53 protein-coding genes and 1 pseudogene (1 of these 54 running past the window's edge) are annotated in these 55,807 nt (G+C 70.7%); 27 read left to right on the top strand and 27 right to left on the bottom strand.

Features of this window, described 5'->3' with window-relative positions:
* On the bottom strand, positions 1–1,055 hold the 5' portion of the coding sequence (locus ACFY8O_RS17030; protein ID WP_145807326.1) for an ATP-binding protein. Its footprint begins 160 nt before the window's first position; the window shows 1,055 of its 1,215 coding nt (coding positions 1–1,055); its start codon is at positions 1,053–1,055; its stop codon lies beyond the left edge, outside the window.
* Between the two features lie 776 nt (positions 1,056–1,831).
* Complete coding sequence (locus ACFY8O_RS17025) at positions 1,832–2,713, bottom strand: alpha/beta fold hydrolase (RefSeq protein ID WP_387902970.1); 882 nt, start codon at positions 2,711–2,713, stop codon at positions 1,832–1,834.
* 153 nt (positions 2,714–2,866) lie between these two features.
* On the opposite strand from ACFY8O_RS17025, the gene ACFY8O_RS17020 reads away from it, so the two are divergent.
* Positions 2,867–4,915 carry an AfsR/SARP family transcriptional regulator gene (locus ACFY8O_RS17020; RefSeq protein ID WP_387902967.1) on the top strand — a complete coding sequence of 683 codons (2,049 nt, stop codon included), beginning with the start codon at positions 2,867–2,869 and terminating at the stop codon, positions 4,913–4,915.
* Between the two features lie 22 nt (positions 4,916–4,937).
* On the opposite strand, the gene ACFY8O_RS17015 is transcribed toward ACFY8O_RS17020, so the two are convergent.
* On the bottom strand, positions 4,938–5,348 hold the full coding sequence (locus ACFY8O_RS17015) for a (R)-mandelonitrile lyase (protein WP_387902964.1): 411 nt from the start codon (positions 5,346–5,348) through the stop codon (positions 4,938–4,940).
* Positions 5,349–5,436: 88 nt separating this feature from the next.
* Positions 5,437–6,453 (bottom strand): zinc-dependent alcohol dehydrogenase family protein, encoded by a 1,017-nt coding sequence (locus ACFY8O_RS17010; protein WP_387902961.1) that lies wholly within the window; start codon positions 6,451–6,453, stop codon positions 5,437–5,439.
* 243 nt (positions 6,454–6,696) lie between these two features.
* Here ACFY8O_RS17010 and ACFY8O_RS17005 point away from each other — a divergent pair, with 243 nt between their 5' ends.
* The 10 genes from ACFY8O_RS17005 (at position 6,697) to ACFY8O_RS16960 (ending at position 17,154) form a co-directional block, all read left to right on the top strand.
* A complete protein-coding gene (locus ACFY8O_RS17005; protein WP_387902959.1) occupies positions 6,697–7,590 on the top strand; it encodes a helix-turn-helix transcriptional regulator in 894 nt (297 codons plus the stop codon).
* Between the two features lie 134 nt (positions 7,591–7,724).
* Positions 7,725–8,681: a GlxA family transcriptional regulator gene (locus tag ACFY8O_RS17000; protein WP_387902956.1), complete on the top strand. Its 957-nt coding sequence runs from the start codon at positions 7,725–7,727 to the stop codon at positions 8,679–8,681.
* A 189-nt stretch (positions 8,682–8,870) separates the two neighbouring features.
* Positions 8,871–9,869, top strand: coding sequence for a type I glyceraldehyde-3-phosphate dehydrogenase (gap, locus tag ACFY8O_RS16995; RefSeq protein WP_145807312.1), 999 nt, complete (start codon positions 8,871–8,873; stop codon positions 9,867–9,869).
* Positions 9,870–10,058: 189 nt separating this feature from the next.
* Positions 10,059–10,859: a siderophore-interacting protein gene (locus ACFY8O_RS16990; RefSeq protein ID WP_387902954.1), complete on the top strand. Its 801-nt coding sequence runs from the start codon at positions 10,059–10,061 to the stop codon at positions 10,857–10,859.
* A gap of 95 nt (positions 10,860–10,954) precedes the next feature.
* The gene (locus ACFY8O_RS16985) at positions 10,955–11,515 is read left to right on the top strand and encodes a hypothetical protein (RefSeq protein WP_387902952.1); all 561 of its coding nucleotides are present in this window, start codon (positions 10,955–10,957) and stop codon (positions 11,513–11,515) included.
* A gap of 255 nt (positions 11,516–11,770) precedes the next feature.
* The gene (locus ACFY8O_RS16980) at positions 11,771–13,021 is read left to right on the top strand and encodes a hypothetical protein (protein ID WP_387902950.1); all 1,251 of its coding nucleotides are present in this window, start codon (positions 11,771–11,773) and stop codon (positions 13,019–13,021) included.
* A gap of 162 nt (positions 13,022–13,183) precedes the next feature.
* Positions 13,184–13,456 carry a hypothetical protein gene (locus tag ACFY8O_RS16975; protein ID WP_387902948.1) on the top strand — a complete coding sequence of 91 codons (273 nt, stop codon included), beginning with the start codon at positions 13,184–13,186 and terminating at the stop codon, positions 13,454–13,456.
* Positions 13,457–13,645: 189 nt separating this feature from the next.
* A complete protein-coding gene (locus ACFY8O_RS16970) occupies positions 13,646–13,918 on the top strand; it encodes a DUF3253 domain-containing protein (protein ID WP_387902946.1) in 273 nt (90 codons plus the stop codon).
* A 243-nt stretch (positions 13,919–14,161) separates the two neighbouring features.
* Positions 14,162–15,856 (top strand): serine/threonine-protein kinase, encoded by a 1,695-nt coding sequence (locus ACFY8O_RS16965; RefSeq protein ID WP_387902943.1) that lies wholly within the window; start codon positions 14,162–14,164, stop codon positions 15,854–15,856.
* 119 nt (positions 15,857–15,975) lie between these two features.
* Positions 15,976–17,154 carry a hypothetical protein gene (locus ACFY8O_RS16960; protein ID WP_387902940.1) on the top strand — a complete coding sequence of 393 codons (1,179 nt, stop codon included), beginning with the start codon at positions 15,976–15,978 and terminating at the stop codon, positions 17,152–17,154.
* A gap of 65 nt (positions 17,155–17,219) precedes the next feature.
* Here ACFY8O_RS16960 and ACFY8O_RS16955 read toward each other — a convergent pair whose 3' ends face one another.
* Both ACFY8O_RS16955 and ACFY8O_RS16950 read right to left on the bottom strand, forming a co-directional pair.
* Positions 17,220–18,155: a sigma-70 family RNA polymerase sigma factor gene (locus ACFY8O_RS16955; protein ID WP_145807298.1), complete on the bottom strand. Its 936-nt coding sequence runs from the start codon at positions 18,153–18,155 to the stop codon at positions 17,220–17,222.
* 10 nt (positions 18,156–18,165) lie between these two features.
* Positions 18,166–19,356, bottom strand: a complete 1,191-nt coding sequence (locus ACFY8O_RS16950) for an NAD(P)/FAD-dependent oxidoreductase (RefSeq protein ID WP_387902937.1) — start codon at positions 19,354–19,356, stop codon at positions 18,166–18,168.
* Between the two features lie 273 nt (positions 19,357–19,629).
* On the opposite strand from ACFY8O_RS16950, the gene ACFY8O_RS16945 reads away from it, so the two are divergent.
* Both ACFY8O_RS16945 and ACFY8O_RS16940 read left to right on the top strand, forming a co-directional pair.
* Complete coding sequence (locus ACFY8O_RS16945; RefSeq protein WP_387902934.1) at positions 19,630–20,466, top strand: alpha/beta fold hydrolase; 837 nt, start codon at positions 19,630–19,632, stop codon at positions 20,464–20,466.
* Positions 20,467–20,643: 177 nt separating this feature from the next.
* The gene (locus tag ACFY8O_RS16940) at positions 20,644–21,528 is read left to right on the top strand and encodes a fructosamine kinase family protein (RefSeq protein ID WP_387902933.1); all 885 of its coding nucleotides are present in this window, start codon (positions 20,644–20,646) and stop codon (positions 21,526–21,528) included.
* Positions 21,529–21,580: 52 nt separating this feature from the next.
* On the opposite strand, the gene ACFY8O_RS16935 is transcribed toward ACFY8O_RS16940, so the two are convergent.
* Complete coding sequence (locus ACFY8O_RS16935) at positions 21,581–22,159, bottom strand: TetR/AcrR family transcriptional regulator (RefSeq protein ID WP_145807292.1); 579 nt, start codon at positions 22,157–22,159, stop codon at positions 21,581–21,583.
* A gap of 91 nt (positions 22,160–22,250) precedes the next feature.
* Here ACFY8O_RS16935 and ACFY8O_RS16930 point away from each other — a divergent pair, with 91 nt between their 5' ends.
* Positions 22,251–22,697, top strand: coding sequence for an anthrone oxygenase family protein (locus ACFY8O_RS16930; RefSeq protein WP_145807290.1), 447 nt, complete (start codon positions 22,251–22,253; stop codon positions 22,695–22,697).
* A 394-nt stretch (positions 22,698–23,091) separates the two neighbouring features.
* Here the strand turns inward: ACFY8O_RS16930 and ACFY8O_RS16925 are convergent, their stop codons facing one another.
* The 4 genes from ACFY8O_RS16925 to ACFY8O_RS16910 form a co-directional block, all read right to left on the bottom strand.
* Complete coding sequence (locus ACFY8O_RS16925; RefSeq protein ID WP_387902929.1) at positions 23,092–23,487, bottom strand: hypothetical protein; 396 nt, start codon at positions 23,485–23,487, stop codon at positions 23,092–23,094.
* 43 nt (positions 23,488–23,530) lie between these two features.
* Positions 23,531–24,478 (bottom strand): aminoglycoside phosphotransferase family protein, encoded by a 948-nt coding sequence (locus ACFY8O_RS16920; RefSeq protein WP_387902927.1) that lies wholly within the window; start codon positions 24,476–24,478, stop codon positions 23,531–23,533.
* Positions 24,479–24,578: 100 nt separating this feature from the next.
* Positions 24,579–24,938, bottom strand: coding sequence for a hypothetical protein (locus ACFY8O_RS16915; protein ID WP_387902924.1), 360 nt, complete (start codon positions 24,936–24,938; stop codon positions 24,579–24,581).
* Between the two features lie 77 nt (positions 24,939–25,015).
* Positions 25,016–25,471, bottom strand: a complete 456-nt coding sequence (locus ACFY8O_RS16910) for a DUF6228 family protein (RefSeq protein ID WP_387902921.1) — start codon at positions 25,469–25,471, stop codon at positions 25,016–25,018.
* Positions 25,472–26,074: 603 nt separating this feature from the next.
* Between ACFY8O_RS16910 and ACFY8O_RS16905 the strand changes: the two genes are divergently transcribed.
* On the top strand, positions 26,075–26,746 hold the full coding sequence (locus tag ACFY8O_RS16905; RefSeq protein WP_387902918.1) for an enoyl-CoA hydratase-related protein: 672 nt from the start codon (positions 26,075–26,077) through the stop codon (positions 26,744–26,746).
* 470 nt (positions 26,747–27,216) lie between these two features.
* Here ACFY8O_RS16905 and ACFY8O_RS16900 read toward each other — a convergent pair whose 3' ends face one another.
* On the bottom strand, positions 27,217–27,828 hold the full coding sequence (locus ACFY8O_RS16900; RefSeq protein ID WP_387903709.1) for a Dps family protein: 612 nt from the start codon (positions 27,826–27,828) through the stop codon (positions 27,217–27,219).
* A 259-nt stretch (positions 27,829–28,087) separates the two neighbouring features.
* On the opposite strand from ACFY8O_RS16900, the pseudogene ACFY8O_RS16895 reads away from it, so the two are divergent.
* A pseudogene (locus ACFY8O_RS16895) lies at positions 28,088–28,453 on the top strand (DUF6193 family natural product biosynthesis protein); the annotation flags it as partial.
* A 229-nt stretch (positions 28,454–28,682) separates the two neighbouring features.
* A complete protein-coding gene (locus ACFY8O_RS16890) occupies positions 28,683–29,258 on the top strand; it encodes a GNAT family N-acetyltransferase (protein ID WP_387902916.1) in 576 nt (191 codons plus the stop codon).
* A 213-nt stretch (positions 29,259–29,471) separates the two neighbouring features.
* On the opposite strand, the gene ACFY8O_RS16885 is transcribed toward ACFY8O_RS16890, so the two are convergent.
* Entirely contained in the window at positions 29,472–30,059 is a 588-nt protein-coding gene (locus tag ACFY8O_RS16885) for an Imm21 family immunity protein (RefSeq protein WP_387902914.1), read from the bottom strand.
* A gap of 404 nt (positions 30,060–30,463) precedes the next feature.
* On the opposite strand from ACFY8O_RS16885, the gene ACFY8O_RS16880 reads away from it, so the two are divergent.
* The 3 genes from ACFY8O_RS16880 to ACFY8O_RS16870 all read left to right on the top strand — a co-directional run bounded on the left by ACFY8O_RS16880 (position 30,464) and on the right by ACFY8O_RS16870 (position 33,055).
* Entirely contained in the window at positions 30,464–30,856 is a 393-nt protein-coding gene (locus tag ACFY8O_RS16880; RefSeq protein WP_387902912.1) for a hypothetical protein, read from the top strand.
* A gap of 271 nt (positions 30,857–31,127) precedes the next feature.
* Positions 31,128–31,829 carry a YciI family protein gene (locus tag ACFY8O_RS16875; protein ID WP_387902910.1) on the top strand — a complete coding sequence of 234 codons (702 nt, stop codon included), beginning with the start codon at positions 31,128–31,130 and terminating at the stop codon, positions 31,827–31,829.
* A gap of 17 nt (positions 31,830–31,846) precedes the next feature.
* The gene (locus ACFY8O_RS16870; RefSeq protein WP_387903706.1) at positions 31,847–33,055 is read left to right on the top strand and encodes an RNA polymerase sigma factor; all 1,209 of its coding nucleotides are present in this window, start codon (positions 31,847–31,849) and stop codon (positions 33,053–33,055) included.
* A 398-nt stretch (positions 33,056–33,453) separates the two neighbouring features.
* Here ACFY8O_RS16870 and ACFY8O_RS16865 read toward each other — a convergent pair whose 3' ends face one another.
* From ACFY8O_RS16865 to ACFY8O_RS16850, 4 genes are all read right to left on the bottom strand, one after another.
* Complete coding sequence (locus tag ACFY8O_RS16865; RefSeq protein ID WP_387902907.1) at positions 33,454–34,200, bottom strand: VWA domain-containing protein; 747 nt, start codon at positions 34,198–34,200, stop codon at positions 33,454–33,456.
* 288 nt (positions 34,201–34,488) lie between these two features.
* Positions 34,489–35,016, bottom strand: coding sequence for a DUF3618 domain-containing protein (locus ACFY8O_RS16860; RefSeq protein ID WP_387902905.1), 528 nt, complete (start codon positions 35,014–35,016; stop codon positions 34,489–34,491).
* Positions 35,013–35,426, bottom strand: coding sequence for a phage holin family protein (locus ACFY8O_RS16855; protein WP_145807599.1), 414 nt, complete (start codon positions 35,424–35,426; stop codon positions 35,013–35,015). Before ACFY8O_RS16855 ends, ACFY8O_RS16860 begins: the two co-directional genes overlap by 4 nt.
* Positions 35,427–36,001: 575 nt before the next feature.
* The gene (locus ACFY8O_RS16850) at positions 36,002–36,955 is read right to left on the bottom strand and encodes a helix-turn-helix transcriptional regulator (protein ID WP_387902901.1); all 954 of its coding nucleotides are present in this window, start codon (positions 36,953–36,955) and stop codon (positions 36,002–36,004) included.
* A 309-nt stretch (positions 36,956–37,264) separates the two neighbouring features.
* Here ACFY8O_RS16850 and ACFY8O_RS16845 point away from each other — a divergent pair, with 309 nt between their 5' ends.
* Positions 37,265–37,600, top strand: coding sequence for an STAS domain-containing protein (locus tag ACFY8O_RS16845; RefSeq protein WP_387902899.1), 336 nt, complete (start codon positions 37,265–37,267; stop codon positions 37,598–37,600).
* Between the two features lie 244 nt (positions 37,601–37,844).
* Here the strand turns inward: ACFY8O_RS16845 and ACFY8O_RS16840 are convergent, their stop codons facing one another.
* Positions 37,845–38,252, bottom strand: coding sequence for an ATP-binding protein (locus ACFY8O_RS16840; protein WP_387902896.1), 408 nt, complete (start codon positions 38,250–38,252; stop codon positions 37,845–37,847).
* Between the two features lie 1,274 nt (positions 38,253–39,526).
* Positions 39,527–40,672 (bottom strand): SMI1/KNR4 family protein, encoded by a 1,146-nt coding sequence (locus ACFY8O_RS16835; RefSeq protein WP_387902893.1) that lies wholly within the window; start codon positions 40,670–40,672, stop codon positions 39,527–39,529.
* Positions 40,673–41,298: 626 nt separating this feature from the next.
* On the opposite strand from ACFY8O_RS16835, the gene ACFY8O_RS16830 reads away from it, so the two are divergent.
* Positions 41,299–42,561 carry a DUF6357 family protein gene (locus ACFY8O_RS16830; protein ID WP_387902890.1) on the top strand — a complete coding sequence of 421 codons (1,263 nt, stop codon included), beginning with the start codon at positions 41,299–41,301 and terminating at the stop codon, positions 42,559–42,561.
* A gap of 1,102 nt (positions 42,562–43,663) precedes the next feature.
* The gene (locus tag ACFY8O_RS16825; RefSeq protein WP_145807254.1) at positions 43,664–43,990 is read left to right on the top strand and encodes a MerR family transcriptional regulator; all 327 of its coding nucleotides are present in this window, start codon (positions 43,664–43,666) and stop codon (positions 43,988–43,990) included.
* Positions 43,991–44,400: 410 nt separating this feature from the next.
* On the opposite strand, the gene ACFY8O_RS16820 is transcribed toward ACFY8O_RS16825, so the two are convergent.
* Positions 44,401–44,721, bottom strand: coding sequence for a hypothetical protein (locus tag ACFY8O_RS16820; RefSeq protein WP_387902887.1), 321 nt, complete (start codon positions 44,719–44,721; stop codon positions 44,401–44,403).
* Positions 44,722–44,924: 203 nt separating this feature from the next.
* Here ACFY8O_RS16820 and ACFY8O_RS16815 point away from each other — a divergent pair, with 203 nt between their 5' ends.
* A complete protein-coding gene (locus ACFY8O_RS16815) occupies positions 44,925–45,452 on the top strand; it encodes a hypothetical protein (RefSeq protein WP_387902885.1) in 528 nt (175 codons plus the stop codon).
* A 430-nt stretch (positions 45,453–45,882) separates the two neighbouring features.
* Here the strand turns inward: ACFY8O_RS16815 and ACFY8O_RS16810 are convergent, their stop codons facing one another.
* The 5 genes from ACFY8O_RS16810 to ACFY8O_RS16790 form a co-directional block, all read right to left on the bottom strand.
* A complete protein-coding gene (locus tag ACFY8O_RS16810; protein ID WP_387902882.1) occupies positions 45,883–47,097 on the bottom strand; it encodes an MFS transporter in 1,215 nt (404 codons plus the stop codon).
* Between the two features lie 543 nt (positions 47,098–47,640).
* On the bottom strand, positions 47,641–48,048 hold the full coding sequence (locus ACFY8O_RS16805; protein ID WP_387902879.1) for a MarR family winged helix-turn-helix transcriptional regulator: 408 nt from the start codon (positions 48,046–48,048) through the stop codon (positions 47,641–47,643).
* A gap of 244 nt (positions 48,049–48,292) precedes the next feature.
* Positions 48,293–48,991, bottom strand: coding sequence for a mycothiol-dependent nitroreductase Rv2466c family protein (locus tag ACFY8O_RS16800; RefSeq protein WP_387902877.1), 699 nt, complete (start codon positions 48,989–48,991; stop codon positions 48,293–48,295).
* A gap of 61 nt (positions 48,992–49,052) precedes the next feature.
* On the bottom strand, positions 49,053–49,820 hold the full coding sequence (locus ACFY8O_RS16795) for an ABC transporter permease (RefSeq protein WP_387902874.1): 768 nt from the start codon (positions 49,818–49,820) through the stop codon (positions 49,053–49,055).
* Positions 49,821–49,822: 2 nt separating this feature from the next.
* Positions 49,823–50,812: an ATP-binding cassette domain-containing protein gene (locus tag ACFY8O_RS16790; RefSeq protein ID WP_387902872.1), complete on the bottom strand. Its 990-nt coding sequence runs from the start codon at positions 50,810–50,812 to the stop codon at positions 49,823–49,825.
* Positions 50,813–51,190: 378 nt separating this feature from the next.
* Between ACFY8O_RS16790 and ACFY8O_RS16785 the strand changes: the two genes are divergently transcribed.
* A complete protein-coding gene (locus tag ACFY8O_RS16785) occupies positions 51,191–51,544 on the top strand; it encodes a hypothetical protein (RefSeq protein ID WP_387902870.1) in 354 nt (117 codons plus the stop codon).
* 29 nt (positions 51,545–51,573) lie between these two features.
* Here ACFY8O_RS16785 and ACFY8O_RS16780 read toward each other — a convergent pair whose 3' ends face one another.
* Both ACFY8O_RS16780 and ACFY8O_RS16775 read right to left on the bottom strand, forming a co-directional pair.
* Entirely contained in the window at positions 51,574–51,900 is a 327-nt protein-coding gene (locus ACFY8O_RS16780) for an SDR family oxidoreductase (protein ID WP_387903704.1), read from the bottom strand.
* 97 nt (positions 51,901–51,997) lie between these two features.
* Positions 51,998–52,861 carry a DUF1963 domain-containing protein gene (locus ACFY8O_RS16775; protein ID WP_387902867.1) on the bottom strand — a complete coding sequence of 288 codons (864 nt, stop codon included), beginning with the start codon at positions 52,859–52,861 and terminating at the stop codon, positions 51,998–52,000.
* 540 nt (positions 52,862–53,401) lie between these two features.
* Here ACFY8O_RS16775 and ACFY8O_RS16770 point away from each other — a divergent pair.
* Together ACFY8O_RS16770 and ACFY8O_RS16765 are read left to right on the top strand one after the other, a co-directional pair.
* Entirely contained in the window at positions 53,402–53,923 is a 522-nt protein-coding gene (locus tag ACFY8O_RS16770; RefSeq protein ID WP_387902865.1) for a GNAT family N-acetyltransferase, read from the top strand.
* A gap of 461 nt (positions 53,924–54,384) precedes the next feature.
* A complete protein-coding gene (locus tag ACFY8O_RS16765) occupies positions 54,385–55,374 on the top strand; it encodes a DUF389 domain-containing protein (protein ID WP_387902863.1) in 990 nt (329 codons plus the stop codon).
* Positions 55,375–55,807: the final 433 nt, after the last annotated feature.

The following is a 55,807-nucleotide window of genomic DNA, read 5'->3' as shown; positions in this document are numbered from 1 at the left end:
GCGATGGGCGCCTGGCGCGCTCCCCGCTTGGGAAGCCCGTGCATCGTGCGCGACGTCGACGTCTGGGGCCGGCTCTCGGCGCTCTGGGGACGGCTCTCGGCCGAACGCCTGATGTTGCTGACGGGGGCCTCCTGGGCGGGCGGGATCTCCTCCATGGTCCACAGCTCCTCGGGCAAGAGGACGACGGCCCGGACGCCGCCGTACCGGGAGACTCCGGTGACATCCACCTTGAAACCGTGCTGGCGCGCGATGAGTCCGACGACCGGGAAGCCGAACTTCGGCTGGGTGCCGAGCTGGGAAAGCCGGGGGGCGACCTCACCCGAGAGCAGCGCGGTCGCCCGCTGCCGGTCCTCGTCGTTCATGCTCACACCGGCGTCGTCGATGACGATGCACAGGTTGTTCTGCACGCGCTGGAACGTCACCTCGATCGGAGCGTCGTGCTGGGAGAAGCTGGCAGCGTTGTCAAGCAGCTCCGCCACGGCGAGCGCGACCGGTGCGACGGCCGACGCCTTCAGCGCGAGTCCGGTCTGCTGCATGATGGCGACCCGGTGGAAGTTACGGATCTGACCCTGCGCGCTGCGCACCACGTCGTAGACGCTGGCGGGCCTGTTGCGGCGGCCGAGGGGCGCACCGCACATCACGGCGATGCCCTGCGCCTTGCGCGCCATCTGGGCGTTGGCGTGGTTGACGTCCAGCAGCTCGCTCAGGACGGCGTGATTGCCGTACTTGCGCTGGATGCCGTCCAGGAGGGTCGTCTGCTCGGCGGCCAGACTCTGCAGGAAGCTGGCCGCACCCTTGAGGACGGCCTTGGTGTTCTCCTCGGCGGCTTCCTTCGCCTCGCGGAGCGTGTTGTCCTGCTCGTTCCGGAAGTGCTGCAGCTCGGCGCGCGATGCGTGAAGCAGGCTGTCCGCCGCGAGTAGCTGTCGCCTCAGGTCGGCCTCGGTCTGCTGCTTCTTCGCCCCCAGGGCTCTGTTGCGGGCGACGAGTGCCACGACTGCGGCGACGGCTATCGCCGCCAGCGCAACCAGACACCAGACAAGTGCGTCTCGATTCATGGAAACCTTTCCCGGCGCATGGCATGCGGACGGCGGCGGATACACCTCGCGAAGGACCCGCGGCACGGCCGCTCGGCACTGTTCACCTGCTGTTACGCGGAGAGCAGGCCGCCGATCGGAAATCATTTTCTGCGTCAAGTGGATCAAGATCACAGATGCCGGGATGCTATCACCGGATCTACGTTCGAAGGACTCGCGTCATGGCCGCGCAGACGGCCAACACGGCCTCCGCCGCGTCAGGTTGACTTGCCCTTTCGCCTCCACCGCAGTCGCCCCTGGAAGCCGCTCGAAGCGGATACATCAACGGGTCCTTCACAAGAGGAGTGACAATCTCTCACATCCATCTGAGGCCCCGTCAACCGGACCCCCGCCGGGAGTCCCGCTCGGGGTCCGGTCCGTGGGCGGAGCGCCTCCGGCCGGTGGTGCGGAGGCCCTCCCGGTCTTCACGGGGGGCGTCACGCGCGTTCATGTCCTGGCTACCTGTGCATGGCACCCTGACGCCGAACGGACAACGCCACGCCGACGTGTTCCGTCCCATGCCGCCTGCCCGGAAACCCTGAGCGTCCAGCGGCCCCCTGCGCGGCGTCGCAGGGTGGGGGGGACGGTCGTACGCCCGGCCCCCTCGCCTCCGGGTGCCGGCCGCGGCACAGGCCTGCGGCTCCGGTGGTCGCGCCGGAGCAGTCAGTCGCGGCCTCCCCGTGCGACCCGCGCAGGTCCCCCACCCCCGCCCGGTGCGCAGGAGGCAACCCCTGCGAGGGAGCGGGGCGGCCCAGCCGTCAGCGCTCCCCGAGGCGCCGGATCTCGGCGGCGATCAGCTCCGGGTCCTCCTCGGCCATGAAGTGGCCGCACGAGACCGTGCGGTGCCGCAGGTCATCGGCCCACGCGCTCCACAGCCCCTGGGCGTCGTACCCCAGCGCCGCGCCCCAGTCCTGCTGGAGAACGGTGACCGGCATGGCGAGCCGGTGGCCCGCCGCGCGGTCGGCGGTGTCGTGCTCCACGTCCACACCGGCGGAGGCACGGTAATCGGCGACGATCGAGGGCACGGCCGCCGCCGAGGCGTCGAGGTAGTGGCGGCGGACCTCGGCGGTCATGGCGCCGGGGGCGCCGGTCCAGGCATCGAGGAAGTGGGCGAAGAACGTCTCGGCCGACGCCTGGATCATCTCCTCCGGCAGACCGGGGGCCTGCGCCATCAGATACAGGTGGAAGCCGACCGCACCGGAGACGCCGCCCAGGGCGTCCCACATGTCGAGGGTCGGCAGGACGTCCAGGAAGAGCGCCCGGGAGACCGCGTCGGGATGGTCCATGGCCGCGCGGAAGGCGACGAGCGCCCCACGGTCGTGGCCGGCCAGGGTGAAGCGGTCGTGCCCCAGCTCGGAGGCGAGGCGGACGACGTCCCGGGCCATGGTCCGCTTCGCATAGGTCTCGGGGCCCGCTTCGGCGGGCTTGTCACTGGCTCCGTAGCCCCGCAGATCGGGACAGATGACGGTGTGGTCCGCGGCGAGATCGGCGGCCACGTGCCGCCACATCAGATGGGTCTGCGGGAAACCGTGCACCAGGACGAGCGGGCTGCCGCTGCCGCCGACGGCGGCGTGCAGCGTCACGTCGTCGTCGACCCGCACGCGGTGCTCGGTGAAACCGGGGATGCTCAGGTGTGTCACTGCGACTCCTGTGATGCGTGGCAGAGTGGACGTTCCGGGCCTCACGGTCCGGCCGTCCGGGGACGGCACCCACCCTGCGGGCCTCGGATCAGCGATCGATGAGTGAAGACGCGGCACCTCAGGCGACGGCGCCGCCCACGAAGGGACCGTGCCGTGGGCGTGGAGTTCGGACTGCTGGGACCGGTGGGCGCCTGGGACTCCGAGGGCGCACCGCTCCCGCTCGGAGCCCCCCGCAACCGTGAGGTGCTCGGACGGCTGCTGATCGCCCGCAACCGGGTGGTGCCCGTAGGCCGCCTCGTCACGGATCTGTGGGGCGACGAACCCCCTGCCGGCGCGGTGGGCGCGGTGCGCACCTTCGTGGCGGCGCTGCGCCGCGCACTGGAACCCGGCCGCCCTCCCCGCCAGCCGTCCCGGCTCCTGGTCACCGACGGCCCCGGCTACGTCCTGCGCGCCGGGCGGGAGGCGGTGGACGCCTGGAGGTTCGAGGACACCACCGCGCGGGCCGAGAAGGCGCCCCCGCACGAGGCGGTCGCCCTGTGGGACGAGGCGCTCGTCCGATGGCGGGGACCTGTGCTGGCGGACTTCCCCCGAGCGGCGTGGGCCGCTGCCGAACAGGCCCGGCTGGAGGCCCTGCGCCTCGACGCCGTGGAGCGGCGTGCCGACGCCCTGCTGGCGACGGGCGCCGCCCGCGACGCCGTCGCCGATCTGCGCGCCCATGTCGCCGCGCACCCGGGGCGGGAGGACGGCTGGGTCCTGCTGGCGACCGCACTGGACCGGTCCGGCCGTCGCGGTGAGGCCCTGGAGAGCCTGCGTCAGGCCCGCACTGCCCTGACCGGCGGCCACGGCCCGGGCTCCGCACTCGCCCGGGTGGAAGCGCGGATCCTCAGCGGCGCACCTGGCTCCGTGACCGAGCGCGCCGGCGTGGCGGACGGCGTCTGGGACCGGGCGTCGGCCGCCTGGGAGCGGTCGGTACCCGCCAGGTCCCGGGCCAGGCTGCACGCCACCGCCGGCCTCCTGCGGGACCTGGCCGTGACCGGCGCCGGCGGCCTGGAGGAGGCGCGCGAGCACCGGCGGGACCTGGTCGCCGCCGCCGAGGCGACGGGCGACGACGAGCTGACGGCGAGGATCATCGGCGCCTACGACGTGCCCGCGCTGTGGACCAGGGCCGACGACCCGGAGGACGCCGGTGAGCTGTCCCGGGCCGCCGCCCGGGCCGCCGCGCGGCTCGGCCCCGAAGGCCCGCCCACGCTGCGCGCCCGGCTGCTCTCGGTCGTCGCGGTCGAGTCACGCGGCGACGCCGCCGCCGACGCGCCGCTTCCCCGTGCGGCGGACTCGCCCACTGCCGAACCATGGCGACTGCGCGCCGAGCGCGCCGCCGAGGAAGCCGTCCGGATCGCCCGGGGCCTCGCCGACCCCGCCCTGCTCGCTTTCGCCCTCAACGGTGCCTTCATGCAGTCGTTCGGCTCCTGCGGATCGGCCGCACGCCGTGCGGAGCTCGGCGGAGAACTGGCCCGGCTGGCCGCGGCCCACCAGCTTTCCGGCCACGAGGTCCTGGGCCGGCTGATCCGTCTCCAGGCCTGCGCCGGGCTCGGCGACCTGGACGCGGCCGATGCCGAGGCCGCGGAGATCGACCGCCTGGCGCACCGCAACGAACGCCCGCTCGCGGTGGTGTTCACGTCCTGGTACCAGGCCCTGCGGATCTGCGAGACACACGGCTGGGCGGCGGCCCGCCCCCGGTACGAGCGGTTGCTCGGGACGACGGCGAACCACGGCATGCCCGGCCTCACCGGGGGACTGGCCGCCCTCGTCGCGCTGGTCCCCGTCATGCGGGGCGAGGCCCTGCCGGACCCCGGGGACTTCAGCGGCCTCGACACCGGACCGTACCGGCCGTGGCTCGCCCCCCTGCTGCTGGCCGCGTCGGGCGCCACGGAGCAGGCCCGCCGAGCGCTCGCCGTCGTGCCCCGCCCTCCGCACGACCTCCTCCAGGAGGCGCTGTGGTGCGTACTGGCCCGGGCCGCGGCTGCCGTGGGCCACGTGCCGGTCCTGCGCCGCGCCCGCGACGCACTCGCCGCAGCTGGAGGCGAGGCGGCCGGCGCCGGGAGCGGACTCGTCTCGTTCGGCCCGGTCGCGGACCACATCCGGGCCGCCGACAGCGCCCTCCGGAACCCCGGCGGGCCGGGCGGCCACGTCGGGGCGCGCTGAGACCGGTCAGGACTGCGAGAAGTCAGCCGGACGCGGGGGCGGCGGCGTACTCCTCGTCGGTGACCGGAGTCAGCCAGTGCACGACCTCATGCTCGGCGTCGCTCTCGTTGACGGCCAGGTGCACCATCAGCCGGTTCGGCGCGGCGCCGTGCCAGTGCTCCTCGTCGGCCTCGAAAAGGACGCGGTCACCGGGGCGGATGATCTCGACGGGCCCACCCCTGCGCTGACACAGGCCCACGCCCTCCGTGACGAAGACGGTCTGGCCCAGCGGATGGCGGTGCCAGTGGGTACGCGCACCCGGCATGAAGTGCACCAGGGCGGCGGTGAGCCGGGACGGCGGGGGCGCGGCAGCGACGGCATCGATGTAGACGTCCCCGGTGAACCAGTCGGCCGGGCCCTTGACCGTGTCCACCGAGCTTCGGGTGATCTGCATGGTCGTTCCTTCCTCGTGGGGTGTCCAGGACGGACGGGACAACCGAGGGACGGCATGACGACGCCGACGGCTCGGCTGCCCCCTGGGGTCAGGGCCTGAGGAGCGCCTTGACGGCGCGCCGTTCGTCCATCGCCCGGTAGCCCTCGGCCACCTGCTCCAGGGGCAGGGTGAGGTCGAAGACCTTGCCCGGCTCGATGCGTCCCGACAGCACGCCGTCGATCAGCTCGGGCAGGTAGCGGCGCACGGGGGCGGGGCCGCCACGCAGGCCGACGTGGGAGAAGAACAGCTCCTGCCCGTCGAGGGCGACCTCGTGGGGGACACCGACGAAGCCGACGTTGCCACCGGGCCGCGCCGAGTGCAGGGCCTGCCGCATCGCCTGGGCGGTTCCCACACATTCCAGGACGGAATCCGCGCCGATCCCGCCGGTGAGGTCCTTGATCCGGGCCACACCCTCCTCACCGCGTTCGGTGACGATGTCGGTCGCGCCGAACTCACGGGCGAGCTTCTGCCGGGAGGCGTGGCGGCTCATCGCGATGATCCGCTCCGCGCCCCTCTCCTTCGCGGCGATCACCCCGCACAGCCCCACGGCGCCGTCACCGACCACGACGGCGGTCGAGCCGGGCTTCACCTCCGCGGCGTCGGCCGCCCACCAGCCCGTGCCCATGACGTCGGAGACCGCCAGAAGTCCGGGCCAGTACCCCTCGTCCGGCACCGTGGCGGTGGCCACCAGGGTGCCCTGGGCGTGGGGGATGCGTACGTACTCCGCCTGGCAGGAGCTCATGAACTCGCGGTGCAGGCAGTTGGACTGGAAGCCGTTGCGGCAATTGGCGCACGTGTTGTCCGAGGTGGCGAACGAGCCGACGACGAACTGGCCCGGCCTGACCGAGGTGACCTCGCTGCCCACCTCCTCCACGAAGCCGACGTACTCGTGCCCCATGGGGTGCGCCTCGCCGGTCGGCTCCAGGCCGCGCCAGGGCCACAGGTCGGAGCCGCACACGCAGGTGAGGGCCGTGCGGATGATCGCGTCCGTGGGCTCGAGGATCTTCGGGTCGTCCAGGGTCTCGAAACGGACGTCACCGGGGGCGTGGATCACTGCTCCGCGCATGAGAGGTTCCTTACGTGCTCAGGCATTCGTTCGGTCGGCAGCCGCCGGAGGGGGCTGCGGGACGGGATCGGCGGCGGGTGGCCGCCCGGGGCCTGTCCGGCGCCCTTCCGCCGACCGGTACGGCCGAACGAGGAGCGCCACTCCACCCAGGTAACCCGCTCCGTCCGCGGTCAGCGAGTCACCGGCAAGAGGTGTACCGGCAGTACATCCCTCCGGTGGGGAACAGGCCGTACCGTCGAAGACGTGGACAACCATGCGGAAGTGCGCGAGTTCCTCACCTCGCGCCGAGCGAACATCACCCCGGAGCGGGCCGGACTGCCCGCCGGCCCCCGGCGCAGGGTGCCGGGGCTGCGCAGGAGCGAGGTCGCGGCTCTGGCCGACATGAGCGTCGAGTACTACGCCAAGCTGGAACGCGGCAACCTCGCCGGCGTCTCCCCGGCCGTCCTCGAAGCCGTCGCACGCGCCCTTCAGCTGGACGACGCCGAGCGCTCCCACCTCCTCCACCTCGCCCAGGCCGCCGACGGCTCACACGCCCTCACCCGGCCCCGGCGCCGCACCACCAGGCAGCAGTGGACCCCGCACCGCAGCCTGCGCTGGACCCTGGACGCGATCACCGCCGGCCCCGCCTTCGTCCGTAACGGCCGGATGGACATCCTCGCCGCGAACCAGCTCGCCCGCGCCTTCTACTCCGACGTCTACGCCACGCCCCTCAACCAGGCGAACCTGGCCCGCTTCAACTTCCTCGACCCCGCGTCCCGGTCCTTCTACGCCGACTGGGACACGGCGGCCGACACCGCGGTGGCCATCCTCCGAACCGAAGCCGGGCGGGACCCTCACGACAAGGATTTGCACGACCTCGTCGGCGAGCTGTCCACCCGTAGCGACGCATTCCGCACCCGCTGGGGCTCCCATGACGTCCGCCACCACGGCACCGGGACCAAAAACTTCCACCACCCGGCCGTAGGACAGCTCACCCTCGCCTACGAGGGACTGGACATGGCCGCCGAACCAGGGCTCACCCTCACGATCTACACCGCCGAACCAGGCTCCCCCTCCGAGGAGGGACTGCGCCTGCTCGCCTCGTGGGCGGCCACCCAGGAAGCCGATTCCCCCACCCGGCAGCCCACGACGGGCTGAGAACCGGGGCGACGGGGCTGGGGCACCGGCACGCGGTCCCGCGGGGCGTGAGCATGTACAACCGCCGGGTCCTCCGGAGTGCGGCTGCCGGATCCGTGAGCGTGGCGGAGGCACACCGCACGTACCCTCTTCCCGTGTCCGCACCTCGCCCGCACCGCGTCGCAGTCCTCGTGCTCGAGGGCGCCAAGCCGCTCGACGTCGGCATTCCCGCACAGGTCTTCACGACACGGGCGAGCATGCCGTACGAGGTGCGGGTGTGCGGGGCGGCGCCGGGCCTGGTGACCGGTGGCGACGGCCTCGCCTACCACGTCGCCCACGGTCTCGACGCGCTCGCGTGGGCCGACATCGTCTTCGTCCCCGGCTACCGCTTTCCCGACCGCGAAGACCCGCCGCAGGCCGTCGTCCAGGCCCTGATCGCAGCCCACGACCGGGGCGCGCGGCTCGCCGCCATCTCGACGGGCGCCTTCGCCCTCGCCGCCACGGGCCTGCTCGACGGCAGACGCGCCACGACGCACTGGCACTACACGCGGGCGCTGGCGGTCCGGCATCCGCTCGTCCAGGTCGACGAGAACGTGCTGTTCGTCGACGAGGGCAGCGTTCTCACCTCGGCCGGGGCCGCCTCCGGTATCGACCTGTGCCTGCACATCCTGCGCGGCGACCTCGGGGTGGCCGCCTCCAACCACGCGGCCCGACGTCTGGTGGCGGCCCCCTACCGCAGCGGCGGCCAGGCCCAATACGTGCCGCGCAGCGTCCCCGAGCCGCTCGGGGAACGATTCGCCGCCACCCGGGAATGGGCGCTCCACCGGCTCGGTGAGCCTCTCACCCTCGACCTGCTCGCCCGCGAGGCCGGGGTCTCCGCGCGCACCTTCTCCCGGCGCTTCGTCGAGGAGACCGGCTACACCCCGATGCAGTGGGTGATGCGCGCCCGCATCGACCTGGCCCGCGAACTGCTCGAACGCTCGCAGCGCAGTGTCGAGCAGATCGCCGCAGACATCGGGCTCGGCACGGGCGCGAATCTCCGCCTGCACTTCCAGCGCATCCTCGGCACCACCCCGAGCGAATACCGGCGCACGTTCACCCGCGGCGAGTGACCCGCTCCTCCCGGGCGCGGAAGGCACCAGCCCAGGGGCTTCGACCCGGCACCCGCGTGGCGGGGTCCGGGCACCTGCCCCGGGGGTCCGGACAGCGCTGGCGAGATCCTTGTGAACCGTGGCGATCCCGCCACTGTCAGCGGCCCGTGCCGCGAGCGAGCCTGAGGGGGAGAGAAAGGGACATCACTCATGACTCGCATCGCCATCAACGGATTCGGCCGCATCGGACGCAACGTGCTGCGCGCGCTCCTGGAGCGTGACAGCGCCCTCGACATCGTCGCCGTCAACGACCTGACGGAACCTGCCGCTCTCGCCCGGCTGCTCGCCTACGACAGCACGTCCGGACGGCTCGGGCGCCCGGTGACCGTGGACGGTGACGTCCTCGTCGTCGACGGCCGCCGGATCAGGGTCCTCGCGGAGCGCGAACCGGCGCAGCTGCCGTGGGCCGAACTCGGCGTCGACGTCGTCCTGGAGGCGACCGGCCGGTTCACCTCGGCCAAGGCCGCACGGGCCCACCTCGACGCGGGTGCGAAGAAGGTGCTCGTCAGCGCGCCCTCGGACGGCGCCGACGTCACGCTCGCGTTCGGGGTCAACACCGGTGCCTACGACGCCGCCGTGCACACGATCGTCTCGAACGCCTCGTGCACCACCAACGCGCTCGCGCCGCTGGCGTCGGTCCTTGACGAACTCGCCGGCATCGAGCACGCGTTCATGACGACGGTGCACGCCTACACGCAGGAGCAGAACCTGCAGGACGGCCCGCACCGCGACGCCCGTCGTGCCCGCGCGGCCGGCGTCAACATCGTGCCGACCACGACCGGCGCCGCCAAGGCGATCGGCCTGGTGCTGCCGAACCTCGACGGCAAGCTGTCGGGCGACTCGATCCGCGTACCGGTGCCGGTGGGCTCGATCGTCGAACTCAACACGACCGTCGCCCGTGACGTGACGCGCGACGAGGTACTGGCGGCGTACCGCACCGCGGCCGAGGGACCGCTCGCCGGCATCCTCGAGTACTCGGAGGACCCGCTCGTGTCGTCCGACATCACGGGCAACCCCGCCTCGTCGATCTTCGACTCGGCCCTCACCCGCGTGGAAGGACGCCACATCAAGGTGGTCGCCTGGTACGACAACGAGTGGGGCTTCTCCCACCGGGTGATCGACACGCTCGAACTCCTCGCCGACCGCTGACAGGTGACGCCGGGGGCGGTGCGCCGCCCCCGGCGACCTGCGCCGCCGGAACCGCCCGGCGGGCACCGCCGGCCCGACGTCGCGGCCGAGCCGGTCGAGGACGGGGGCGGGGTGGCGCTCAGCCTGATCGCAAGTAAGCTGAGCCTCACCTAATCGTGGTCCGACGGTCCTGTCCGGGAGTGGTCCTTGATGTCTCAATCGCGCGCAGCCCGTCAACTGCCACCGCAGCGCCCCATGTTCGTGACCGTCACCGAGGTGCGCAGGCTCGCGCCGCGCATGGTCCGGATCACGCTGGAGGGCGAGGCTGTGGGGGACTTCCACTACGCCGGCGCCGACCATCTGGTACGGCTGTTCCTCCCGGTCGACGACGACCTGCGGCTGCCGGTGGGCGCCGACTGGTGGGCCGAGCTCCAGGCGATGCCTGAGAACCGGCGCCCTGTCGTGCGCAACTACACGGTGCGCGGCATCGACCACGCCAACCGCCGGCTCGACGTCGACTTCGCCCTGCACGGGGACAGCGGTCCTGCATCCGCCTGGGCCATGAGGGCCGTACCCGGTGACAGGATCGGCGTTCTCAGCGACGGTGCCCGGTACGAGGCCGGTGAGGCGGACTGGCAGCTGCTGATCGGCGACGAGACGGCTCTTCCGGCGATCTCGTCCATGCTGGAGGGCGTACGCACCCCGGTGCACACCCTCCTCGAGGTCGAGGACGAGCAGGTCGTGGTGGACCTGGCCGGCGAGGCCACGTGGCTGTACCGCTCGGGCACCCCCGGTGCCCGGACGGTGGAGGCCCTGCGCGCGCTGCCCTTCCCGCCCGGGAGGCCCTACGTCTGGGTGGCCGGCGAATCCACCCTGGCCACGTCCGTACGGCGCTACCTGGTGAACGAGCGGGGCATCGACAAGGAGCACATCTACTTCTGCGGCTACTGGCGCGCAACCCCGGCCCTCCGTGCGGCCGGGGAAGCGCGGCGGGAGCCGGCGCACGTCTGATCGGGGCGCCTCGGGGCAGCGCCGCGGGAGCGCCGGAACGGATCGGCAGCCGGGACCCCCCCTATGCTCTTCGACCTGATCGAGGAGGAGTCCCTGTGGCGTTCCAGGAGCATGTGACACGGGCCGCCGTCGCGATCGTCGGAGAGTTCCCGGCGGACGACGGGATATACGCGGTGACGTTCAGGATCGACAGTGTCGATCAGGATCCGCGCTTCCCGTACGTGGCGATCGGCTACACGACCGAGGCCGACGCCGCAGAGTCGGCGACGACGGGGGCGGACGCATGGGAAGCGCGCTGGAGCTACGCGTGCTTCCCGCCGACGGGTCTCGAAGGGGTCAGGTCCGTCGGGTGCGACCCGGAAAGCGCGGAGTGGCACCGTCGCGAGGCGGAGACCCGGCAGTTCTGGTACGAGGACGACGACGAGCCGGACGACGCCGACGAGAGGCTGGTCACGTGGTTCTACGAAGTGTGCGTCGGGGCGGCCCGGCACCTTCACGAAAGCGGCCGGATCATCGAGGCGCTGGGGCGGCCCGTTCCGGTGATCCTCTACGACATGTTCGACCCGGACGTCATGTTCGAGCTGACCTCGGCTGCCAATCCGGCCGAGCTGATCACGGAATTCATGGCTGAGGACCCGATGGCCTCCGCGAGCTGAGGACGGGTGCGTGCGCCCAGCGGCCCTCGGCGGCCGGCACGGCTTTCCGGGCGCGTAGGTCCATGTCGAGGGCCGAGCGCAGAGGACTCGAGACCGGTGGAGGACGTCCCGGCCACCTCGGCAGCAGACGCCTCGCGGGGGATCGTGCCGCCCGCCCCGGCGGGCGGCAGGCCCTCCCTTGCGGGATGGTTTCGCCCGGTCGACACTTGAATGTGACGATTACGGCGGGGGGCTCATCAAGGATGTGTGCAGCTCATGCCCAGCCCAGACGGCGCCGATCACGAGCAGCAGGAACCGGAGACCCACGAGATCGTCACTCCGGAGCATCAGGGCGGTAAGGGCCCGTCAGATGTGTTCCTGGACGTTCCCGCTCTCCACGTCGACGAACTCGATCTGGAAGTCGACGACCTCGAAGCCCATGTGTCGCTGCAAGCCGAGGTACTGGACCTCCTCAAGCTGAACGTCGGTGCGGACGTCAGGCTGGGGCGCGTCTCGCTGGGCATCGACGGCGTGGACGTACAGGCACAGCTCAGGGTGCGGCTCCACAACATCGCCCTCATCGTCACCCGGCTCCTGGCCACGGTCGACCGCAATCCGCAGATCCTCGAGCAGCTGACCAGAAGCGCGGGCGCGGCGATCGAGAGTGTAGGCACCGGGACCAGCAGGGCCGTGGGGGAACTGGGCCAGGGTGCGGGGGCAGCCGTGAGCGATGTCGGGCGGGGCGCCGGGGCGGCGGTCGAGTCCGTCGGTGACAGCGCAGGCGCAGCCGTGGAGGGCGTGGGTGGCCGCACCGGGGCCGCCGTCGAAGAGACGAGCCGCACCGCTGCGGAAAGGGTCGGCGAGGTGGCCGCGGGCACGGTCGGCGAGGCCGCCGGCAGCGCCCGGAAGGAGAGGGGAGGCGACGGGGGAGAGGGAGCCGAGGCCAGACCCACCCGACGCCGGGGCCCCGGACGCGAGCGCGGGTCCACGAAGCGGGGCAGCGCGACGCGCTCGGGCGGGGCGGGAGAGACCGGGCCGGAAGAGAAGCGGGCAGCTGAGGCGCCGTCAAGAGCGGGACGAGCCGGTCGGACCGTGAAGGCCGCCTTGCGGAAGGCTGCCTCGAAGGAGACGGCTCCGGAGGGGGCCGCCTCGAAGAAGGCCGCCTCGAAGAAGGCGGCTTCGGAGAAGGCCGCCCCGAAGAAGATTGCCTCGAAGGAGACGGCTCCGGAGGAGGCCGCCCCGAAGGAGCCCGCCCCCGCCCCGAAAAAGGCCGCTTCGAAGGAGACGGCTCCGGAGAAGGCCGCCCGGAAGAAGGCCGCGCCGAAGGAGACGGCTCCGAAAAAGGCGGCTCGGAAGAAGGCCGCTGCCCGAAAAGCACCGTCCCGCAAGGCCGCCTCCGGAAAGGCGGTTGCCGCGAAGACGTCCGCGGCACGTCCCACCGCGAAGAGGGCGGACAAGGTTGCAGGCCGGTCCTCCGGCACATCCTCCGAGGATCCCGCGTCGCGCCGTACGCGGCGCCGGACGTAGATCTCCGCCGTGCGCGGAAGAAGCTTCCGGCCGCGTCGTCGCATGACCTCCATGCCTGTGGGTTCCAGGTGTGGTGTTCGCGGATGAGTTGGGGGTACCCGTGGGGACGGGCCGGTCCATCCGGGAGCCGGCCGGAAGCTGAGCGTCCCGAAGGAGCGGCAGATGACCACGCAATACGGCAACCAGCCGGCAGGGCACCACCCCCACGGCGCCTCGCAGCGCACGGCGACCGGCAACGTGCTGAGCATCATCGCGATGGTGCTCGGTGCGATCTCCTTACTCTTCCTGCCGATCGTCTTCGGTGTGATCGGCCTGGTGCTCGGCATCGTGGCCAAGACCGTCCGCCATGAGCGGCTCGCCGTTCCCGCCATCGTGGTCAGCGCCGTGGGCCTGATCGGCGGCATGGTCCTCGGCGCCCTGCTGGCAGGCTCCTGAGCCGCCTCGGTGCCGGTGCCACCTCGGCTGCTGGCTGGGCCCCCGATCGTGGGGCCCAGCCAGCAGCCGAGGTGTTGTCCGACCGGCGTCGCCGTACGGGCCGGAGGCGGACACCGCCCCGGGCCGACCGCACGTCGCGCACCGGAAGATCGTCGCGCCCGTCTTCGCCCCCGGTGCGACACTGGCGAGGTGACGGACACCGAACGGCAGACGGACCGGCGTCTGGAGCGAGCCATCCTGGACCTGCTCGAACGGCGTGGGCCGAGCGCGACGATCTGCCCCTCCGATGCGGCGAGAGCTGTGTACGAGGGGGACGGCGACGGCTGGCGCGCGCTCATGGAGCCCGCCCGGCGCGCGGCCCGGCGTCTCGTCACGGCCGGCGAGGTGGAGATCACCCAGTCCGGGCGTCCCGTCGACCCGGCGCACGCCCGCGGCCCGATCCGTATCCGCCGCACCCGCTGACCCACAGGACGACCGTTCCAGGCGCATCCGCCGCCCCACGAGACGACCGTCCCAGGCTCTCCCGGCGACCGGCAGGGCACCCCGCACGGTGAGCGGACCACCACCGACGCGTTCCCCTCGCACGGCGCTGTTCTTGCGGATGGTGGGGTGCGTCCCGAGTGGAGGTCCGGTGACGGCCGGGCCGAAACCCCGCATAGGCTGATGCCGTTGGCCAGAGCGTCACCGTGGGGGTAGAGAACAGACATGAGCCAGGCGACGGAGTTCTTCCAGCCGCTCCAGGCGGACGACCCGCCCACCGTTGCGGGCTATCGGCTTGCCGCGCGGCTGGGGGCGGGCGGTATGGGCCGGGTGTATCTGTCGCACACACAGGGTGGCCGTCCCCTGGCGATCAAGGTCGTGCGTCCGGAACTGGCTGACGACCCGGACTTCCGGCGGCGGTTCGGCCGCGAGATCAAGGCGGCACGGCGAGTCCGAGGGGCTTACACCGCCGAGCTGATCGACGCCGACGCCGACGGCGTCCCCCCGTGGCTGGCCACGGTCTACGTGCCGGGACCGTCCCTGACGGACGCCGTGACCCGGAGGGGGCCGCTACCGGTACCGGCGTTGCTGTGGCTGATGGCGGGGGTGGCCGAGGCGCTGCAGGTCATCCATGCCGAGGGCATCGTGCACCGGGACCTGAAGCCGTCGAACGTGCTGCTGGCCGCGGACGGCCCTCGGGTGATCGACTTCGGGATCGCGCTGGCCGCGGACGGGACGGCCTACACGGCGACCGGAGGTGCCCTCGGCACCCCCTTCTACATGGCCCCCGAGCAGGCGTCCGGGGGCGAGATCACAGCGGCGACCGATGTCTTCGCACTCGGCCAGACGGCGGCGTTCGCGGCCCTGGGCAAACCGCTCTACGGCGACGGTTCGGCCGTGAACGTGCTCTACCGGATCGTCCACTCCGCCCCCGACCTGTCCCTGCTGCCCGAGTCGTTGCGTCCCCTGTTCGCCCGGTGCCTGGCAGCCGACCCGGCGGAGCGGGCCACGCCGGCAGAGGTCGTGGAGTGGTGCCGGCAGCGCCTCACAGTGGACGTCGGCACGGGTGGGGGACCCGAGGTGTGGCGGGAGATCGCCGGTCCGCAGGCCACGGTCCCCGCGCCGGTCCCCGACCCGACCCCGGCTCAGCCCTCCGTGACGGTGCCCGGCCCGACGCAGGTTCGCCCGTCCGTTCCGGTATCCACCTCCGCCTCTGTGTACGCGTACGCGCAGGCCGGCGGCATGCCGCAGCGGACTCCGGAGGAGCGGAAGACACAGAGGCGGCGCACCGCGCTGATCGCGGCCGGCGCCGTAGCGGGAGGCGCGCTGCTGGTGGCTGCTCTGACGTGGTCGATCCTGGACGTGCGGGAGCGGCTCATCGAGGCGGATTCGGCCGGCCCCGGCTCGTCCGCCACGGAACCGGCCGTGCGGGCGCCGCGATCCGCACCGGCCTCCTCCGACGCGTCGGATCCGTCGGCGGTCGGGGCAGGTGACGGGACATCCGGGGACGGGGTTCCGTCGCCGGACGCGACGCGGGAGCCACGGCCCGAGGGCTTCCCCCTGGTGAGCCTCTACCGGAACAGCTCGCTGAGTCTGAAGAGCGCCGAGCCGGAGCTGAAGAGCCGTAAGGGCGACATCCGCCTCGATTGCGAGTCGGCCGGCTGCGAGTTGAAGAGCGACCACACCGTGTTCATGCAGATCTTCGGCGGACAGGGCACCACCCTCGGCGAGTGCCGGCTCATGCTCGCCAAGGCCACGAGCCACCGATGGCTGCTGGCCGCCACAGCCGCCGGTACCGAGATCTGCATGAAGGACGACGAGGGAAACATCGGTCTGTACGCGATCCAGACGAAGTCCACGGCCCTGCCTGACCTCGCCTTTCTGCAAGGGGACTTGACCATCTGGCGGGGAGCGGCCTGAAGCGGCCGTGCGGGGGTACGGCCGGCCAGGACGGGTGACCGTACCGTTATCCGGGGGAGGGCAACCGATCGCCACCGTTCGCGGTCGAAACCGGCGTGATCAGAAGCCACCTCCTGCCGATGTCCGCCGCCGTAGCCTCAGCCGCCCTGCTGCTCACCGCATGCGGCGCGGACGGAACCGACGACAAGCCCGCACACCCGGTCTTCGACGTGCCGGTCGAGCAGCAGCCCCGCCAGGCGTTGCTGACGACCCAGGCCGCCCGTACCGCGAGCTTCACCCAGACCCTGACGTTCACCTCCCCGTCCGGTGACACCGTGCAGACGACCTCGGGACGGCTGGACTTCCCCGGCGGCAGGGCCGTCGGCTCCAGCGCGTGGGCGGTGGCCGAGGACCTGCCGGAGGAAGCCAGGGACGTGCTGCTGGGCGTCCGCCTGGGAGCGGGCCGGGCACCCGCGCAGACCCGGGTGGCCGTCGAACCGGACACCATCCGGCTGCGAGCGGGCGAGGCCGGCTACTGGTTGCGCTACGACGGGGCCTTCGACGCGTTCGGGACGGGCGCCGCGATCGGCGCGCTGAGAGGGACGGAGTCCGCGTTCGGCGGCACACTCCTCGAAGTCCTCAGCGGGGCACAGGAAGTGAAGCAGGCGTCGGCGGAGAAGGGCGGACGTACCTACCGGGCGAAACTCACCGCCTTCAACGCCCTGCGCATGTTCCCCAAGGACCTGGGCGCCGAACTCGCCGCCGACATCGATCCGCACGGTACGGCGACGCCCGTGTCGCTCAGCATGTCCGCGGACGCCAAGGGGCGCGTCACACGCGCGGAGGCGGACTTCTCGGGCCTGCTCGACACGGAGGACAGCGCCCTGGCCGAGGTGACCGGGCTGCGCGCCGTCCTGAAGGTGAGCGGATTCGGGGCGTCCGCGCCGGTCATGCCCGCCGACTCGGAGCCGACACTCGACGCGAAGACGGCTGTCATGCCGGTCGGTGAGATGAAGAAGGGCGGATGCGCCGACCTCACGACCGGCACCCGCACCCTCGACATGATGGTGTCCGTTCCCTGCGCGCAGCGCCACGAGGCCCGCGTCTTCGCCCACGCACGCTTCGACGCGGCGTACCCGGGCCACAAGGAGGCCAGGCGGATGGCCCGCGACGCATGTGAGGACGCCTACGGGGCGGTGCCCGCGGCCTGGACCGCGGAGGCGGTCGAGAAGGACCACTTCGGCTACACCTGGCCCGGCAAGGACAGGTGGGGTGCCGGGGGAGACCCGGTGGCCACGTGTTTCGTCGAGACACGCTGATGCACGCCTCCCTCGCCTCCCGACGAGCCCACGCCCCTCGCGTCGAGAGTCACCGCGGGCTCCGGTCACCACGAGGCGATGACCGGCGGTTCGAAGGGGCGCTGCCCCCAGGCCGCGTCGAGGCGCCCGAGCCGGCCGGGGGCTGCGATGCCGTGCAGGGAGGCGACCCTTCCGTCGCTGATCCCGAAGGCCACGGCACCCACGACCCGGTCGGCGACCACCGCGACGACGGCGGGGGAACCGTTGAGCCTCGCGATGTGCATCGCGGGGGAGCCGCCGGCAAGTCGCCGCTTCGCCGGGGTGGGCCTGAAGCCGGCCCGGACGTAGGACGCGACGCGTTCGCGCGTCCGGTACCGCAGCAGCCGCCGCGCCAGTCCCGCACCGTCCGAGACCGCGATCACGTCGGCGGTGAGCAGCTCCACCAGGCGCTCCGTACGCCCGGACGTGGCCGCCGCGAGGAACTCCTCGACGACGCGGCGCGCGGACGCGGGGTCCACCTCGCCGCCGCGTCGCTCGGCGGCGACCCGGCTACGGGCCCGGTGGACGTGCTGCTGGCTCGCGGACTCCGTGATGTCGAGGATCCCCGCGATCTCCGCATGGGGGTAGGCGAAGGCCTCGCGCAGGACGTAAGCGGCCCTCTCGACCGGCGAGAGGCGCTCCATGAGGATCAGCACGGCAAGGGAAACCGATTCGCGCTGCTCGAAGGTGTCGGCCGGACCGAGCATGGGGTCGCCGTCGAGGAGCGGTTCGGGCAGCCAGTCCCCGGCGGCGCGCTCATGCCGCGCCTGAGCCGAGCGGAGCCGGTCGAGGCAGAGGCGGGTGACGACCTTGGTCAGCCACGCCTCCGCCACCCTGATCTGCTCGTGGTCCGCCGCCTGCCAGCGCAGGAACGTGTCCTGCACGGCGTCCTCGGCATCGGTCGCCGAGCCGAGCATGCGGTACGCGAGCGAGGCCAGCCGGCCCCGGACGGCCTCGAACCGATCGACGGCAGCGCTGTCCATGCGCGACAGCCTAGGCGCCAGTCCTCACCCCGGCGGCCCCGGGCACGGTGGCCACGCGGCGTCTGCGTCGCGGCACGCCGAAGGTCGGGTGGACAATGCCCCAGCCGGCCCCCTTGAGCACACCCGCCTTGAGCCGCGCGGCGGTCCGGCCGCCCAGGTACCAGGACGTCGACCGCGCGTCCCCGTCGACCATCTGGAAGATCGCGTCCCGCCGCCCGAGACTGATGTGGTTCCCGTAGTACGTGAGTCCGGTGACCGGGACCTTGTCACCGGTGAGGCGCGCGATGATCGCGGCGGTCGCCTGCATGTTGGTGACGCCGGCCGAGGCGCAGGACATCGGCAAGGGCCTCCCGTTGTCGCCGATCGCGTAGGCGCAGTCACCGGCGGCGTAGACGTCAGGATGCGACACCGAGCGCATCGTGCGGTCGACGACGATCCGGCCGGAGCCGGCGACCTCCAGGCCGCTGTCCGCCGCCACCGACGGTACGGCGAACCCGGCCGCCCACACGGTCACGTCGGCCGGAAGGGACCTGCCGCCGGTGGCGATCGCCCGCTCCGGTTCGACGGCCACGATGCCGGCGTGCTCGTGGACGGTGACGCCGAGCCGGCCGAAGCTCTCGCGCAGATGGCGGCGGGCCTTCGGGGAGAGCCAGGCGCCCGGTTCCCCCCGGGCGGCGAGGGCGACCGAGAGGTCGGGCCGGGACTCGGCGAGCTCCCCGGCCGTCTCGATGCCGGTCAGTCCCTCACCGACGACCAGCACGTTGGCGCCCTCACCCAGTGCCGCCAGACGCTCGCGCAGCCGCAGCGCAGAGGACCGGCCTGTCACGTCGAAGGCGTACTCGGCCGCGCCGGGGACACCCTGGTGGGCCACCGAGCTGCCGAGCGCGTGGAGGAGCGTGTCGTACGGGACCTCGTGGTCGCCGTCCTCCCCCGTCACGGCGACGGTCCTGCGGTCGAGTGCGATGCCGGTGACGTGCCCGATGCGCAGCCGCACGCCGGTGCCCGCGAACACGTCGGTGAGCGTGCGGAACGTGATGTCCTGGCCCGCTGCCAGCTGGTGGAGCCGCATCCGCTCGACGAAGTCGGGCGCGGCGTTGACGACGGTGATCTCCGTGTCGGCAGGGGAGAGCCGCCGGGCGAGGTTTCCGGCGGCGAAGGCCCCGGCGTATCCGGCGCCGAGGACGACGATGCGGTGCTTCATGGCGTTGCTCCTGTCTCGTTGGCGTACCCCTTCGACGAGACAGGGCCGCGCTTGCTGACAGAGAACTGCTGTGACGTGGGTCACCCCCTCCCGTCGCAGGCCGGCTGCGGGTCCGGGCCTTACGGGGGAGACCATCACGGAAGCCGGTCGGTGGCGCCCGTGCGCCCAACGCCCGGTTCCGGGGACGCCGATGAGTTCTCGTCCTCGCGGAGGTCCTACCAGCAGTGACGCCCACCCCGGCGCTACCACCCCGACCTGAACCGGAGAGATGGCATGTCAGTAGACCGAGAGCGGAAAGCCGCAGCCGAGGGCCGTGTCGTCTCCGCCGACGGCACCGAGATCGCATTCGAGCAGTCAGGCCGTGGGCCGGCCGTCGTCCTGGTTGCCTCGGCACTGGCCGACCGCTCCGACACCACCCGGCTCGCGGCGCTCCTCGCCCAGCACTTCACCGTGATCAACTACGACCGGCGAGGGCGGGGTGCCAGCAGTGACGGCGGCGCGTACTCTCCCGACCGTGAGATCGAGGACATCGCCGCCTTGATCGCCCACGCCGGCGGCTCGGCGTCGTTGTTCGGCTCGTCCTCCGGCGCGGTCCTCGCCCTGCGCGCGGCTGCCGCGGGAGTGAACGTCCACCGGCTGGCCCTCTACGAACCGCCGTTCGTGGTCGCCGAAGGCGACGAGGCACCGCCCCTGGACCTCGCGCGGCAGATCGCCGTGCTGCTCGACGCGGGCCGTCGCAGTGAGGCGGTCAGGTACTTCATGACCAAGGCGCAGGGCATGCCCGGTGTGGCCGTGTTCTTCATGAAGCTCATGCCGAAGACATGGGCAGGCCTCGTCGAACTGGCCCCCACTCTGCTCCACGACATCGCTGTCATGGGCGACACCCAGCGAGGCAGGCCGCTCGACCCCGAGGAGTGGAAGGGGGTGGCCGTACGTACCCGTGTGCTGACCGGGGGCAAGAGCCCGGCCGCCTTCCGCCGCGCCGCCGTCGCTCTCACCGAGATCCTGCCGCAGGCCGACCACCGCACCCTTCCCGGCCTCAACCACGGCGCGGTCGTGATGGCCCCGAAGAAACTCGCCCCGCAGCTCACCGAGTTCCTCGCGAGGTGAACCCGCCGCCCGGGCGCTCGCCCGCACCCGTATCGCAGCGAGGCCCACCTCTGCCGGGGCCGTGAGCCCTTGGGCGAGCACACCGTACGCGCACGATCCGAAACGTGATCAGGTGATCCGCCGCGGGCCCGGGCGCCTCTTTGCGAAGATGTGTGACCCACGAGAGGAGCCCCACCCGTGTCCGCCTCCATGTCCTTCCTGCTGGAACGCCTGCACGCGGCCGGGCTGACCGATGTCGTCGCGGTCGAGCCGGCCTCCGGGGGCCTCGCGGCGACCGCGGGGCTCGCCCACCGCCGCGACGGCACGCAGGTGTTCGTCAAGGCCTTCCGTGAGCCGCCGTCGGAGGACACCTTCGCCGCGGAAGCCGAAGGGCTCACGGTGCTGCGCGAGAGGGGTGGCGGCGCGACGCCCGAGATCCTCCTCGCGGATCGCGACGTGCTCGTGCTCTCCGTGCTGCGGCCCCGGGCGGACACCGTTGCGTTCTGGGAGCAGTTCGCGCATGTGCTCGCCCACCTGCACACCACCACGCGGCACGCCCGGTTCGGGTGGCACCGGGACAACTGGCTCGGTCGTCGCAGGCAGGTGAACACCTGGGAGGACGACGGGTTCGAGTTCTTCGCACAGCACCGTCTCCTGCGCTGGCTCGGCGAGCCTCGTGTCCAGCAGGCGCTCGGCCCCGCGGACCGGGCGGCGCTGGAGCGGCTGTGCGACCGGCTGCCCGAGCTGCTGCCGCTCAGGCCCGCCTGCCTGACGCACGGTGATCTGTGGTCGCTGAACCTCATGGCCACCCCCGACGGCCGGCCCGCGCTGATCGACCCCGCCGTGTCGTACACGTGGGCTGAGGTCGACCTGGCCCACCTGTGGACGACGTCCCCGCCTCCCGAGGCGAACGGGTTCTTCGAGCTGTACGCCGAACTGACCGGGCTCGACCGCGACTGGCGCGAACGGATGCCGATCCTCCAACTGCGCCAGCACCTGGCCGTGACGGCCCAGTTCGACCCCGACTGGGGCGCAGCCGACCTCGTACGCGCCACCCTCGCCCCGTTCCGGCGGCGCCACTGACCCAGGTCCGGTCACGCCAGGACGTGGCGGTGCCCGGACCAGGGGCGACGCCTCAGAGTACGGCGAGCCGGTCCACCAGGAGCTCGGTCCTGCGCTCGGATTCCTCCGGCGGCAGCCGGCCCGCCCGGGTCAGGGTCGCCACCCCGTGGAGCGATGCCCAGAACACCTCCGTGAACAGGCCCGGGGCGACGCCGTCCCCGGCCACCTCGCCGAGGGTCTCCATGAGCGCGGCGAAAGCGTCCTTGAGGGGTGCCGGGGTGTCCTCCTGCGCGTAGGCCAGACCGCCGTCGAGCTGGAAGATGGCGTCGTAGACCGCCGGGTTGCGTGCGGCGAAGGTGAGGTAGGAGCGCGCGAGGGCGGCGACCCGCTCGCGCGGGCCGTCCACGGCGGCGGTCGCGGCCCGCACTGCGGCGGCCAGCTCGGTGGCGCCCTGGAGGGCGACGGCGCCGATGATCTCGCGCTTGCCGCGGAAGTGGCTGTAGAGGACGGGCTGGCTGTACTCGATGCGCTCGGCGAGCCGGCGAGTGGTGACCGCGTCCCAGCCCTGCTGCTCGGCGAGTTCACGGGCGGTCGCCACGATGAGGCGCTCGCGCTCCGCCCGTTCACGTTCCTTGCGTTCCTGTACCGACATACATGGATCCTAGCACTGCTAGACAATCGAGCGGCATTAGGGCTAGCGTTGACTCATCATCTAGCGACGCTAGATCACAGGAGGGGTCATCATGCTCAACGCACTTGAGGTGTTCACCACCGTGTCCGTCGGCGTGATGGTGGGGGTGGAGTTCTCCGTCGCCTTCGTCATCAACCCGATCCTCGACGCACTCCCCGAGGACAGTGGTCAACTCGGCCGCGCCCACGGGGGCCGGATGCTCGGCGCCGTCATGCCCGTCTGGTACATCACCTCGCTCGTCCTCGTAGGGATCTGGGCCGTCGCCGGACGGCACCACCACGGCGCCGGTCTCGTCATCACCGCCGGGGGGCTGCTGGCCCTCAGCGTGATCATGTCGATTCTGCTGCTCGTCCCGATCAACAACCGGGGCAAGACGTGGACCCCGGAGAACCGGCCCGCCGACTGGAAGCAGCAGATGAACCGCTGGGACCGCTTCCACTACGCCCGCGTCGCCGTCCTCATCGCCGCCTTCGCCCTGCTGGTCGCCGCCCTCGGCTGAGCCCGCGGGGCCGGCATCGTGCCGGTGGGGCGGGTGCGCGGCGACCCGCCCAGAGGGTGGGCGCCGGCCTCCATCGCACACCCTCGGAGAGGCCCGTGCGGCGCCGGTCGGTGTCGGCACGGGGGAGAAAGCGCGAACGACCCGGCAGGGGCGCGGCCCCGGCGAGGGCGCCCGGTCCGCAGCGGCCAGGAGTTCTTGATGGTGCGGCAGCCCGCCGAAGTCCGGAAGGGCCGCCTGTTCTCGGTCACGGCCGCAGGTTGTGCCGGTCCGCGACGGAGCTGACGTGCGCCTGGTGCCCCGGGCGGAGGCGGCGAGTCCTCCGGAGGGCTGAGCTCTGAGGAAGCTGCGTGAGGTGTCCGGCCGGGCAGGAGAGAGGAGGGCGGACCGCGGGCCCTCAGCGGTCGCCCGCATGCGGACGCGCCGGCTTCGGCAGTGGCTGCTGCCAGTCGCCCAGTGTGGTGAGGAGGAACTGACGGGCGAGGGGCCGTATGTCGTCCCACGCCGGATCGGTGGTGAGGGCCTCGCCCCAGAGGCCGTGGTGCGAGGACGCCTGGGTCGCGCCGAGGTGACGGCCGACGCTGCGCAGCTCCCTCAGCTCATCGGGTGCGAAGACGCCGCGCTCCGCGAGGCCTTCCGCGCCGCGGCAGAGCAGTTCCACCTCTTCGACGACGTCCGCGGTCTCCGTCGCACGCGCGCCCAGCCAGGCGAGCTGATCGGGACGGTCGGCCGACAGGAGGGTTATGAGGCGCAGCGTCCAGGTGCGCAGGTGTGCGTCGCCGAGAGGGTTCACGCAGTCAGGCTCGCACCTGAGGCTGTTCGTCCCCCGATCCAGGTCAGCACCCCGAGCCCGTGGAGCGTCCGGTCAGCAGTTCCGCCAGGCGCTCGGCGAACTCGGTGAGCAGGACCCGCCGTGGACCGTCGCGCGCGACCCGGAAACCATGGCGCCGGCCCCAGAACGCCGCCTGGACGGCATGGAACTGCGCCCATCGCCGGACACGCTCCCGATCGAGCTCCGCGGCCTCGGCGAAGACGTCCAGGACGCGGTGGACAGCCTTGCCCAGATCATCCGCCTCCAGGAGCGCCGGCGCACGGGACTTCAGCAGGGTGCCGCCGTCATACGCGGGATCTCCCACGTAACCCTTGGGATCGACGGCCAGCCACGGCTCCCGATCTGCCCGCAGGATGTTCCGGGCATGGAAGTCGCCGTGGACGACGGTGTCCGGCTGGGGCCGCCCCAGCTCCCGCACGGTCGCCACGGCGGCGCCCACCACCTGACGCGGCAGGGTGTGCGTCAGCTCCCGTGTGTCCTCGCACAGCTGTTGCTCCCAGGCGTCGGCCCGCTCACGCAGCCGGAGCAGCCCGGGCGGAGCGGGGATGGCCAGGCGGCGGCTCAGCCGCCCGGCGACCGTCACCACCTGGTCGCCGTCCTCGACCTCCGCGAGGGTCGACGGCCGTGCCCGCTCCAGCACCATCGCGAAGTGTTCGTCGTCGCGCTCGTGCAGTACCACTGCGCCGCGCCCGCCCCAGGCGACGAACGCGTCCGGCTCGTGGACGTTGCCGGGGTGCGGGAACGACACCTTCAGCACCGCCTGCCCTTCGGCTTCCCGACGGACCGGAAGGATGACGCCGACGCCCCCGTGCAGGACCTTCCCGTCCGGCACACACCCCCAGCGCCCCAGCAGCTCGTCCACGATGCCCGGCAGCTCGGCGAGCCACGCCGCCCCGGCCTCCCCCTCGCGGTCGAGGGTGCTCTGCACGAACTCCTCCGGCATCGTTGTCATCCGGGCACCCTACGCGTCTCCCCGTCGACACCACCGGACCCGAGCTGCTGCTCATGCCCGGCAGCCCGCACGACCAGGCTCGCGATCGAAGCCGGTGGCCTCAGGCCTCGCCTCGAAAGACGTGCTCCCGCCCCTCGCCGTCTTCGAACTCGACGGTGAACCGCATGCCCATGTCGCGCAGTGCGCTCAGCAGTACAGCGATACGGTCAGGGTCCACGAAGCCGCTGAACAGGACGGGGTCCGAAGGAATCAGCTCGAACTCGGCGCATGCGCACGTGATTTCGAATGTGGTCCAGCTCGATCGGCGGACGCTCCACCCGGCGGCGTGGAACTCCTCGGCCACCTGCTGGGCTTCGGTCGCCGATGTGAGGGACCCCCACATGTTGGTGCCGAGATCAGCCTGTGCCAGCGCGGCGGCGTCGAGGCGAGGTCCGCCCGATGTGCCGGAGGTGAAGTCCACGGACGTCGACGCTAGCAGGCAGTGGATGTGCGCCTGCCGCGCAGGGGGCGCCCTGCTCCGGGATGCGGAGGCGGATGTCACCGCTGTTCCCCGGCGAGGAAGTGCCGGAGGTCGGCGACCAGGGAGGCCATCTGCTCGCCGGCCTCCAGCCAGGTGGTCACCAATGCGCTCCAGCCCGCGGCGGCCTTCGGCCAGGGCCGCACGGTCCAGGTGAGACCGACGTGTCCGCCCGACCGGAAGACGGCCGACAGAGCCAGGTCCCGATCGCTGGTCTGCCAGCTCCTTTCACCGTCCCACCCGCGGTAATCGGCGGCGAGCCCTGCCAGGAACGGGACGAGATCGCTGTCCCAGCTCCAGGCGGCGACCTCGTCGACGCGAGCGGTCAGACCCGGGGCACGGAGCTCGACGGCGTAGTGGACGATGTCCTCGTCGAACCCGAACCGGTTGCTGAACGTCACGCCGACCGAGGCATTGTCCTGGCAGCGGATGGTGACACCCGCAAGGTCTTCAGGGTCGTCGTACGGAAGGCGCATGGGCGGAACGCTAGGGCGGCACCCCGTGCGCCGTCACCTGAATTCGTCGCCGACGGAGCGTCGATGTGCCCAGATGCCGCACGGCTGAGGTGGCGAGGCGGTGGAGTCACGGCGCGCGGTGCCACCCGCGTGTCCCGCCACGGCCCGCACCGTACGCATGCCGTGCTGCGCGTGCCGACGACCACGACGCACTGCCACGCAACCGGCGACCGCACGCGTCCGTCCCGTCGTGCCGATGCTGACGGAGGGGCGCCCTCGGAGTGCTGAGGCGAAAGTCTTGCGGGGTCAGTGCACCGCCTCGTAAGTTACCCGTAGGTAGTTTACGTGGGTGGTGCCCACCGGGTGTGCGGAGGAGGGGATCGGCGTGTCCGTCTGCCCCCTCCTCGCGAGAAGCGGCTGGGGTGGCGCCCGCATGAGCCCTCGCGGTGGTGAGGACCCGACGACTGGCTCTCCGTATCCCTGCACCGAGAGGTTCGGGGGATCGATTGCCCACTACTTCGCACCGGCGCCCGATCGGTCCCTGTCGTCCGAGAGCCCTCGCCGCCTTCCGCCCGCCCGCCGATCCCGCCTGCCCATCCATCCACCCGCTTTGAGGGAGCTCGTATGCCTACGCTCGATCGTCAGGAGAGCGTCTTCGTTCTCGATCTCGGTGACGGTGAGAACCGTTTCCACCCCGACTGGGTCGCCTCCGTGGGTGCGGCACTGGACGAAGTGGAGAAGGCGGGGGGGCCGCGGGCCCTGGTGACCGCTGCGACGGGGAAGTTCTACTCCAACGGTCTCGACCTGGACTGGCTGTTCGCCCATGCCGACCAGCACCAGGAATACGTCGTATCGGTACAGGAGCTCTTCGCGCGGTTGCTGGCCCTGCCGGTGATCACCGTTGCCGCTCTGCAGGGCCACACCTTCGCTGCCGGGGCGATGTTCTCGCTGGCTCACGACTTCCGTGTGATGCGTGCCGACCGAGGCTTCTGGTGCCTGCCGGAGGTGGACATCAACATTCCCTTCACCCCCGGCATGTCCGCCCTCGTCCAGGCCCGGCTCGCCCCGCAGACCGCGCACCGGGCCATGGTCACCGCCCACCGATACGGGGGCAGTGACGCCGAAGCCGCCGGCATCGTCGACCAGGCTGTCGCCGAGGACGCCGTCCGGGCTGCGGCGGTCGCGCTCGCCCAGGCCCAGGTGGACAAGGCCGGTGACACCCTCGGCACCGTCAAGGCGCGTATGTACGGCCCCGCCCTGGCCCTCCTGCGCGACACGACCGCCCCTCTGGGTTGATCCCCCCGCCCTGATGACTCTCGCCGGGACGGAGGCGGAGGAAGGGCTCCGGCTCATCGTCGGGTGACCCCGCTGAAGGTCACAGGCTTCTCCGTCCGAGCTGCCGGCGCCCGCGCCCGCGCCCGCGCCCGCGCCAGCGCGGGCCCGGCGCGGTTGCCGCCCATGCGTGCCCGCACGGGGAACAGCGGGGTGCTCCGGTGGCCGTGTCGGTGTGTCGTGGCGGGGAGGGCGGGGGAGAAGCGGTCGAGGCGCTGAGCGCCGGCTTCCCCCTCAGGGGGGAAGCGGCCCGGCGTTCGGACATGCCGCCCTCCCGTGCCCGCGACGGCCACGGCGGCAGGGGCGCGGGCGCGACTGTCCGACGGGCGACGTTCATGGCGGGGTGCAGGGACGAACGTGGCCTCTCTACCGGTCGGGGTGTCTGTGGGCCGGTACCCGGTGGCTCGTCCCTGTCCCGCGTGCGTGCACTGCGGTCACTTCTTGGACCTGCTGGCCTTCTTGGCCGGTCGCTTGGCAGCCGCCTTACGCGCGGGCGACGCGGCCCGTGCGGCCTGCTCCTCGGTCGCCGTCCCCTCCGTGGAGAGCGATCCGCCCGTGCTCTCCAGGTGCGCGCGGACGAACCACTGGAACTGCTCCAGGGAGCGCAGGTGCTCGACGAGGAGGTCTTCGGTGACGGGATCGATGGAGCCGGCCTTGTCGGCGGCTGACCGGTGGTCCTTGATGACGCCGGTGTACACGAGGTCCAGGGCGCCGAGATGAGCGATGGCGTCGGCGCGACCGATGCTGTAGTCCTCCCAGGTGCGCTCGGACACCAGTACGCCGGGGGTGCCCTGCGGCACACCGCCGAGCGCGGAGATGCGCTCCGCGGTGCCGTCGGCCATCTCCCTCACGGCGGAGGTCTGCGGATCGAGCATCTCGTGCACGGCGATGAAGTGGGGCCCCACCACGTTCCAGTGGATGTGCTTCAAGGTGAGCGCGAGGTCGTTGAGGGCGTGCAGCCGGGCGCTCAGGAGGGTGACGAGCTGCTGGCCGTTCTTCGTCGTGAGGCCAGGGATCGTGTAGCGCGGGGTGGGGGACGGCATGATGCTCCTTTTGTCGGGATTTCCGCAGTTCCTCTGCCCTCTTCTGCCGCTTCCGTAACAGGTATGGCGCGTTCGTGCTCAGGCGGAGCCGATCGGCCACCATCGGGGCGCCTCCGCACACCACCTGGTACCCCCGCCTTCCCTTGTCCGGAGGTCTGCCTGCGGCAGTCCAGGGCGGGGCTGGAGGTCACCGGCTGGTCCCGCGAGCGGAAATGGTCGATCCGCGGGGCGGACTCGTTCCGGGGCCCTGCCCTCATGGCAGGTGAGAGCCGTGCCCGGCCGACGGCGCCGGAGCGGCCCGGCCTGGTGCGACGCGGAAGCCGCTGGGCAGATTCGCCGGATCGCCCGCCTCGCGCACCTGACCGGCCGAATCGACGTATCCGACAACGATTCGGCTTGCCTGACGCAGTCCGCAGGGCAGCACCTGCGCCGGGAAGTGGCGGAACGGGAATCGGCCTGGCAGCCGGGCTCCCGGTCCCTCGCCGAAACGCCCCACGCCGAGCCGGCGCTGCGTAGCCTCTCCCCGTTCACGAGTCACCGGGTGCTGCGCTGCGCGACCAGCACCCGGCCACGACTGACCGTGGCCGGAGCTTCCTTGTCCGCGAGCAGCGACGGCGCCTTCGGGGTCGGTACCGGGATCATCGGCGACGACCTCGGCCGGTTCGCCACAGCGCACGAAGCGGTACGCAGCCGTGCCCGAACTCGCGGCCGACCTCGGCCCCGTCACGGCCGGGAACCTTGCGCCCGAGCCCTGGGGCCCTTCGACGACGGGCACACCGTGAGCAGTTCCGCGCGGGTCGTGCCGTGTCGCCGGGGTGCGCGCGGTGCCCGAAGACACGACGTGGCATCGTGGTGCCATGACCATCGCGGTTCGGCCCGCCACGGCCTTCGAGGATGTCCGTACCCTGGTCGGCCCGAAATCCCCTGGGGCCAATGTCTGCTGGTGTCTGAGCTACCGGATTCCGTCCACGCTCAACAACGAGCTCCGCGGCCCGGCCCGCGGGGAGTACGTCGCCGAGTTGTGCCGTGCGGAGCCCCCGCCGGGGGTTCTCGCCTACGACGACGAAGAGCCCGTCGGCTGGGCCGCCGTCGCGCCGCGCTCGGACACCTCCTTCGCGCGCAGCCGCAGGATCCCGCACGTCGACGACCTGCCGGTCTGGTCGCTGTGGTGCATCCGTGTACGCCCCGGCCATCGCAAGAAAGGGCTCTCGCACGCCCTGATCGCCGGAGCGGTCGCGTTCGCCCGTGACCACGGGGCACCGGCGATCGAGGCATACCCGCTCGACAACGGTGGTGCCAAGGTCGACGCGACGATGGCTTATGCCGGAATCCGCGAGAACTTCGAGCGCGCAGGGTTCGTCCACGCCGCCGACACCACCTCGGTACTGGCCGGGCACCCCCGCGTTCTCATGCGGCTCGACCTGCGCCGATAGATCGGCCGCTGTGCCCCGACGGTGACGCGTCGTGGGCCGCACGCGGCACCGCCAGGCCCATGAACAGGCCGGGCTGCTCCTCCTGTGCCGCTGCGGCTTGCTCCGCTCCGCCGGTCGGGAGGAGGCACGACGGGCGGCGTACGACGCGCATGCCTGTGCCATCCTGCACGCGACGTGTGTATGCGCCGAACTCCGTCCTCCGCCCCGCCCCTTTCACGACTCGACGGGGAGAAGCTGTACGAGGCCGACCCAGCTGTCCTCGTCCGCCTTGGTGTGGGTGGCGCGCACCGCCCAGCGGCCGGCGGGCAGCGGCACCGGCGCCTGGGCGGGCAAACCGCCGCGGGGATGCTCGACCGTCAGATCGATGCCCGCTTCAGCAGAGTCCATGAGCGTGGCCGGGCCGTCGGACACCCATGTGCCGCAGTCCTCCCACTGCGTCTCTGCGTCCGCCAGTACAGCGCAGGCCGCAGCCTTCAGGCCGGCTTCGGAGTCAGCTGCGAGCCACCTCAGGAAGACTCGGTGTTCGGGCAGGAAACAGCTGGTGGCAGGCTCGTCGGCCAGCACGAGTGCCTGCGCACCCTCGTCTCCGACGGCTATGACGCCGGCCAGATCATCCACCGCGCAGGCCCGGTCGTAGTCGTCCGGAGCGGTGCCGTCTCCCGCAACGACCCCGGTCTCCGCACTCCCACTCCACGCGGCCAACGCCGAGACGGGAACGACGATCAGAGGCCCGCCCATCGACTCCACCCACACGGGAGAGGTCGAAGGTGCGTCGGCGGCGGTGGACGAGGAGATGGTCATGCCGCCAGTGTGCCCGCCACCACTGACAGCACGATCGCCGATACCGGCGAGACGGTGGCTACGCCACGCCTCCGAGCCGTCGAGCGTGGCTGTGCACCACCGTTGTAGCCTCCTGCGTGTTCGATGTCGGGCAGGGGGGCGGGCGATGGACGTCGTGCGTGTCAGGGAATCGCTGGTGCAGCGGTGAGTCACCGTTTGCTGTTCAAGCCCGACGCCGAGCACATGCGTCAGGGGGCGAAGCACTGGACCTTCGTCGCGACCGGCACACCGTTTCGGGAAGAACTCCCGATACGCACGGACGCCGTGTGGGTGGAGGCGTGTCTGAACGCCTGGCTTCCGGCGCTGGCCGAGTCCGGCCTCGCGGTCCCTGATCGACGACTCCGCGCCGGACGGGGGAACGGACCGTGATCGAGCTTCCCGAGGGGTCCTGGTGGGACTGGGACGTCGTCGCCTGGAACCCCGGGCAACTGCGTCTGGGCGCCGGACATGACCTCTCGTATGCCCATGGTCTCGAACTGGTCTTCAGCGATCCGGCTTTCGTCACGTGCCCAGCAGCCTTCCAGGATCCGGTGTTCCGCGAGCCGACGGCCGACGAGGTCCGGTTCGTCGCCCGGCAGGTCGGGGAGACCCCGCCCGTGCTGGTCGCCTTCGAAGCCGATGCGGGCGGGCGGCACCTCGCCTCCGGTCTCGTGGCGGCGGGTCGGCTCGACATCGTCCGGGGAACCGTCTTCCGATACTGGCGCGCAGAACTCGCAGGAGGGGAACACCTGGCGCCATGGGTGAGACCTCCGGCATGACCGGCCTCAGGTCGAGCAACTGCTGCACCGACGACCTCTTGCCCACTGCGGGGAGGCGGGGCGACCGGCGAGCATCCCGTCGAGGACCGGGCGACTCCGCCGCACCACCCGCCCCCGGGCACAAGCCATGCGGCATCTCCGGCGAAAAGCCGCTGATCGGACACCGCCGGGACGACCGGACGGAGAATTCTTCGACGGAACCTTCGTCGCTCTGTCGGATCACGCGATCGCCCTTCGTCGTCCTGGAGAAACGCTCGAAAGGAGAACGGTCATGAAGTACGTACTGTTCGTCGCCACCGACCCCGCCGGGGAACCGACCGACGAGAACCCGGGGGCATGGGCCGAGAAGTGGAGTGAACGCGGCGTCCGTGTGGAGGGGATGGCGCTCACGCCCGTTGCCGAGACCAGGACCGTGCGCGTCCGCGCGGACCGTGTGCTGGTCACCGACGGCCCCTTCGCCGAGACGGCCGAATGGATCGCCGGGTACGACCTCCTGGAGGCCGCCGACCTCGACGAAGCGATCGAGGTCGCCGCCTCACACCCGATGGCCACCGCCGGACGCATCGAAATCCGTCCGGTCGAACCGGTCGCCCTCGGACCCGGTACAGGGAGCGTCCCGCACGAGGGCGACGTGCCCGCCTCCCGCTTCCTGGGCATCTTCCGGACGGATCCGAGCGCGCCGGCGCACACCCCTGGTCCCGCAGCAGTGGCCGCATGGGTCCGCGACGGTCTCGCCTCCGGCCAGTACCTCGGGGGTGAGCGCCTGCGGCCCGTGGAGGACGCCACGCTCGTACGCCACCGGGGAGGAGAACTGCTGATCAGCGCCGGTGGGTACACCGACGTGCCGGAGTGGGTATCCGGGATCGCGTTCATCGACGGCGCATGGGAGGAAGCGATCGACTACCTCTCCCGCTGCCCCATGGCGCGGTCAGGTATCGCCGAGCTGCGCGAGTTCCGGACGGACTTCTCGTGAGGACCGGGCCGGCAGAGGTGCGGGCGGTGCTCGCCGAGACGTACCGCGTCGAGTGGGGCGTCGTCTTCGGCACGATCGTGCGCCTGACCGGCGACTGGGAGTTGGCCGAGGACTGTGCACAGGAGGCGTTCGCCCGCGCCCTGCCGGCCTGGGAGCGGGACGGCGTACCGACCCGACCGGGGGCATGGCTGGTGACCACCGCGAGGCACCGCGCGCTGGACGTGTTGCGCCGCCGGACGACGGAGCGCGGCAAATTGGCAGAGGTCGCCGCGATCGAGGCAGGCCGCGAACCGGAGCCCCCTGGAGACGAGAGGCTGCGGCTGGTGTTCACGTGCTGCCACCCGGCGCTCCCCCTCGAATCCAGGGTCGCGCTCACCCTGCGCGCGGTCGCCGGACTCACCACGCGCGAGATCGCCCGCGCCTTCCTGGTCGGTGAGGACACCGTCTCGCAGCGGATCCTGCGTGCGAAACGCAAGATCGCGGCAGCCGGCATCCCCTACCGGGTGCCGCCGCGCGGCGCACGCGCCGAACGGCTGGACGGGGTTCTCGCCGTCATCTACCTCGTCTTCACCGAGGGATACACACCCAGCGACGGCAGCACCGTCCGCGACCCCCTCGCCGAAGAGGCCATCCGCCTCGCCCGGCTCGTGGCCACCGAGGCACCGGACGAGCCGGAAGCACGAGGGCTGCTCGCGCTGCTTCTGCTCCAGCATTCGAGGCGCGCCGCCCGGATCGACACGCACGGCGAGCTGGTCACGCTCGAACGCCAGAGCCGGACGCAATGGGACCAGGGACTGATCGACGAGGGCGTGGCCCTCGCCCAGGAGGTGGCGACCGAGGAGGGGCCCTACGCGCTCCAGGCGGCAATCGCGGCACAGCACGCCCTGGCCCCTGTCGCCGCCGCGACCGACTGGGGGACGATCGTGGCACTGTACGACCGCCTCCTCGCCCTGCGTACCAACCCCGTCGTGGCGCTCAACCGCGCGGTCGCGGTCGGGATGCGCGACGGCCCGCAGGCACAACTGGACGCCGTCCACTCCCTCTGCACAGCCGAGCAGTTGGCGGGGAACCACGCGCTGTCCGCCGTTTGCGCGGACGCGCTGCGCCGCCTCGGCCGTACCCGCGAGGCGGCGCATGCGTACCGGGAGGCGGAGGCGACCGCACCGAACGGGGCGGTCGCCCGCGAGTACCGGCGGCGGGCCGCTGAGCTGGAGCTGCAGGGCTGATCCGGGTGGCCGCTGTCAGCGGGCCCCGGCCACTGTGGGACATGCTCTCCCGCTGTCCCCGCACTGTCACCAGCCGGTCGGTGACCTCGGAATCCAGGGGCGGGTCGGCTGCGGCAGCGTGGCCCAGTTCCTCCTGCCTCGCTGTCGGAACGTTCCGTCAGCCGGGGCTACGAACGAGGAGGACGGACGAGGGCCACACCTGTGCCGAAGCGGTGGCAGGCCAGCGGCTTCAGGGGCTCAGGCGTAGGCGTGTGTCGTGCCCCCGTGTGCCGCCTCAGCCCCGAGACGGGCCGCCGGGGCACTACTCTGCCGGTTCCGTCCGCCCCCGACCGTGGTCGCGCGCGGAGCGGTGCCGACCGAGGGCCCCCGTGCGGCAGGCCCGAACTCCCTCAAGGACCTCACCGCAGGATGCGTGCGGTGCGTGCGGCGGCCAGCCACCGGGGGAACTCCCGCAGGAGCTGGTCGTAGAGGATGCCGTCGTCGGTGGTTCGCGGGGTGCGGCCGGCGTGGAAGAACCCGGCGTTGTCGACGATCCGGCGGCGCGGGACAGCGAGGGTGTCCAGTTTGCGCAGGAACGTGAACTCGTTGTCGTCGGGGTCCCCGAAGCCGATGAACTGCCAGAACAGGGGGAGATGAGCCGCTTTGCAGAGGAAGCGCTCTGCGGCGAGCCTGCTGGTGGGTCCGCCGTCGGTCTGGAAGACGACCAGAGCGGGCACGTCACTGCCGGAAGCGATGTAGTGGTCGATGACCTCGTCCATCGCCCAGTGGTAGTTCGTGCGGCCCATGTGGCCGAGATCTTCATGGAGTTCGTTGATCCGGCCCCGGTGTCGGCCGAGCGTCAGATCGGCGGAACCGTCGACGTCGGTGGAGAAGAGCACGACCGGGACGACGCCGTCGTCGTCGAGATGCGCGGACAGGGAAAGTACCTGCTCGGCCAGATGCTGGACGGTGCCGTCTTGATAGTACGGGCGCATGGATCCGGAACGATCCAGTACGAGGTGGACCGCTGCCCGCACGCCGTCCAACCCGTGGGCGTGGACGCTGCTTCCTGCCGTCTTGTACAGACTCACCAGGTCAGGGGCTTGCTCTCTGAGCTTGGACAGACTGATGGCGGGGGAGCGGCGGCTGCTGTTCGACTCGATCACCTCTCCATGGTGACCCCCTGTCGATCACCTCTCCATGGTGGCCCCTGACGAGAGGTCCGTCGCCACTCAGCCCGGTCCCGCACGGTGCCCGGCCGCGCGTGGACGTCTGCCCCCCAGGACCGCCGGCACGGCCGAGCACGGCCATCGAACCGGACGGTCCTGGGGCGGGGGGACGGGGGCGGTGCGGTCACGTTCGAGCATTCCGGCCTGCTGGGACGTGGCTCCGCGATCGGTCGCGGACCGCGCTCCGGCCGGGCCGGCCGACTGTCAGGCGGGCCGGGGTGCCCTTCAGCGGTTACGTGCGTGGCGTATCAGAAGGAAGGCGATCAGCAGTGCGCTGCCCGCCAGGAGGGGGGTGCGGTTGGCGCGTGCGGTCGTCGCGGCCTGGCCCGCCTTTTCGAGCAGGGGGTCGGGTGTCTTGTCCGCTACGTACTGTCCCGCTCGGGCCGCGCCCGCGCGCACCTGCGCAGCGGCCTGCGTCGTCTTCTCCAGCACGGCGTCCGGGGTCTTGTCCTGCACCAGTTGTGCGGCCTGCTCCGTCTTCTCGCGGATCTGCCCACTGGCCGACGCAGCCTTGCCTGCCGCCTGTTCCTTCACCGTGGCCGCCTTCTCGGTCGCCTGTTCCTTCATCGCGGTGGTCTTCTCCGTGGCCTGTTCCTTCGCTGAGGCGGCCTTCTCCTTCGCCCGCGCCTTGATGTCGGCCTTGGCGGCCAGTGCCTCCACGGTCTTGCCGAGTTCGTCGCGCGTCTGCTCGACTTGCTCGCGCAGTTCCTCGGGGGTGGGTGTACCGATCTTGTCGTGCGGTTCGTCGTTCATCGGTGTGCCTTCTCCTTGATCTCAGCCAGATCGGCCTTGACGCTGTCGACGGTCTGTTCGGGGGCGGGCGAGCCGGCCCGGGTGATCTGCTTCTTCCCGGTAAGGGCGGAGACTGTCGCCACCGCCGCCAGCACCGCCGTGACGATGAGGGCGGCTGCCCACACGGGGAGGGCCAGCGAGAGTGCGGCGATGCAGGCCGCCACCAAGGTCTGGGCCGCCAGGATGGCGACGAAGCCCGCCGCGCCGAAAAGGCCGCCGCCCTTTCCGTAGCGCTTGCCCTTCTGCGCCATCTCCGAACGTGCCAACTGCATTTCCTCGCGGACCAGCTCCGAGATCTGCTGCGAGGCGCGCGACACCAGCGCGCCCACGTCTTCGCTGTCGGCGCGCGACTGTTCCCTTGGCGTGCTCATGGTGAGGTCACCTTGCCTTCCTCCGGTGGTCCCCATCGTGAAGGGCCGACTCCTCGGTGGAGGTCGGCCACAGCACGGGATCCCTTTCCGTGTGTGTGCCGTCGTCGCCCGGCTACCCGGCAATCGCGTCCCCATCCATCCCGCGGACGGGTGCAGCGCCGACGCGAGCCCCGTGTCACGCCCACGGACGTCCCGCTGCCTCTGGCTCTGCTCCCCTTCGGGTCCGGTCAGCGCTCTGGTCCGGGCCCTTCAGGGACAGAGGGGGGTCGCCGGAACGTCGCGGCGCTGCCGACGTGTGTCCTCTTCGTGTTCGGTGTGCGACCCAGGGGCGGGTATCGGCGTGGAGGAAGCCACTGACCCCTGGTTCGTCTTCCTGTGCTCGCGCCGAAGCGTTGTCCGGCTGTCCAGAAGGCACCTTCCGGGCCGTTGACGCAGGAGCCGTTCGCCGTCGAGGTCCGTAAGGGAAGGGGTGAGCTGACCCGAGCCCGACGTGTACACGCACGAATCCGTCCGCGATCAACGGCCCCCGTGCCAGGGGCTCAGCACCGTAGCGGCCAGGAGTGGACCTTCGTCCCCTAGCCGCGTGTGCGAAGGGTTGTGGCAGGCGTCGTGCCGTACAACTGGCGATAGGCGGCTGCGAAGCGTCCGACATGGGCAAAGCCCCAACGGGCGGCGATCTGCGTCACGCTGGACGTGGAGGGATCGGCGGTCTTCAGCTCGTGGTGCGCACGGGTGAGGCGCACGTGGCGCAGGTAGCCGAGCGGGCTCGTGTCAGTGTGGCGGTTGAAGGCGTACTGCACCGCGCGTGGGGTGACGAACGCGGCAGCGGCGATGTCGGACAGGCCGATGGCGCGGTGGGCGTTCTCTTCGATGAAGGTTCGTGCCCGGTGCAAGGTGTCGGTGTGCGCGTCACGGCTGTCGATGCGGTGGAGTTCCTCCTGCTGCGTGGTGCTCGGGAAGGCCGCCAGGGCGACAGCGGCCAGGTGCTGGGTGGCCGTGGCGACGACCAGAGGGTCCGGGGCTGGGGGTCCTGTCAGGACCTGGTCGCGGAGGAAGGCTATGGTGCTGCCCAGGCGACGGTTGGCGCCCCCGTCGAGTGCGCGCTGACCGGTGAGCCGGACGGGCCCTGGGGCAGCATGAGAGCCGACGGCTGCCGCCGTGCCGAGCACCGTCGGGTCGAACATGGTGATGGTGTAGCGCGCCGAGTGCAGCGCGCCTGTGTAGGGACGGTCGGGAGGGGCGATGAGGAAGGTTTCCCCTGGGCCGTAGACGTCGGAGCGGCCATCGGTGGTGTCGACCATGGTGCCGCTGTGCACAGTGATCAGGCAGACCAAGCCCAGAGGATTCGCGGTGTAGGACATCGTGTAGCCGAAAGCGAGACGGTCGACGATGAGGCCTTCGGCAGCGTTGCGAACAATGCGCGTGTGCGTGTCGTTGGGCTGACCGCCGATACGCATCGGCGTATAGGCCCGCGACAAGAACTCCTCCGTCGCCTCCAGGCTACTGCTGTCGAAACGCTCCGTCTGCATCCTTACCTCTCCATGCGCGCTCCGGCGCGGCAGTCCTGCCACATCGTACGACGACCCATTTCGCGGACGTGCTCATGGACGTCGTGGAAGCACTGAACCTGGTGGTCAGCGCTCCGCCGAGCTTGGTCCGGCGCAGGGGCGGGCGCTCCGGAAAGGTCAGAAAACGAAGCACCGTAGCCCCTGCCGCGAAATACAGGCTGTGAAGTGCGGACATCAGGGTGTGCAGGTAGAGGAGGAGGGCATTCGTCGCGTCGAGCGGCCTACCGCAGCAGGCCGACCGTGTCGTCTACACATCGAGAGAGGTCTGCAGTGCTCACAGCTCACTCAGGCCGGCGCAACCGTGGGGAGGCCGAGCTCACGGCGTATCAGGACCTGCGCAACGACCAATGGGTGCTGAAAGCGCACGGAGCGTTCGACGCCGCCACCACCAGCCTCCTGGAACAGGCCCTTGACCAGGCGTGCCAGGCGCAGGCTTCCCGCATCGTGATCGATTGTTCCGCCGTCACCTTTGCGGACATCGCCTTCTTGCGTGCGCTGCTCGGCACAGACACCGACGGCACGCGCGTCGTCCTGGCCGCACCGTCCTTGGCCGTGTGCCGTCTGCTCGACGCCACGGAGAACTCCGGCCGCTTCGGCGTCGCGTGAACCTCTCTCGCCCGACCTCATGGAGTGTCTCCCGTGCAGGCCTCATGCCCGCTGGCCGATGGCCGCGCAGTATTCCGGTATGTATGCACCGAATCCCGGAGTATGGATTCCCCGTCACGATTTCCTCGGGGCCGCCACGGCCGCTGGTGCGCCGTGGTTCGTCAGCGTGAGATCCGTCCACGAGGGGGGCGACCGGTCGAATTCGATGACCGGTCGGCCTCGTATTCAGCTGCGCGAAGCCACCTCATACGAGATGCACAACAGCCTCGATGCATTTTCCGGAAGCAGTCGATGTCACGGACAGGCTTTTCGTCAGACGGTTGACCATGGGCCACCCGTAACCGCCCACGGTGTACTGGTCCGGAGGCTGCCGTCGATTCACAGGAAAGTCGGGGCTTCCGTCCGCGACCGCCAGCAAGAGTTCGTCACCTTGGATGCGCGCGGAGAACCCCGTGAGACCTCCGCCGTGCCGGAACGCGTTTGTCACCAGTTCGGAGGTCACCAACAGGGCATCGGCCCACACGATGTCGTCTCGAGTTCCCTCACTGCCGGGAACCAACTGTGCGTGGAGCAGTGCGTCGACATGCTCGCGGGCAGCAGCTGGACTCGTCGGGAGGCCGACAACGAGAACCTTTGCAAGCTCTTCGCTCACGCTGCCATCACCGCCTATCTGCTGCAACGTCTCTTGTCGTCCCCATCTGCCCGCCAATCCGGGGCTTACACAGATCGGCAGCCGGTCCGGGAACACGACCCCTGTGCAACTGGTGCGGCAGAGGGGACGGCGATGCCGATGTTTCCCCGGGATCGGCCGCGTCGGAGCGGTCCTCCCGCTCTGTTTTCCGGCCTTCGCCCGTCCCTCGCCCTGTGCGCGCATGCCTCGTGCGCGCGCGGCAGCAGCTTCGGTGCGCGCCGGGCAGCACGTCGCGGTGGGTGGCGGGACACAGCGGGTGACGCCGGTGAGGACCTCTCTGCTCATGGAGGTCCGGCCACTCGACCCAGGCTGCGCGCACGGCAGGTTCAGGAGAGTCGAGCCCCCGCTGACGCGCTCCCCACGCGTGCCGGCGGACGTGCGGATTGTACGAGTGCGGTGGTCGTCGGTGACCGCAGAAGGGGCTTTGAATTCCATGGCGTCAGCAGGCGAGGGTTCTGCTGTATTTCTTCGGAAGGAAATGCGCGATGCGCATATTTGCGCTGGATCACTCCCGTGCGATGTTCCTTCTTACTTCGACGCGCGCGCCTGGGCCGATCGCGCCGGACCATGTCGCCTTCTTTGGTGTCTCGACGCTCATCTGTGACCCAGCCGGGCTCGCGGCGGACTCCTCTTTCAGTGCTCGTTCCGGTTGGGGCGTGAGAAAACAGGTCACTGAGATTTCCGTTTGCTGCGCAGCGTGAGATAAGCCTGGGCGATTGACGTCCGGGGGCCCGCGTTCTGTCGCGGCCTGTGGAAGATCCGCCAGGACGTCAGCTCGCTACGCCGATTCGGAGTATGTGGATGGGTACGAGCCTGACGCGGGGGGCGACCAGGTACGTCTGGTTCAGCGGGCCCGGCGCCTGGTCGGCGAGCGGATCGACGACCTCGTGGGGGACAGGCGTCCGCACCAGACTCGCTGATTCCGTACGGGCTGCGATCTTCGGCCGGATGGTGTGCTCGCGCAGGTTCGCCGTGCCCCCAGCGCGCGCTGGGACGAACGGAACGTCCACGGTGGCTTCCCCACGAATGACGATCAGCAGGTGGTGAGTTACGTACGAGCGCGGCAGGACGAAGGATCAACGAGTCCTCCGAAGCATGTGAGTGCAGCGTCCGGCCTCCGCTCAACAGGCCGGAGGCCTCGCTCGTCGCGCTTGATGATCCCTCACTGTGACCGGGCGCTTCAGCTGGCGCCGGCCGCCGCATGAAGCGCCCACGCGGAACCGGCGCCCCTGGGATCAGTCCTGATCTGGAGAGTACTGAGCTGCGTACCAACTGGAGTCGATGGCGGGATTGCGCAAGGCCCCCCAGAATCGATCGTCAGGTATCGGTGGCAGTGGGGAACTGCCCAGGTCCGCATGCAGATCCGCACGCCAGTCGAGAGTGAAGTGGCTGCGCAACTCTGCACTCTCGCACACGGATCTGTAGGGGGATCCCCAGATCCCGAGCGCAATCTTCTCCGCGGCCCACCTGCGCGCGCTGTCCCGGCCGGCATCGGCCTGCGCGAGCACCGCGCGGAGTCTCAGAGCGAGCGGGTCTGTCGCGTCCGGCCGTGGTGGGGCAACACCGCGCTCCCACGCGTCCAGGGCTGTCTCGACCTCCGGATAGGTGCTCAGGCCCGATTCGACAGCCAGTCTGCGCAGCTGCTTCCGAGCGGCCTCCACCACCTGCTCATACGGCAGGATCGCGATCAGGGCACCGAGTTCCTCATGCCCGTCCAGATGGCTCACGTGGAGGGGGTCGGTGGGGCTGGGGGACAGGTCCAGCTCCGGCAGCCGTTCATCCGGGGCGGGGAGGGGTTCGTCAGCACCGTACTCCGGCCAGGCAGGCAGAGGCCCCTCCCAGAACAGCCGGCCGTTGAACGTGACGACACCAGCCTCCGCGCCGCGCTCGAGCCTGTCGGCCAGTTCGGCCAGATATGCACCCAGCGAGTCGGCCTCCCCGAAACGGGTGCCGGTCTCGTCGAAGAACCGTCCTATCGCACCGAAGGAGTCCCGCCCCGTACGGCAATCCATGAGGAGACCGTCCGACGTCACGTCGTAAGAACCGAACTTCACGTAGCCGCGGAGCCAGTAGTCCTCGGCCTCCCCGTCGAGGTCTTGGGCGATGCCGCGCATGAACCCGGTATCCGCGAGGATCCCGCTCACGCCGAGCAGGCGGTCGCCGGAGCTGAACCGGAAAGCCTCAGGCCCTTCCAGCGCCCCGTTGTGCCAGGAGAGTGAAGCGACCAGGTCGGGAGGAAAAGGGACCCCCAGTTCCTCTTGCGCTTCCGCGATCTCCTCGTGGCCCGCAGGCGGCCGAAGCGTGGCGAACGTGCGGGGAGCGTGCTCGCGTAGCCACGCGTCGATACGAGTCCATGAGGCCTGGACCAGGTCTACCGTCATAGGGCGACCCTAGTGGCCGCCACTGACAACAACTTGATCGTCACTCACCGCCCCTGCCCGCCATGGCGAGTTCAGGCTGCACCGTCCGCGTACGCCCATCTCCCGCTCGCAGTGTTGCCGGGGCAGGGCGGAACCGACGAACCGACTGGGCCCTCCGGCCACACGCCGCCGGATGCGTGATCGAGGCACCCTGCTGCTCGACGGAACTCGAGCCTCTCGGGGCGAACTTCTTCGGCACGCCGCGCAGCGTCCTGGGCGGTGCCCCGCTTCGCAGGACGGCAGCCGCGCGGCGTGGAACGATCGAGAGAGCAAGGCGCTTCCGAGGGCGCCTCCCGCCATGGTCACCCGCCACTACGGCGCGGTGTCCCCGTAGCGCCTGCCGCCTCAGGAGGGCAGCCGGCTCCCGCGCGGCGACCGTCCGCCGACGGCTACGACAGCCGGGCTCCGGCGGGTGCCACCTCGACGTCAACGGCCGTACGGCGACCGTCTCGAGCGCAGACAGGCAAGGTGCCCCCGCGACGGCCTCGTCTTCGGAGGCCTCCAGCACCCCCCTCGCGGTGCGTCGCGGGGTGCCTCACGCGTGGGGCAGTGATCGCCATTCTCCTCGGATGGGAAAGACTGAGTCCATGAGAGACATCGTTTTCACCCGCCGGAGCGGCTGGATCCCGAACGTGATCCGTGAGGACGGTGCGCTGAAGCTGATGCTCGGTGCCGGGGCGGTCGCATCTCATGCGCCCCGCACGTTCACGTTCCCGATCAACGAAGATCATTTTGCGGTGATCCGAGAGGACCTGGCGCGACACCTGCTGCTGTGGAGTGCGGTCCTCCCGCTGTGCGACGACGCCGGCACCCGGGGCGGTCTCGACGAGAGGGCTGCCGTCGCGCTGCTGGACCCGATCCTGCTCTCCGCGCCTGCGGACGTCGATTCCCTGTTCCAGGGCATTCGGTGGGACAGGGGCCGGCTCATCACCCACGGAGCGGACATCGCTCTGCTCGAGCGCGGTCAGGTCTGCGCGGCGATGCGCGCTGCGACGGAGACGCCGGACGGGACTCGGGCGCAGGAGTACTTCGCCGACCGCCGTCGCGCCGAGCGAGGAGCCGTGCTCGGTCCACTCGACGCAGCGATCCTGCGGTACACGGGCCAGTACCTGCACGGTGCGACCGTTCCCCGGCGCATACCCGATGCCGTCGATCGCGCGCTGCTGCCCGAGGTCATGCGGGTGATCGCCACCGCCGAGCAGGCGTGCGCCGGGATGCGGATCGGCCGCGACCCGCGACGAGGTAAGCGTGCCACGGACAAGCGTGATTGGGACGGGATGGCGGCGGCGGTGGACGCGGCCGTGCGCGAGGCGCACCCCCAGCTCGTCGATGACGCGATCCGTACCGTGAGCTTTCTGATGTGTTCAGAGGCTGCGGACCGCTCCAGGAACACACCCATGGAGGATGACGAGGAGACTGCCGGCGACGGTGCCGACCTCGGCGAGGGCGCGAGGAAGACGATCCTGTCGTTCACCGACGACAAAGGGGTCGAGAAGAAGTGGCGCCTCGACCATCCCCGTACTGCCGGCGTGGAGTTCTGGGAATTCGTCGGCGACCGCTCGGCCGGGGACAACGAGGTGTTCACCATCGAGGACGAGGAGAGGGGCGAAGGGATCCAGCTCCACTTCTACGCGGACTCCATCGCCCGGATCACGACGGCGCGGGAGGGGGAAGGTGGCGCAGATCCCGAGTACTACGTCGAGTACAGCCTGGTCGACGGGATCAGCGGGTACCGCAAGCTGGTGAGCGCCTTCGTCCGGGGCGGCTGCGCAGCACTCGACGAGCACGGCTCCTGGATGTCGGATGCCGCTGAACTCGAGCGCGCGCGTAGGCGGCGCGCCGCGCAGTAGCCGGAGGGGAGCGGGGCGGTGGTGCCGGGCACGCTGAGCGCCGCGCCGGTGCTCCTGGGCGCGGTGCTGGGCCGCGACGGCCACCACCTCGTGATCGGCAAGCGGCTCGACATCATCGAGGCCTGTCATCGCCTGGTGCGCCCGCCTGGCGCGGCGGAACTGCCGCAAGGGCATGGAGGTCCCCGTCGGTGCGCGCGGCCACGCGCTGAGCCCGGTGGCGTGGGGGACAGCCCTACCTCGAGCAGGCTGCCGTGCGCGCCGCCGTAAAAAATGCCCGACTGGAAGTACGACACCACCCTTGTCCTGACCAGTCCGTTCGTAGCTTCCGGCGTGCCTCGTGAGCCGTGCCCGCAGCAGCCCCGGACGCCAGGAGGTCAGGACCCGTAGTCACAGCAAGGCGGGACGCGGGGTCCTCGGTGCGACGGGTGCTCGATTCGCGCAGGGTGGATGTGGCCCCGGCCCGTCTGCGGACTCAGTGGAGTGACTCCTGGCCGTGAGCCCAGTTGGCTGATCCCAAGACGAGTCGGCCGTGGATCCGGGGCGCGCCCCGGAGGGACTACCTTGCTGCCGCGCATCTGAAAATCTATGTCGGTCAAGGTAGACATTGGGTCGTGATCTGGTTATGGTTTCTCTCGTAGCCAGAAGGACAGCAGGGCCGGGCAGGGACGAACTGCCCGGCAGAAGTGTCAGCAAGTGCAGTACGCAGAGCGGTGCGGTGGTGGAGTCTCGAAGCCAGGGTTTTTGCAGGTCGGCGACGGGTCTGACGACCGCACCGGGTGGCCCGCAGTGATCAGGGGCCGCCATCGGCAGTACGCAGTACCGACAGTTCAGTAAGTGACACAGAGGATGAACGGAGGGGCAAGACGCCATCAGGATCGCCCGGACGGTAGTGATGAGTCCGGGTACCGCAGGACATCGATAGTGAGGTGGTCTCCGGTCAAGCAACCGCGATCCCCGCGAACCCGACACCCTTCAGGTCGGACATGCGGAAACAACAGGCCGGCGCAGGAGCAGGGCCGGCGGATGGTGTAGCAGTTCCTTCTGGGCCCCGGTGCAATATGGCACCGGGGCCCCTCCACGCGTTCCCGTAGAAGAGGTGCAAATGACAGCAGATGATTCGTTCGGCCGTCTCGATGACGACGACTATCCCGCCTACACCATGGGCAGGGCAGCCGCCATGCTCAACACCACCCAAGGCTTCCTCCGCGCGATCGGCGAAGCCCGACTCATCACCCCTCTCCGCTCGGAGGGCGGCCATCGCCGCTACTCCCGCTACCAGCTCCGGATCGCCGCTCGCGCCCGGGAACTCGTAGATCAGGGCACTCCTATCGACGCGGCCTGCAGGATCATCATTCTTGAGGACCAGCTTGAGGAAGCCCGGCGCATCAATGCCGAATACCGGAGCGCCAGCGAAGCAGCGCAGCCATGAGCCCGGCTGGGCGACCGTCCAGCGAGTAGCCCAACTGTGGCGCTCGATCAAAGGTGTTGTGACTACGCACTGGAGCTGTCTCCAGCCGGCTGGGCCTTTGAGTTGTCAGGCGGGGCGGTCAGGCCTCAGGTGCCCGCTCGTTCTCATCTACGCGTCGGCGCCTACCAGCTGGACAGCCTTGCAGCGCAGGCGGTCGCGTCGAACGTGAAAACGCGCCTCGTAGCAGGGCGAGTGGATCGGGCAGGGGGCGCTGCACCGGTCCTCGCTGTCCGCCGTGTGGGGCCGTCGAGCGCTGTCTTGTGCCAGGAATGGAAGTGCGGCGCCACCGAAGCGGACGCTCAGCAGCTCCGGCGACACGAGGTGACGCGGCGGCAGCGTACCCGGGCCATGACAGGTGTAGCTCCGCCCGCTCACAGCCCGGCGATGTCTTCGGCTCTCTTCCGTATGGAGTCGAGTGCCCCCGCCACGGCGTCGTGCCTCCTGTCGCGCGCTGCCCGGTCCGCCGGCACCAGCTGGGCGGCGGCCTGTACGGCGTACGCGTCCGGGTCGCCGAAGGCGGTTCGCGGGTGCTCTCCCGTATCCGCGCAGTGAGTCGTGACGTTCTTGACCGCTTGGAGCACCACCGCCCGGTCCACGCCCGGCTGCATGGCCAGCCGTACCTGGAATCGTGCCATCCACTTTTCGCGGTCCTTGTCCCTCGCCGCGTCCGCCGTGTGGTCCTTCTTCGCCACGTGCCCTCCTGATTCATCGGTAGCAGCTGGTCACCGAAGAGGACGCCAGGGCATGGACTTGGGTTGCGCCAGGGAGAATCTGATGATGCCTCGACGTCGGTGTCGCCCGCGCGGATAAGCTCGCCCGAATCGGTGCGTGGTCGCACAAGGCCACCGACAGGCGTGGCGTGTCTGCGACGGGGAGCGGGAGCTTGAGTGGTGAGGTGTATCGAGTTCGACCAGTTCACGACCTGAGCACATGGACACTCGACCAGCTGCAGACGTTCGTATCCGGTGCCCGCGGCCCGCAACTTGAGACGGCACGCGTCGCCGCCCAGGGACAGGCGTACAACGCCTGCCATCCCCAGGAAGCCCGTCGTCAGTGGGCGAAGCTGTCCCTGCTCGCGAACCGACGCATGCTCGCCCACGCCGGGGGCGAACCAGTGCGGGTGCTCCAGCAGGATTTCACGCTCCGGATGTGGGTGATCGACGGTCTGGGCCCCGACGACACGGATCCGGACTGGAGTCCCGAGGCGCTGGCCTCCGACACGCTTGACGCACTGATCCTCACGCCCTCACGGGCCGCTGGTCTCGCCCAGGACTGGAACGACCTTCCCGTCGAGCAGATCCGCACGCTGCGGCGCCACAAGAACCTGACGGCCCATCTGGAGAGCCTGGTCAGCTATCTGCCACCCGGCCCCGTCCGTGAGCAACTCGTCACGTGGACCGCGACCCGACCGCTACTGCCGTGACCAGAACCTCAATGATCCGGCTGTCTCAACTGCGTACCGCAAGGGGAGGGTCAGGATGGGCTTGTGGCAGAGTGCCGATCGTTGGAACCGCCTCCGCATGTTCGAGATCCTTCCCGAGGTCGGTCTCCGGCTCCCTGCCGGTGCCGACACCCCCCGTTTCGGCATGGACGAGCGCACCCCCGATGGGCCGTCGCCACCATTGCGGAGGTTCGCGACGGGTGGGTCTGTGGCGTCCGCTGGGCCTTCAACGCGCGCTACCGGGGCCTGACGCTCGACGCTGCCCCCGACACTCCGGCTCAGCAGCGACGGTCTCTATCTGACCGCCGTGTCGGTCCACGCGGAACCCGTACCTTCTGAGAGCTGATCAACACGGCGAGACGGATCGACGAGTCCGCGCACGTCCGGTGCGCGGGAGGGCGCGCGGAAGCCCTCATCGCTCCGCTGCGGCCTGCTCCGTTCCCGTGTGGAGGGGCGTACCCGAGGTGGAGGACGGTTCGGAGTGGGACCCTCGGTCCAGGCGGCTGCTGACCAAGGCGAGGCCCAAGCCTGCCAGGGCCAGGACTGCACCGGCCAGGGTGGGTGAGGCCCAGCCCCAGCCCGCCGAAATGACCAGGCCACCCAGCCAGGCACCGCCGGCGTTGGCCAGATTGAACGCCGAATGGTTCGAGGCCGCTGCCATGGTGGGCGCGTTCTTCGCCTTGGCCATGAGCAGCATCTGCACGGGCGTGGTGATGAGCGCCCCCATCGCGCCGATGAAGGTGACCGTGAGCAGAGCGGGCACCGTGCTGTGCACGGTGAAGTAGAACAGCACCAGTGCCGCCGCGAGGAGAGCGAGGCCGCCGTAGAGGGTCGGCCGCAGAGCGCGGTCGGTGAGTGGTCCAGCGATCAGTGTGCCGGCCGTCATACCGACGCCGTACAGCGCGAGGACCAGGGTGGTGGAGGAGTCCGAGAGACCCGTCAGGTGCGTCAGCATCGGCACCAAGTAGCTGTAGACGGCGAAGAACCCTCCGAATCCGACCACGGCCGTGGCCAGGCCGAGGAAGACCTGCTTGTTACCCATCGCCCGCAGCTCCTGTCGGATTCCGGACTGCTCACCGCGCGGCTGATCAGGGACGGAAGCAGCGAGAGCGGCAAGGGCTATGAGCCCGATGACGGCGACGGCGTAGTAGGCGGACCGCCACCCCAGGTGCTGGCCCAGAGCGGTGCCGGCGGGTACGCCAACGATGTTGGCGACGGTGAGTCCGAGGAACATCTTCGACACGGCCCGCGCCGCCCGCTCGGGAGCGACCAGCCGGGACGCGACGACGGCGCCCACGCCGAACAGCGCTCCGTGCGGCAGACCCGCTACGAAGCGGGCGGCGAAGAGTGTTCCGAAGTCGGGGGCGAGCGCCGACGCGGTGTTCCCCACGATGAACAGCCCTGACAGAAGCAGCAACAGCCGCTTGTGCGGTATTCGCGCACCGATGCCGGTGAGCACGGGGGCGCCGACGACGACGCCGAGTGCGTACGCGGAGACCAGGTTGCCCGCGTGAGGCACGGACACGCCGACCCCGTCAGCGATCTGGGGCAGGAGCCCCATGGTGGTGAACTCGGTCGTGCCGATGCCGAACGCAACGACAGCCAGGGCCAGCAGAGCCAGCGGCATGGTGAAGAAAGTCCTTCCGGAGGGGGAGAGGGGGAGAAGACGACGACATTGTCCCAGCTCACAGCGCCTGCCGGTGAACGTGGTGCTGCGGGGGCCCTGAGTCTTCGGCCAGGGGAAGCGCGGGTGGGTCCGGTCGGTGAGCCGGGGCAGCATGGCGGTGTGGATGTTCTCCTGTGCGGTGACGTGAAGTGTTTTTCCGACCCGGACTCGATGGGTCGCTGCCGGACGCACGTATCCCGGATGCCTCGGCCCAGGACTGGCAGACAGTCCCGGACCTGTCGCGTAGAAGGGCCGGAGGTGCCAGTACTCCGAGAAGGAGTCGGTGCTTCCGGTGCGTGGGGCGGAGGCCGTGCCCTGTCCGTCCGGCGGATGCCGAGTGCCCTGACCCGCGGGTCAGGCCGGCTGCCGACGCAGCGGCGGTCTTCCGTTCCCCTGCTTGCCGAATGGTCGCGAGGGTGGAGACGAGATCTCGGCACGGCCTCCGGTTGCCGGTACGCGCCGAGTCCTGACAGGTGCGGCGCATCACTACGTACAGGGCTGTCGTCAGCGGGCAGGCAGCCAGGCCTCGTCGTCGGTGACGTGGGCCAGGACACGCTGCAGAAGGCTGCGCAAGGTGTCGGCCTCTCCTGGGGCGAGATCGCCGAGCAGCTCCGCCTCCACCCGCTCCAGCGGCCCGTCGATCCGGGTCAGCAGATAGCGCGCGGTGTCGGTGATCTCCAGTCGTCGCGAGCGGCTGTCCGCACCCGGTCGCCGACGTACGTGACCGGCTTCGACGAGTTCGTCGACCAGCTGATGCACCGACTGCCGGGCGATGCCCAGCTGACGGGCCAGTTCCGCCATGGTCAGCTCGGGTTCGAGCGAGAGCTGGGAGAGCAAACCGTACTGCCGCACCGTCAGGTCGTATGCGGCCAGCCGCTCGTCCACCCGACGTGCCGCTACGGTGCTCGCCACGGCTAACAGATAGGGGATGTGTGTCCTCAAGACGAGCCACCTCAACCGTCGGAGACCGTGATCTCCCGACCGTATGTCATGTGCGTCCGCCGGGTTCAGGAACAGGCGGGCGACCGGCCCGGGGGCATGGTGCGTCCCTCACCGCCCAGGCCCTCAACGTCTGCGGCGGCCTCGGAGACTACTGACCCCACAGGCCCGCAGCCTCCCGCGCACCCCGCCCGAAGCGCCGGCGGTACGGCTGCGCTCACTCCGGAACGACGTCTGGTCCGCCCACGTCCGGGTCCGGGTCGGCGGGTCTTCCCTTGAGCTCATGGAACCCGGCAGTACCGGCGACCAGGAGTGTCCCGTCCCACAGGCGCCCCGCCTCCTCCCCCCTCGGTACGCGGGAGATCACCGGCCCGAAGAAGACCGGCCGGTGACGGAGGGGCCGCGTCGGCTCCCCGACGGCGACCACCGGCGTCCCGGTCCCTGGGCCGAGGAGCCCTACGGCTCGCGCATGCGAGGCCCGCAGTTCCTCGTCGTAGGCGGTGGTGGTCCCGGCCGCCGCCAGCTGCTCCGGCAGGCTCGCGTCCGCCAGGGCAAGCGCCGGATCATTGATCCACTTCCTGCTGGTCCTGCCCAGGGCACCGTGGGAGCTGAGATCGGCCCACAGCGAGGCATGGAAGCGGGCCAGGGCCTCCTGCCCGTGGTGGCGCCGCACGGCGGTGGCGATCCGCACCGGGACCATCAGGTACCCCTCCGCGTCGCCTTCGGGATCTTCCTCCCGGCCCTCGTTCAGCACGGCCAGACTCATGAGGTGCCAGCGCAGTTCCAGCGGGCGGACCCGGGCCGCCTCCCGCAGCCAGCGGGCGGTCAGCCAGGTGTAGGGGCAGGCGGGGTCGAACCAGACGTCCACGGTGCGCGGCCGCAGACGGAAGGCGCCGGGAAAGGTTTCGGTTGTCACGGTCCGGTGCTCCTTCACGTACGGTCTCGGACGGCGGTGGGCCGGTACAGCGGACGGTGCGTCACACCGAGGCTCGGCGCATGCCACGGATGCCCGCGACGACCCCCACCGCCGCCACGGCCGCCGCCGCGAGGACCCCGTACACCACGCTCGCCTCCGCGAACCGGCCCTCGAACAGGGCGCGTTCGGCCTCGACCACATAGGTCGCGGGGTTGATCCGGCTCAGGACGAAGAGCCAGGTGGGCGCCGAGGCCTGGGTGATCGGCAGCAGGACACCGGAGAGCAGGAGCAGCGGGAAGAAGATCATCTGCTGCACCCCGTAGAACAGGGTCGGCTGCCTGCGGGAGTGGAGCGCAAGGGTGAAGGAGAGGGCGCCGATCCCCACCCCGAAGACGGTGAGCAGCGCCAGACCCGCGAGCGCGCCGAGCGGCCGGAGCCGGAAGTCGGTCGGCAGCAGCAGGGCGAGGATCAGCAGGGCCTGCGCCAGCAGGATCACGACCTCCTTCAGGGCCCGCCCCACGAGCATCGCGGTCCGGTTCAGCGGGGTGACGAGCATGCGCTCGAAGGCCCCCGAGGACATCTCGTTGAGCAGGGAGGCACCGGCCCCGGCGGTCGCGGACAGGGCCAGCAGGACGAGCATGCCCGGGACGAACCACTGCCAGGGGGAGCCCGTGCCCCCGCGCGAGGTGACCGTGTCCGAGAGCAGGGGTGCGAAGAGGGCGAGGAAGAGGAAGGGCAGCAGCATCGTGAAGAGGAGGCCGGCCGGCTGACGCAGCTCGGGACCCAGCTCGCGCGCGAACGTGGTGCGGGTATCGGTGAGTACCTTCATGGTCAGGCTCCGTCGTGCGTTACGGTCGGGACGTCGGCGTCGGCGCTTTCCCACAGGGTGCGGCCGGTCAAGTGGAGGAAGACGTCGTCCAGGGTCGGGCGGCTGAGCCGGGCCGTGAGGGCCCGCACCCCGGCCGCCTCCAGATGCCGCAGCAGAACCGGGAGCTGCGTGTCTCCCCGGGGGGTGCGCACCCGCACCTGCGTGCCCTCGGCACTGACCTCGTGAACGGCGGGCAGGGCGCGGGCGAGCGCGACGGCCCGCTCGGCGTCGGCACACCCGGCGGTCCCCAGGGTGATGCGGTCGCCGGCCAGGTCGGCCTTGAGCCTCTCGGCGGAACCGTCGGCGATCACCCGGCCGTGATCGACCACCATGACCCGTCCGGCCCACAGATCCGCCTCCTCGAGGTAGTGGGTGGTGAAGACGACCGTGGTGCCGAGCTCCTCGCGCAGCCGAAGCACGTGTTCCCAGATGTTGGCGCGGCTGTGCGGGTCGAGCCCGGTGGTGGGCTCGTCCAGGAAGAGCAGCTGCGGCTCGTGGACCAAAGCCATGGCGATGTCCAGACGTCGGCGCTGGCCGCCCGAGAGGGTCGCCACCGTCCGCTTCGCCAGGCCCTCCAGCTCGAGTGCGCCGAGCAGCCGCTGTGCCCGGGCGCGGGACTCCACGCGGCTCAGGCCGTACGCGCGGCCCTGGACGACCAGCTCGTCGCCGACCCGGAAGTTGCTGCCGGCGCTGTTGCCCTGACCGAGATAGCCGATGCGGTGACGGACGCCCGAGGGGTCGGCCAGCACGTCGTGACCGGCCACGACAGCGGTACCCGATGTCGGCCGGAGCAGGGTGGTCAGCATCCGCAGGCTGGTGGTCTTCCCGGCGCCGTTGGGGCCGAGGAGGGCGACCACGGAGCCGGCTTCGATGTCGAGATCCAGGCCGCGCACCGCCTCGACGGTCGCTCCCCTGGCGCGGAAGGTGCGGGTGAGCCCGCGGGTGTGGATCATGAGTTCTCCCGTACGGGGTTCATGGGGCGAGTGCGGGGACCATGGCCCGCGTCCGGACAGGCCGGCTCGAGCCCCCGGCAGGGCGAGAGGAAAGCCATGGGCTCCGGGCCCTTGACTTCTTCGAGCTTAGGAGCGTTAATGACGTCTTTGTCAGTCCCCCTGACGGACCCCGCGCTGCTCTCGCGCCGCCTCCGGCCGCTGCCCCGCCCGCCACCACCTCCCGTTCCCGCACCACCCCGGCCCCCATTACCTTTTTCGTGGCCCCGCAACGGAGCTGCCGGCCTCCGGGCCCGGATCACCGTCCGGCCATCCGGCATGACGCGGGACATGTCCTCGCTGACGTCGAGGCCTGCAGTCCGCCCGCACGCCGCAGGGAGGGTGCCGACCGCGACGCACGCCGTCCGGTGGAACTCGGCCCGCACCGACGACAATGAGGCCGTGCGCATCGATCGGACTGCCAAGGTGACGACCGTCAGGGCGGGCGTGGCCCTGGCAGCCGTCGTCGTCTCCCCGGTCCTTCTCGTGGCAGGGGCTCACCTGCGCAGCCGCTACCTCCGCTGGATCTACCGCGATGGCGCGCCGGCCCTGGTGGACAGGGAACACAGGCAAGTCAGCTTTCACTACTTCGCCGTGACCAGCACCGTCGTGGACTGGCTCTGCACGCCCTCTTCGGTACTGGCGTCGCGCGTCCGACGGCTCCGCTGCGCCCAAGGCCGAAGGTCAGAACATTGAACGACAAGCTCAGATCGTGTACCCGCCGCTCACCTCGATGACCTGGACGCCCCTCGGCGGCCTTCGTCGGCGGCCGGGAAGGCCACCATTGCGGCGAGGTCGGAGACTTCGCCGCAGCGCCCCGGGGCAGTGTCCGCCTCGATCGCTGCTGCCACGTCGGCGTTCTCACGAACTGCGGCGCTCATGCCGGTCCGCACCACCCGGGGGGCCACAGCGTGCACCGTGATCTCGCAGGAGCCACCTTGCACGGCGAGTGCGAGGACCTGAAGAAGTAGCGCGGCGGCGTACCGACAGGAGTCCGGTCCGGTGTGTGAATCAGAGCGACTCCTGCGCCACCGTTCCCCTACTGGAAGCAGGAAGCCTCCCGGCCCGGTCGTGATTACGGTGCGGAGGCCCTGCCCGCCCGTTGTGACCAGCCTTGGCCTGTCCTCCGGAGCAGCGCGTCGACCCCGGTCACGGGGCCTCGAAATGGGTCACGGTGAGCGTCTTGTCCCACCGGGCAGCGGTCAAGTCCTCGTGGCGGATCACGAATCTCGTGTAGTACTCCGTGTAGACCCGGCCTTCACTGGCGAGCGGTATCCATTCGCCCGCCAGTCGGAGCGCGTCCTCGTCCTGGAAGGAAAACCACTCTCCCTTCGCCAGGGTCTTCGCCGCGATCCTGCCGACCGTCGCCTCGTCATCGGCATACCCGCCGATGACGAGGTAGGCGCCGGAAGGCCAGAGGCGGTGGGCCAGCGAGCGAAGTTCGTCCAGGTGCGGCAGTTCACGCTCCAGGTACCGGGCCAGCTGCTGCTGGAAAGGTGACATGTCGTCCCACTCCAGATCCTCCCAGAATTCGTGCCAGTCCTCGTCGCCCTCCTCGAGCCAAAGGGGTAGTTCGGCTCCGAGCTCGGCGCGGACGTCGATCTGCTTGCGGACACACACGGAGTCGGGGGGTTCCGCTACTGCAGTCTCGGCGTCGTCCGGCACATACACGACTCGCGCGTACTGTCCCGGATCGCCCCGCCATTCCCGGAAGTCCATCTCCTGGTGGACGAAGAACAGCAGCGTCCCGTCCGCCGGGAGGTCGAAGCCGTCGACCCTCGGCAGCGCCCCACAGTCGACGGAAAGGAGCAACGGCAACGGAATGTCCCCGGCGTACGGCCACTTCATGCCCACCGGCAGCCGGGGCAACCCCCCGATGTGCCCGACCGGCGAGCCATCGCCACCCCCGGACAGTCCGATCGCCAAACGAAGGTACTGGCTGAATCTGCTGATCTCCTCGTCGGGGATGCCCAGCTCAAGCGCTGCCCGACGAAACCCTCCCTGATGATCCATGCCGGAGAAGATAGTCCGCGCGGACCGGCGTCCAGGTGGCTGTGGCGGAACCGCGAGATCGAGCGGAAGGCCGGCCCCGGTCGCGTCCAGGAACTGGAACCGACCCGATGCCAGCGGCGCACCTGCGCTCGACCGCCCGCGAGGAGCGCACCTCGGGGGTGCAGCCGCCACTCGACAGGCGCGGCTTCAGCCGCGTTTCGCAGGGCGGGCAGCGGTGCTTGTGGGTGGGTCGGGTAAGACCTGTCCCAGGTCCAGCACGTCGTCGACCAGGTCCGTGCCGAACCGGGCGAGGTGGTTCCGGGGCAGTCAGTCGTCCACGGCGGGACCGCGGCAGGACCTGGTGCGGGTCACCCGCCGTGATCGGCTTGTCCACCCACCGCACCGCCCTACGGCTGCTTGGCCACCGGCTCGACCGCGAACGGCCCGTCCCTGTGCACACCGCGCTTCTCCTGCGCCTACGGTCGCCGACCGAGGCGGGGCGCTGTCGCGTCGGATAATCCCCATGCGGGTGCATCGCACCGCGTGATACTCCTTCCTGACATGGACGATCTTGTGACAGCGCGGCTCGTGCTTCATCCGATGACCGTAAGCGAGGCGGAGCGAACGGCGGCGGGTGAGCCGTACAGCGGCGCCCGATGGGCGCCCGGATACCCCGCCGCCGGGGATGTGGCTGCCGCCAGACGCTTCCTGGGCACGTGTGCGAGCACCGGCGATTCCCAGCCCTTCGGCAACTACGAGATCCGGCGCCGGGAGGACGGCCGGACGATCGGCGGCCTGGGCTTCCACGGACCCGCGGACGCGCACGGCAGCGTCACGATCGGCTACGGCCTCGTCCCCTCGGCGCGAGGCGAGGGGTACGCCTCCGAAGCCCTCCGTGAACTGCTGTCGTTCGCGCGGGCACGCGGCGTCACCTGTGTGAAAGGGGACGCCGACCGGGACAACGTCGCCTCGCAGCACGTCATGACGGCCGCCGGCATGCAGCCGGCCGGACAAGACGAACGCCTCACGTACTTCGAGATCGCCTGGACCGACACGACCGCGAATACTGCCCCCCGCCCCTAGAGCTGTCCCGTAATCCCTGGCGGGCGCACGACGACAGCTACGGCACCTCGCCGCGTTGTCGGAACGCCCGAATACATCCAGTATGCGAACGCCCCTCCGCCTTGCGATGCACCGCAGCTGACGCCGCGCGCTGATCCACCAGCGATTACGGGACAGCCCTTGGCTTCCGGACCGTGCCTGTATCGGCGACCGGCTTGCGGTCCGCTCACCGGATCCCGCCGCCGGACCGCAGGTCATACGCGCGGTCAAGCGGAGGGGGCGCTGTGGCTACGGGCGTCCTGACCGGTAGCGAACGCAGTCGGTCGCGGCCTGTGTCCGACTGCCGGCTCATGTCGCCGAGCGTCCCGTGCGTGCCGTGACGCGTGGCGACATGGCCGGGCTGCTGACACAGCTCGAACGCGCGTCGTGTCCGGCCGTCCCGTACGGACGCCCGCCCGGATACTGGGCGCATGTGGGGCCACGTGCGTACCAAGATCCTTCCCGACCACCAGCGTCGCTCCTCGGACGACTTGTCGGAGGATCTGGACCTTTCGTCGGGGGACAGCAGGGCGAAGCAGTCGGCGTTTTGGACGATGCTCACGCTGTCCTCGGTCATCGCGGCCGGCGGGATCCTGACGGACTCCACCGCCACCGTCATCGGTGCCATGATCATCGCACCACTGTCGACCCCGATCATGGGCATCTCGCTGGCCGCCGTGCAGCGCCGCAGCAGCACGGCGGTCGCTTTCGTGGCACTCGGCTGCCTCCTGGTGGTCGTCGTCGGTGTGGCGGCCTCGATGGTCGTGCCCCGCACCTACGACCTGCTGTCGAACAGCCAGATCGCCGGCCGTACCTCGCCTGGGCTGCTCGACCTGATCGCCGCTCTGGCCACCGGCTTCGCCGGCGCGGTGGCTCTGGCCCGTAAGGACGTCGCCGCGGTGCTGCCCGGGGTGGCGATCGCGATCTCCCTGGTGCCACCCCTGGTGGTCACCGGTGTATGCGCCGGCCAGACGTCGTGGTGGCTCGCGCTGGGCGCCCTGGTGCTCTTCCTGTCCAACCTCTTCGCGTTGGTCTTCGCCGGCATGATCGTCTTCGCCGCCCTAGGGCTGCCCCGCGCCGCCCAACGGCACCACCGCTGGGTCCCGCGCCGCGCCTATCTCATGCTCAGCCTGCTGTTCGTGGCCGTTTTGCTGCCTCTGGGCGCCAACACGGTGGCCACGGTGCTGCTGGCCAACTGGACCTCGCAGACGAGGAGCAGCGCACAGAGGTGGCTGTCGCACACTCCCGGCGCGGCCGTCACCAGCGTCGACGCGCAGTCAAGGACCCTGTACGTCCATGTCCGCAGTCCGGGCGGACTTCCGCCGATCAGCGACCTGCTCAGGGATCTCGAAGGGCACGTACCGGACGGTCTCCCGATCGTGGTCGACGCCACACGAGGTGAACAGATCGTGGCCGGAAAGGTCGGAAGCTGAGGCATCCCCGGATGCTCATCAGTGAGGGCCGGGGGTTCGCCGTCAGCTGCGACGCGGATCCAGATCCCGAGTGGTTGGGTGAGGAAGACAAGAAGGCCCTTGCCGGCACGTGCGCGGAAACCCGGCCTGCCGCTGCGACGCGTCCTCCCGGGTCGCACTGGGGTTGCCTCGGCAGCAGCGGATGCCCAGGGTCAGGCGACCGGCTCGGAGCGCCGAGATGACGGACCCTGCGGATCACCGTAGACAGCCGCTGCGGTGATCCGCTCTCACGCAGGGACGGTCGTCCGGCGTGGCCCCGACCGGTGGGGCCGGCGGCCCCCGGCCCCCCCCCCGGGGCGGGGGGGGGGGGGGGGGTTTGGGGGGGGGGGGGGGGGGTGGCGCTCGCCCGGGAGTCACGGGCGTCTGCGGGGGGGGTCGCGCCCACCACACCAGA

This window comes from Streptomyces argenteolus (assembly GCF_042902585.1).
In the GTDB taxonomy this organism is placed as follows: domain Bacteria; phylum Actinomycetota; class Actinomycetes; order Streptomycetales; family Streptomycetaceae; genus Streptomyces; species Streptomyces argenteolus.
Note: the sequence above shows the minus strand (reverse complement) of the source record. Positions and strands in the feature narration are given on the sequence as shown.

Excerpts from the sequence above, each read along its gene's own strand:
- ACFY8O_RS17015 (WP_387902964.1), bottom strand. The coding sequence starts at position 5,348 with ATGCAGATCACCCGAAGCTCGGTGGACACGGTCAAGGGCCCGGCCGAC.
- ACFY8O_RS17010 (WP_387902961.1), bottom strand. The coding sequence starts at position 6,453 with ATGCGCGGAGCAGTGATCCACGCCCCCGGTGACGTCCGTTTCGAGACC.
- gap (WP_145807312.1), top strand. The coding sequence starts at position 8,871 with ATGACTCGCATCGCCATCAACGGATTCGGCCGCATCGGACGCAACGTG.
- ACFY8O_RS16990 (WP_387902954.1), top strand. The coding sequence starts at position 10,059 with ATGTCTCAATCGCGCGCAGCCCGTCAACTGCCACCGCAGCGCCCCATG.
- ACFY8O_RS16980 (WP_387902950.1), top strand. The coding sequence starts at position 11,771 with ATGCCCAGCCCAGACGGCGCCGATCACGAGCAGCAGGAACCGGAGACC.
- ACFY8O_RS16975 (WP_387902948.1), top strand. The coding sequence starts at position 13,184 with ATGACCACGCAATACGGCAACCAGCCGGCAGGGCACCACCCCCACGGC.
- ACFY8O_RS16965 (WP_387902943.1), top strand. The coding sequence starts at position 14,162 with ATGAGCCAGGCGACGGAGTTCTTCCAGCCGCTCCAGGCGGACGACCCG.
- ACFY8O_RS16960 (WP_387902940.1), top strand. The coding sequence starts at position 15,976 with ATGTCCGCCGCCGTAGCCTCAGCCGCCCTGCTGCTCACCGCATGCGGC.
- ACFY8O_RS16955 (WP_145807298.1), bottom strand. The coding sequence starts at position 18,155 with ATGGACAGCGCTGCCGTCGATCGGTTCGAGGCCGTCCGGGGCCGGCTG.
- ACFY8O_RS16950 (WP_387902937.1), bottom strand. The coding sequence starts at position 19,356 with ATGAAGCACCGCATCGTCGTCCTCGGCGCCGGATACGCCGGGGCCTTC.
- ACFY8O_RS16945 (WP_387902934.1), top strand. The coding sequence starts at position 19,630 with ATGTCAGTAGACCGAGAGCGGAAAGCCGCAGCCGAGGGCCGTGTCGTC.
- ACFY8O_RS16935 (WP_145807292.1), bottom strand. The coding sequence starts at position 22,159 with ATGTCGGTACAGGAACGCAAGGAACGTGAACGGGCGGAGCGCGAGCGC.
- ACFY8O_RS16930 (WP_145807290.1), top strand. The coding sequence starts at position 22,251 with ATGCTCAACGCACTTGAGGTGTTCACCACCGTGTCCGTCGGCGTGATG.
- ACFY8O_RS16920 (WP_387902927.1), bottom strand. The coding sequence starts at position 24,478 with ATGACAACGATGCCGGAGGAGTTCGTGCAGAGCACCCTCGACCGCGAG.
- ACFY8O_RS16910 (WP_387902921.1), bottom strand. The coding sequence starts at position 25,471 with ATGCGCCTTCCGTACGACGACCCTGAAGACCTTGCGGGTGTCACCATC.
- ACFY8O_RS16905 (WP_387902918.1), top strand. The coding sequence starts at position 26,075 with ATGCCTACGCTCGATCGTCAGGAGAGCGTCTTCGTTCTCGATCTCGGT.
- ACFY8O_RS16890 (WP_387902916.1), top strand. The coding sequence starts at position 28,683 with ATGACCATCGCGGTTCGGCCCGCCACGGCCTTCGAGGATGTCCGTACC.
- ACFY8O_RS16885 (WP_387902914.1), bottom strand. The coding sequence starts at position 30,059 with ATGACCATCTCCTCGTCCACCGCCGCCGACGCACCTTCGACCTCTCCC.
- ACFY8O_RS16875 (WP_387902910.1), top strand. The coding sequence starts at position 31,128 with ATGAAGTACGTACTGTTCGTCGCCACCGACCCCGCCGGGGAACCGACC.
- ACFY8O_RS16860 (WP_387902905.1), bottom strand. The coding sequence starts at position 35,016 with ATGAACGACGAACCGCACGACAAGATCGGTACACCCACCCCCGAGGAA.
- ACFY8O_RS16855 (WP_145807599.1), bottom strand. The coding sequence starts at position 35,426 with ATGAGCACGCCAAGGGAACAGTCGCGCGCCGACAGCGAAGACGTGGGC.
- ACFY8O_RS16850 (WP_387902901.1), bottom strand. The coding sequence starts at position 36,955 with ATGCAGACGGAGCGTTTCGACAGCAGTAGCCTGGAGGCGACGGAGGAG.
- ACFY8O_RS16835 (WP_387902893.1), bottom strand. The coding sequence starts at position 40,672 with ATGACGGTAGACCTGGTCCAGGCCTCATGGACTCGTATCGACGCGTGG.
- ACFY8O_RS16830 (WP_387902890.1), top strand. The coding sequence starts at position 41,299 with ATGAGAGACATCGTTTTCACCCGCCGGAGCGGCTGGATCCCGAACGTG.
- ACFY8O_RS16825 (WP_145807254.1), top strand. The coding sequence starts at position 43,664 with ATGACAGCAGATGATTCGTTCGGCCGTCTCGATGACGACGACTATCCC.
- ACFY8O_RS16810 (WP_387902882.1), bottom strand. The coding sequence starts at position 47,097 with ATGCCGCTGGCTCTGCTGGCCCTGGCTGTCGTTGCGTTCGGCATCGGC.
- ACFY8O_RS16795 (WP_387902874.1), bottom strand. The coding sequence starts at position 49,820 with ATGAAGGTACTCACCGATACCCGCACCACGTTCGCGCGCGAGCTGGGT.
- ACFY8O_RS16790 (WP_387902872.1), bottom strand. The coding sequence starts at position 50,812 with ATGATCCACACCCGCGGGCTCACCCGCACCTTCCGCGCCAGGGGAGCG.
- ACFY8O_RS16775 (WP_387902867.1), bottom strand. The coding sequence starts at position 52,861 with ATGGATCATCAGGGAGGGTTTCGTCGGGCAGCGCTTGAGCTGGGCATC.
- ACFY8O_RS16770 (WP_387902865.1), top strand. The coding sequence starts at position 53,402 with ATGGACGATCTTGTGACAGCGCGGCTCGTGCTTCATCCGATGACCGTA.